The sequence below is a fragment of the Neoluteolibacter marinus genome, assembly GCF_014904755.1.
In the GTDB taxonomy this organism is placed as follows: domain Bacteria; phylum Verrucomicrobiota; class Verrucomicrobiia; order Verrucomicrobiales; family Akkermansiaceae; genus Haloferula; species Haloferula marina.
The window spans coordinates 1-57,671 of the sequence record NZ_JACZFQ010000107.1; the positions used below are offsets into that span (position 1 = coordinate 1).

Here is a 57,671-nt window from a genome sequence, read left to right on the forward strand (position 1 = left end):
TCGCCAACGCCGACGACGGCATCGAGTTCTTCGGTGGCACGGTCAACACCGACCACATGGTCCTCGCCTTCAACCAGGACGACGGCTTTGACATCGACCAGGGCTACTCCGGCATCAACCAGTTCTGGTTCGCCATCCAGGCGCCTCTCCTCATCGACGGCGTCACCTCCGCCCACGACAACGGCGGCGAGTGGGACGGCGTGACCGGAACCATCGCCGACAACGCCGACAACTCGGCCCCGGTGATCTACAACGCGACCTTCATCGGATCCGGCACCTCCGCCCTGCTCGGCAACGACAAGGGCAGCAACGCCGTCTACATCGACGACCGCTTCAAGGGCAAAATCTACAACTCGGTGTTCGACGACTTCGCCGAAGACCTCATCGAGTCCTCCGGCGACGGCCCGGGAGCCGGCCTCGTCTTTGCCCACAACACCGTCGGCCGCTTCGGCGGTGGCACTCCGGGCAGCAACCTGACCTACCTCAATGGCACGGGCGCGGCAGGAACGTTCTTCGACGCCGGCGGCGTGCCGATCAACGGCAACTCGAACGGTGGCGTGGATCCCCTCTACACTTCCTACAGCCGCAATGCCTCCCTCGAACTCGAGGACATCGATCCCCGCCCTCAGGCCGGCTCGCCGCTCCTTACCGCCAACGGCGCCACGCTCCAGGCCGGAGCTCCGGTTGCCACGACCTTCCGCGGCGCCTTCGGTTCCGTGAACTGGGCCGCCGGCTGGACCAAGATGGACCAGTCCAAGTTCTTCTCCAAGAAGGTGGACGTCATCGCCGAGCAGACGATCGTCAACCCGAGCCTCGTCGCCAGCTACGGCCCCAACGTCCATCAGCTCAACGTCGACACCACCTGGACCAAGGACAACGTCTACATCCTCACCGACAAGGTCTTCGTCACCGACGGCGCGACCCTCACCATCGAGCCGGGCACCAAGATCTACTCCACCCTCGACGACAAGGGCACCGGCACCAAGGACGACGATGACTTCGGTTCCATCGTGATCGTCCGCGGTTCCAAGATCATGGCCCAGGGCACCGCTGAGGAGCCGATCGTCATGACCACCATCGACGAGCTCGAAGTCGAGACCCAGACCGACATCGACGGTGACGGCTTCGTCGCCGAGGCCCCCACTGCCACCACCGCCGGCCGCTGGGGCGGCCTCGTGGTCCTCGGCAACGCGCCGATCGCCAACTACAGCGACACCACCAATATCGGCGAAGACCGCATCGAGGGCTTCCAGCCCGCCGCATCGAATGACCTCGACAGCGACTCCCGCGCCGACGTCATCGAATACGGCGGCGCCAGCCCAGCCGACAACAGCGGCGTCATCAGCTACGTCTCGATCCGCCACGGCGGCTACGTCTACTCCGGCGCCAGCGAGATCAACGGCCTCACCCTCGGCGGTGTCGGCTCCGGCACCACCATCAACCACGTCGAGGTCTACGCCAACGCCGACGACGGCATCGAGTTCTTCGGTGGCACGGTCAACACCGACCACATGATCCTCGCCTTCAACCAGGACGACGGCTTCGACATCGACCAGGGCTACTCCGGCACCAACCAGTTCTGGTTCGTCATCCAGGCCCCGCTGCTCATCGACGGCGTCACCTCCGCCCACGACAACGGCGGCGAATGGGACGGCGTGACGGGAACGATCGCCGACAATGCCAACAACTCGGCCCCGGTGATCTACAACGCGACCTTCATCGGCTCCGGCGTCACCGCCCTGGTCGGCAATGACAAGGGTAACAACGCGATCTACATCGACGACCGCTTCAAGGGCAAGGTCTACAACTCGGTGTTCGATGACTTCGCCGAAGACCTCATCGAGTCCTCCGGCGACGGCCCGGGAGCCGGCCTCGTGTTCGCCCACAACACCATCGGTCGCTTCGGCGGCGGATCCTACACCGGGTCCAATGCCAGCAACCTGTCGTTCCTGAACGGCTCCGGGGCAACCGGCACCTTCTTCGACGCCGCGGGCGCTCCGATCAACGGCAACTCGAACGGCGGGGTGAACCCGATGTTCCGCGCCTACAGCCGCGACGTCGATCTCAACCTGGTCGCCATCGACCCGCGTCCGGCCGCCGGATCGCCGCTGCTTTCCAGCAGCTTGCAGGGTGGTGCGCCTGTCGCCGCCAGCTTCCGGGGCGCCTTCGGCTCGGAGAACTGGGCTGCTGGCTGGACCAAGATGAGCTTCGACGGAACGCTACAGGGTGAGGTCGCCGGTGGCGGTGCCGCCCCGTTCGCCGACGTCGACAACGACGGCATCTCCGACACCCTCGAAAGCAGCCCCGAGCTCCAGGCTCTCGGCTTCACCGTCGGGGTCAACGATGCCGCCTTGTTCGCCTCGATCTACACGGAAGACGCGATCCAGGATCTGGTGACCGGCAACCAGGTGGTCGTCCAGAAGAACGGTGCCAACGTCACGCTCAGCCTGCCGTTGTTCCGCTCCACGGATCTGTCGACCTTCGATCCGGCTCCGGCGCTGGAAGCAACCTTCCCGGGAGCCCCGGACAAGGAGTTCTATCGCATCGAAGTCAATGGCGCTGAATAAGCCGCCTATTTGACGAAAGCGTCACATCGGGGCCATCGGCAAACGCCGGTGGCCCCCTTTTTCTTCCCGCCGTTACCCGCCATGCGCATTCATCGTCTGCTTCCCGGTGTCGTTTTCGCCACCTGGCCCCTGATGGCTCAGGAGCCCGCCGCCCCCGCCAATGGTCCCTCCGAACTCCGCAAGTCGGTCCGTGAATGGATCGAAACCATGCAGGAAATCCAGAAGGAGGAAGACTCCTGGGAGAAGGATCGCGAGATCCTGAAGGGCTACAAGGAAGGCCTCGAAACCGAAATCGAAACCCTCAAGGAACAGATCGAACGCGCCAAGACAGAACGCGACAGCGCCGCCAAGGAGGACCTCGAGAAGATCGCCGAGCGCGATTCCTACGCCGCGGCCCGCGAGTCGCTCGCCAAGTCGATTGCGGAACTTGAAACCGGCCTCCTTGCGAGCCTGCCGCTGCTCCCCGAGACCCTGCTGAAGGAGCCGAAGGTCGCGCAGATCGTGGAGGAGATCAAAAAGGACTCCGCCCTCAAGGGCAAGGACGCCGAAAAGGCGATGACCCGCCGTCTCAACAACAGCCTCAACCTGCTCGCCGAGTCCGAGAAGTTCCAGCAAGCCGTCCACCTCCGCGAGGACCTGCTCTACAAGACCGCCGACGGCCGCGAGTTCAACATGAAGGTCCTCTACTTCGGCCTCGCCGCCGCCTACGCCGTCAATGAGTCCGGCGACGTCGCCGTCGTCGGCACCCCCACCCCGTCGGGCTGGGTCTTCACCGAGCGTCCCGACCTTGCCGCCCGCATCACCGAACTCGTCGGCGTCACCACCGGCGACATGGATGCCAAATTCGTCTCACTCCCGATCGATCTCCCATGAAGCCCGCGCTTCCCCTCTTTCTCCTCGGCCTGCTGGCCGCCCCGCTCCACGCCCAGGATCCGGTTGAACGGTCCCGCGCCGACCTGACCCAGGCCCGCAAGGAGCTGGACAGCACCCACAAGGAATATACCGACCTGCGCGCCGGGGTTTACCGCGAGATCAACCGCCTCGACGACGAGGCGCTAAAACTCTCCAAGGAGCTCCGCGCCCTCGAGCACGAACGGGAACAGCGGACCGCCCACAAGCGGACGCTCGAGAACAATCTGCTCACCGAGAAGACCAACTTCGATTACTCGGCCGGCATCCTCAACAACTACGGCAAGTCGATGGCGACCCGCCTGCACCCCGCGGAGAACCAGCTGCTGCTCGAAAAGATCCAGCAAGCCGAGCAGCGCGCCGCCGCGGCCGGCACCGACCACATCGCCGAGCTCAAGGAACGCATGGACATCGCCCGGCTCGGCCTCCAGCGGCTTGGCGCCATCAGCGGTGGCCAACGTTTCGAAGGCAAGGCCCTGCGCAACGGCAGCGAGGCCTTGAAAGGCTCCTTCCTCATGCTCGGCCCCGCCGTCCTCTTCGCGGAGCAGAACGGCGGTTTCGAAGGCGTCGCCTCGTTCGCCGCCACCGGCTCCGGATTGCCGACGGTCGTCGCCATCAGCCAGGACGGCTCCACTCCCTTCGCCGGCACCATTGCCAGCGGCAAGGGCGAGGTCCCGCTCGACGGCAGCATGGGCAAGGCCATCGAGGTCGCCGCGGCCCAGGAATCGATCGGTGAAACCGTCGAGAAAGGCGGCATCGTCGGCCACTGCATCCTCGGCCTCGGTCTGATCGCCCTCCTCCTGACCACCTTCAAGGTCTTCGAAATCACCCGCTTCCCCGTCCCGTCGCGGCGCGAGATCAACGCAATCCTCGACGACCTGATCGCCCACCGCCGCCAGGACGCGATCGCCAAGGCCGACAAGCTCCAGGGCATGGCCGGCGACCTGGTCCAGACCGGCGTGCAGCGCTTCCACGAAAAGCGCCGCATCCTCGAGGAGGCGATGTTCGAGAAGATGGTCTCGATCAAGCCGCGGCTCGAGCGCTTCCTCCCCTTTCTCGGCCTGACCGCCGCCGCCGCGCCGCTGATGGGACTTCTCGGCACCGTGCTGGGCATCATCAAGACCTTCAAGCAGATGGCGATCTACGGCACCGGCAACGCCAGCAGCTTCTCCGCCGGCATTTCCGAAGCGCTCATCACCACCGCCGAGGGCCTGGTCGTCGCCATCCCGGTGCTCGTCCTGCACGGCATGATGAAGAGCCTGGTGAAGAGCAAGTTCGGCGAAGTCGAGGCCATCGCCATCGCGCTGATGAACGGCACCACCGAGGTCGAGCGCCGCACCGCCCGGGCCTCCCTCGACGACACCGACGAGGACGACATCGAGTTCGCCCCATCCCCTGCCTGATCCCGCCATGCTCTCGATGTTCCGCGATGCCCTCCAGTTGTTCCTGTCAGGCGGGGGGATCATGTACATGCTCGGGGCCGTTGCCTTCATCCTCTACGCCACCGCCTTCGCGGCGCTCGCCTACGTCAACAAGGGCAACCTCAATGAGAAGGACGCCGACCACTGGCACCACTGGATCGAGAAGCCGGAAGACGCCAAAGGCCGGATGGGCGAGGCCATGCGCTACGTCCTCCACGGTCCCCGCCTGACCGCCAAGACCGTCCAGCGCCGCTTCGACGAGGTGAGGCTCAACATCCTCGCCGCCATCGACCGCCGCCTGGTGGTGGTCAACACCCTCGTCGCCGCCGCCCCGCTGGCGGGACTGTTAGGAACGGTCATGGGCATGCTGTCGATGTTCGCCGGTCTGTCCCAGGGCAAGGGTGCCTCGGGCATGCAGAAGGTCGCCGATGGCATGCAGCAGGCCCTCATCACCACCCAGACCGGCCTCACCATCGCCCTGCCCGGGCTGTTCATCGCGCTCATCGTCAAAAACAAGCGCAATGCCATTTCCGCCGCCCTGACCCGGGTGGAAAGCCTCATCCTTACCTCCCGCTTCCAGCGCGAACTCCAACCGTAACCCGCCATGTTCGGACGCAGCCTTTCCGACGACGCCGATGAAGAGGTCCACGTCGACCTCTCCTCGATGATCGACTGTATCTTCATCCTGCTCATCTTCTTCATCGTCTCCACCGTCTTCGTCGAGGAGACCGGCGTGACGGTGAACAAGCCCGACCTCGGCAGCGCGAGCAGCCTGGAGAGCAACAGCATCCTCCTCGCCGTCACCGCCGAGAACAAGGTCTACTACGGTGGTGAAAGCATCGGCGTCCAGGGCGTGATCGGGAAGATCAAGCCGCTGCTCGCCGAGGACGCCGAGATGCCGGTGATCATCCAGGGCGACAAGGACGCCACCCACGGCGTCGTCCAGCAGGTCCACGACCAGGCGATCCTCGCCGGCGCGGACAAGACCAAGATCTCGATCTCGACCAAGTAAATGGCGATCCAGCGTCACGTTTACCGGCCGCCGCGCGGCAAGATGTCCGGGGTCTTCGCGATCCTCGGCGGCGTGATCGCGACCATCGCCGTCTTCGTCGCGATCCCGCTCTCGCAGAAACTGGCCGACATGACCGCCAAGCCGGTCGTCGAGCCGGAAGAGATCTCGATCGCCCCGCCGGAGACCGAACTCCTGGCCGAAATGGAGCCGCCGCCGGAACCGGAGGAAGAACCGCCACCGCCGGAACCGATGGACGAGCCGACCGACATCGACAGCGGCCTCGACCTCTCCGACCTGCCGCTCGGCACCGGAGGCGGTGGCTTCGTGATGAACATCCCGAAGTTCGCGATGAAGGGCGACGACGCCTTCGGTGGCATGGACAGCCCGCCGGTCCCGACCTCCAAGTTCCCGCCGAGCTACCCGAGCAGCCTGCTTTCCAAGGGCATCGGCGGCAAGGTCCTGATCGCCTGCGAAGTCGACGAGTCGGGCAAGATCATATCAACCAAGGTCCGCCAGAGTTCCGGCCACCCGGAACTCGACAAGGCCGCCCTCGCCGCGGTCACGCGGTGGAAATTCAAGCCCGGCACCAAGTCCGGCCGCAAGGTCCGCGCCAGCTGCGTGGTGCCGTTCAATTTCGAAGTGAAGAAGAACTGATGATCCGTTTCCTCATCCCCGCCCTCACCGTCGCCGCGGCGATTCCCCACGCCGCCGCGCAGAAGATCGATGCCCCGCCGAACCTCTTCCGCGACCCGAAGTTCGTGAAGGAGTTCGTCGGCAGCTACGGCTTCATTTCCGAAGTCGAACCGCGCGTCTCGAACGAGGAGCAGGCGCTGCTGGTCAAGGTCGGCGAGCTCTTCAACAAGAACCAGTTCACCACCGCCGAGCAGGAGATCGTCCGCTTCATCAAGGAGACGGAAGCCCCGACCGATCCCGAGAAGCCGCCGGGCGAGATCAGCGCCGCGATGGTCTTCGTGCTCGGAAACCTCTACTTCTCCGCCGACCGCCAGGACGAGGCGCGCCGCGCCTTCCTCGAGGCCATCCGCCGCTTCCCGCGCTTCCGCCGCGCCCACACCAACCTCGGCTACCTCTACATCTCCCAGAACAAGGTCGATGACGCCATGCCGATGCTCCAGAAGGCCATCGAGCTGGGCGAGACCAGCCCCCGCACCTACGGCATCCTCGGCTACTGCTACCTGCAGAAGAGCAACGCCATCGCCGCCGAGAACGCCTACCGCCAGGCCTACCTGCTCGACCCGAAGAACCGCGACTGGAAGCTCGGCCTCGCGCAGGCGCTGATGCAGCAGGAAAAGATGGAGGAAGCGACCAGCATGCTCGACACGCTGATCGCCGAGAACCCGGGCGACCGCCAGCTCTGGCTCCAGCAGGCCAACGCCCTGATCGCCCAGGACAAGAAGATCGACGCCGCGGTCAACCTCGAGGCCCTGCGGCTGAAAGGACTCGCCGGCGAAAACGAGCTCAACCTCCTCGGCAACCTCTACATGGACCAGGGTGAAGCCCAGCTCGCGCTCTTCGCCTACACCGAGGCGATCGAAAAGGCGGACAAGTTCGACGTCTCGCGCGCCCTCAAGTCGGCCCGCATCCTCAATGACTACGGCTATCCGGAAAAAGCCGAAACCCTCGTCGGCCGGATCGAGAAGGCTGCCTCCGCCAGCCTCACCAGCGCCGAGAAGACCGAGCTGGAACTGGTCAAGGTCCGCGTTGCCCGCGGCGCCGGCGACACCGCCCGGGTCGGCAGCCTGCTGCAGGACCTCCGTGCCTCCGACCCCGCCAACGGCGAGGTCATCGTCGAGCTCGGCCGCCACTTCGACGACATCGCCCGCGCGGAGACCGACGAGGACAAGCGCGCCGCCGCGCTGGTCGAGGCCAAGACCTACTACAAACTGGCCAGCGAGATGGACGCCGTGGCTTACCAGGCGAACCTCGGGTTGGGCCAGCTTCTCGTACGAGAAAAGCAGTATTCCGAGGGCCTGCCCCACATCCAGCGCGCCGTCGCGCTCAAGACCGGCGACAAGTCCAGCCTCGAGCAATACCTCAGCCGCGTCCGCCGCGCCGCCGACCGCGAGCGTCAGCGCGAGGAACGCGAGGAGGCCGAACGCGCCGAAGCCGCCGCCCGCGAGGAAGCCGCGAAGAACGCCGCCGACAAATGACCGCCATGAAACACTTTCCCCACCCTGTGCTGCCCGCCGGTGCGGCGCTCCTGCTCCTCGCCCCGCTCCACGCCAACGAGGCGCTGGATGTGCTGGAAGGCAAGAAGGATGCCGCCGCCGTCGCCCTGCCCCCCGCCGAGGGAGAAAGCGAAGGCGCTGAGAAACCGGTATTGATCACGCCCGACTGGGCTCCCAGTCCGCCCGACCCGGTCTGGTCGAAGGCGGTTCTCTTCGAGGACCCGTCGAACCCTTACGTCCAGCAGCTGGCGATCAGCGGGCTCTTCCACTGGAGCGGTGCCTGGGGCGAAGCGACTCCCGAGGGCGGCCGCGCGGTCGATCTCGACAGCACCCGCACCCGCCGCGCCCGGCTCGGCGCGCGGATGAGGGCCTTCAACAACACCGAGATCGAGGCCGTCGCGGAGTTCGCGGGGGATTCCAACTTCAACGGCATCGAGCGGCTCAAGGGCACAACCCGCTTCCTCGACAACACCTGGGTCAGCTACGGCAAGATGCGGCCCGGCTTCTCGATCGAGTACTCGACCGAACCCCAGGACCTGCTGGTCCCCGAGCGCTCGCTGCTGGTGAACATGGTCGCCCCGGCGTCCACCCTCGGCATCATGGTCGGGCAGGACTCCGGACGCTGGGACTGGGCGCTCGGCTGGTACTCGTCCGACAACGACTCGAACATCCCGGGCATCGAGGGCGACGGCTTCCTGCTGGCGAAACTCGGCTACGAGACCGACGAGCCGAACGCCGATGGCACGCCGATGAGAACCCGCTGGCACCTCGACTACATCTACAACTTCGACGAGAGCAACAACCCGGCGATCCCCCGCTACAACGTCGCCGGCCGCCGCTCGGCCAACGGCAACCAGCTGATCGCCCGCAACCCCGCGTTCCGACACCTGTTCTCGGCCGGCGTCGAGATCGAGCAGGGCAAGTTCGGATTCGCCAGCGACTTCATCCTCGCCAACGGCGACACCAATGCCTTGGGGCTGAGCCTGACACCGAGCTACTGGGCGCTGCCCGGCACCCTCCAGATCGTCGGCCGCTACGCCTACGCCGACACCGACGATGCCGGAGGCCTGGTCGGGGGCATGGGCACCTCGAGCGACCTCCACTTCGACTCCAGCCCGGTCTTCATCGGCGACGAGTACCATTCGTTCTACCTCGGCGCCAACCTCCACCTCTATCAGGACGATCTGATCCTGATGAACGGCCTCGAACACGTCCTGCTCAAGGACCAGGCCGGCGGCGGTTTCGACTCCGACGCCTGGATCTGGCACTCCGGCGCCCGCCTGTCGTTCTAACCCAGCACCTCCCGTGAAAGCATTTCTCGCAATCCTCCTCGCCGCCGCCACCGCTGCGAGCGCCTTCGACGAAGAAGCCCTCGGCGCCAGCCTCAACGGCTGGACCCGCGACGGCTCCGCCCACTACTCGCTCGGCGGCGTCACCTACCGCACCACCCGTCCGGTCGAGACGGCCCAGGCCGATGGTTCGACCATGGTGGCGGTGACGGTCATGCACCGCGCCAACTCGTGGGCCTGGGTCCCGTTCGAGCTCGAGGTGACCTTCGCCCCCGACGGCAGCGCCCTGGCCTTCCGCATCCACGGAATGCCCCGCGGCCATGAGGTGGATACCGGCGCCATCACGCGCCCGGAACGACCTTCTGTCGCGGAAGGCGAAGCTGCTCCTCCGTTTCATCCCCTTGCCGAGATGAAGAAGCAACTCTTCGACGCCTTCGTCTCGCAGGTGACCGAAGTCGCCGATGCCAAGGATCTCCGCAAGCGCGACCTGCTGGCCCGGATCAACGGACCCGAGCCGATCGACCCCGCCGCGATCACCACCGGACTCCGCTACAACCTCGACCGGATCCTCGGCCTGCGGCCGCAGGTGCCGTCGAAGTAGTGGAGGCTTTCGCTGCCATTGTCCGTCAGCCCGGACCGGGAAGTTGAGACTTCCCATGGAGTAATATAGTTTCGCCGTTCTCTGGCGAACTCATGAGCAGCAACAAGAAGAAGCGCGAGCTGATTTCCGGGCAGAAAGAGCGGAAGCGCCAACGGAAACGAGCCGCCGATCAACTCGCGGAGGAACGCAGCATCCGGCAGAAAGCGGCGGCCAAGCGATTGGCTCCAATCGATCGCTCCAAGATCACGTCCCGCAGTTGCATGCCAACCTCGCCGATTCCGACCCTCGCCGGGAGGTACTATCTGAATTGGCGGTTTAAGTGCATCGACTGCGGCAAGTCCGAGATCTGGACCAGCCGGCAGCAGAAGTGGTGGCATGAGGAAGCGGGCGGCGCTTGGGAGCAGATCGCCGTGCGCTGCCGCGACTGTCGACAGAAGGAGAAAGCGCGAAAGGAATTGGCCAGGCGGGTTCACTTGGAAGGACTCGAGCGAAAGAGGAAGGAGCAAGGCCGGAAGGACTGACTCAAGGGAGAGATCCACGACCCCGCGGTTGCCGCCTGGATCCGGCGTGCCTCGTCCCCCCGCTCCCCGCCGGAACTCGCGAACAAGCCCTTTCCTCTCCGCGGTTTCCGCGTAGGTTCGGCGCATGTTGAAAATCCTCATCCTCCCGGGCAGCGCCCGCCGCGATTCCGTCAACCGCAAGCTCGCCGCGGTCGCCGCGGAATTGATCACCGCCGCCGGTGCCGTGGCCGACCTCGTCGATCCCGCCGATTTCCCTCTCCCGCTCTTCGATCAGGAACTGGAAGATGCCAGCGGTCTGCCTGCCGAGGCCAAGGCCCTCAAGGAGAAGTTCCTTGCCGCCGACGCCATCCTCTTCGCCTCGCCCGAGTACAACTCATCGGTCACGCCGTTGATGAAGAACATCATCGACTGGGTCAGCCGCGCCGAGAGCGACGACGAAGCGCCGCTGGCGGCCTACAAGGGCAAGGTCGCCGGCTTGATCGCCGCGTCCCCCGGCGCGCTCGGCGGGCTCCGCGGACTGGTGACGCTGCGCTCGATCCTCGGCAACATCGGGGTAATGGTCGTGCCGAAACAGTTCGCCCTTGGCGGCGCCTACGGGAAGTTCGATGACAACGGCACCCTCACCGACGACTCCGCCCGCAAGGGGGTGCAGTCCGTGGTCGATGAAGTCATGGCGGTTGCGTCGAAGTTGAAGTAGCGGTGATTTTCCCGCTTGGGCTTGCTTCATCCCGACGGTCGGCTTTTCTCGCGGGATGGAACTGGAAGCCCTCAAGGCCGCCCTCGCGGCATCGCCCGACAACATCCCGCTGCTACTTCTGGTGGGAAAGATGCACGAGGACCGATTCGAGCTCGCCGACGCCCGCGCCTGCTTCGACCGGGTGCTCGCCCTGAAGCCCGACCACAGCGAATCGCTGCTGGCGATCGCCCGCTTGGCGGACCTGTCCGGCAACAGCTCCGAGGCCGCGGTCCGGCTGGAGTCGCTCTGTAGCCAGAAGCCCGGCTTTGCCGCCGCCTGGCTGCTGCGCGCCCGGATCGCGCTCGACGAGGGCGACGCCGTGACCGCCCGATCCTACTACGACACGGCGGTCGACCTCGACCGGTCGGCAGCGGACGACGAGTTGCTCCAGTCCATCCTGAAGGCCGGCGGCAACAAGCGGGTCGCCATGACTTCGTCCGGCCATACCCGCGAGGAGGAAGAAGACGATTCCCCGCTGGAAGGCATGGACGCCGTGGCCGCCCGCGACCTCAACCTCGAGTTCAAGGTCAAGGCCGACCTCAAGTTCGACGACGTCGGCGGGATGGAGAAGGTCAAGGAGGACATCCGGATGAAGATCATCCATCCGCTCAAGAACCCCGACCTCTTCGCCGCTTATGGCAAGAAAGCGGGCGGCGGCGTTCTGCTCTACGGCCCCCCGGGCTGCGGCAAAACTCTGATGGCTCGGGCCACCGCCGGGGAGATCAATGCCGCCTTCTTCTCGATCGGCCTCCATCAGGTGCTCGACATGTATCTGGGTGAGTCCGAGCAGAAGCTCCACGCGATCTTCGAGCTCGCCCGCAAGTCGGCGCCGGCGGTGCTGTTCTTCGACGAGACCGACGCACTGGCCGCCGACCGCCGGGATCTCCGACAGTCCGCCGGGCGGAACCTGATCAACCAGTTCCTCAGCGAACTCGACGGGGCCCAGGCGGCCAATGACGGGCTGCTGATCCTCGGTGCCACCAATGCCCCGTGGCACCTCGACAGCGCCTTCCTCCGTCCCGGCCGCTTCGACCGCATCATCTTCGTCCCGCCGCCCGATGCAGGCGCCCGCGCGGACATCGTGAAGATCCATGCCAAGGGCAAACCGCTGGTCGACTTCGACCCGGCGGATCTGGCGAAACGCACCGACGGCTTCTCGGGTGCTGACCTCCGCGCGGTGTTCGACCAGGCGACCGAGTCGGCCATTGCCGAGGCGATGAAGAAAGGCGCGGTCGTTCCGGTCAGCGGCAAGCTGCTGGCCAAGGCGGCGAAGGAGGTGAAGCCCTCGACCCGCAAGTGGTTCGAGACCGCCAAGAACCACGCGCTCTACGCCAACCAGAGCGGTCTCTACGACGATGTACTGGTCCACCTCGGTTTGAAAAAATGAGCACCGCCTTCACCCGCGCGCGCCAACTGCGCCAACATCGTCGCCACGAGGAAGCGGTCGGGCTGCTTCTCGGCCATCTGGCCCAGGACCCGGACGACCCCCACGCCTATCTGGAGCTCGCGCTAAACCGCAATGAGATCCAGGGCGCCCGGCAGCTGGCCCTGGAAGACGCCAGGAAGGCGACCGGCCTGCTTCCCGGCCACCCCTTCCCGCTCGCGCTCCAATCGAACATCCTCTCGGCATTGAATCGAGAGAAGGAAGCGCTGCCGCTCGCCGAGTCGGCCATCGCCCTCGACCCCGAGGAGACCTACGCGAGGAACGCCAAGACCGTCGCCCTCTGCGGACTCAGCCGCTGGCGGGACGCCGAGGAGAATGCGAGGCACACGCTGGAGCTCGATCCCGACGACGAAACCGCGTCGAACCTGCTCGCCCACGCGCTGCGTTTGCAGAACAAGCTCGACGAATCCGCCCGGGAGAGCCGCCGCCGGCTCGAGCGCGATCCCGAGAACGCGTTTTCGTTTTCCAACGCCGGCTGGGCCGCGCTGCAACGCCATCAGGTCCAGGAGGCCGAGAACCACTTCAAGGAAGCGCTACGCCTGGATCCCGAACTCGAACACGCCCGGGAAGGACTGAAGCAAAGCTACCGCGCCCGCTCCGGCTTCTACCGGATGTTCCTGCGCTGGGCCTTTTTCATGCAGCGCTTCAATGAGAAGAACCGCACCTTGATTCTGATCGCGCTGGTCATCGGATTCCGCGTGGTGCGGAACATCGCGGCTGCCATCCACCCGCTGCTGGTGATCCCGGTGGTGCTGATCTACTACATTTTTCTCTTCGGCACCTGGCTTTCCAGCGGCATCGCGAATCTCCTGATCCTGAAGGACCCGGTCGCCCGGATGTCGCTCGACCGCGGTGAGAAGGCCGAGGGCGTGGCGGTCGGCATCCTCTTCTTCGGCGGGCTGGTGCTGCTCGTCGCCGGCATGGCCCTCGGCATGATCCCGCTGGCGGTCGCCGGCGTGACCATGATGCTCGCGGCCATTCCCTCGACCCTCGTGTTCACCAACGAGTCGAAGAAAGGCCGCCTGCTGTTCGGATCCTTCCTGGTCGCCATCCTCGCTCTCGGCGGCTACGTCGCCATCGACCTTGCGACCCACCCCGGGCAAGCCGTGGGCAAAGGAAACTCCGGTCCGGCCCTCGGCGTGGGCGTCCTGCTGACGCTGGCGACCACCTGGCTGAGCATGGTCCCCTCCTTGCGAAACGAGAAGCCGACCTAAGCGTTCCTCCGTCGAATGAAACTGCACGCGCTCCTCTTCCTCCTCGTCGCCCCGGCGCTACCGGCGGAGGAGTTCGTGCCTTTCCAGCCATCCGAGGGGCTGATGTCCTTGCGCGTGCCGGACGATGGCGCACCCTTGCGCGAGCTGTGGATTTCCTCCGGCCTGGCGACTCCCGGAAACGACGGGGAGTCAGCGGAGAAGCGCTCCCGTGTCACCACCGTCAGCTTTCCCGTCTCCTGGTGGCGCTGGCGCGAGCAGGTGATCCGCTTCATCCCCGCTCACGACGGCGTGGTCGAACTCGACCTCAGCGGACCGTGGGCGGAAGAACGCCCCGGCGTGCTGCGCCGGCAGGAGATCCTCTGGGACAAGTTCGTCGTCACCGGGGCCCGTTTGCCAAACGGCAGCTTCGAAGCCGATGCCGGTGGCAAGCCTTCCGGCTGGGAATCGCCATGGCGCCCCTACGTCCAGCCCGGCGACTGGCCCCTGGCCGGCAGCGAGCCGCTGGATGGCGACCGCTGTGCCGCATCCTGGCACGGCCGTCCGCTGTTCGGGCGGCTCGCGGTGAAAGCCGGAGTCCCGGTCACTCTCACGCTCCATGCCCGCGCCGCCACGGTCCCCGGTGCCAAGCTGCCGGCGCGGCTGCCCCGCGACACGCCCGCCCACCGCGCTTGCGCGAAATTGAAGCGCGGGGTGAACCTCGGCAACTGCTGGGACACCCCGCCCGGGGAATGGGGCGTGCGCTACGACACCCGGGACATCGACAAGATCGCCGCCGAGGGATTCGACCATCTCCGCGTTCCCGTCGCCTGGCAATTCCATCTCGACGGCGGAAAGATCAAGCCGCAGCTGCTCGCGGAACTCGAACCCGTGCTGAAGCACGCAATCGATCTCAAGCTCACCGTCATCCTCAACTGGCAGTCCTTCGAACCGCTATTCAAGGACCCCGAATCGAACCGTGCCACCTTCGCGACAACCTGGGGCACCATCGCGGAGCATTTCCAAGGCTGGCCCCCGCAGCTCTACTTCGAGCTCATCAACGAACCCCATGGCGAGCTCGACCACCAGGCACTCACCGCGGTCCACGCCGACGCCATCGCAGCCATCCGCAAGACTTCCCCGTCGCGCATCCTGCTCGCCGATCCCCCGCAGTGGGCCGGCGTGAAGGGGCTCGACCGGCTGGTCCTGCCGGACGCCGATGATCGGATCATCGTCACGGTCCACAGTTACGAACCCTTCCAGTTCACCCACCAACAGGCGGAGTGGGTGGGTTACCAAGATCTCCGTGGCATCACCTTTCCCGGCCCGCCCGCGGTTCCGGCGACGGTCCCGGAATCACTGCGAGGCGATCCCGGCCTGGTCGCCTGGATCGACCACTACAACACCCGGCCGACAGACGAGAACCCATGCAGCCCGGCCGTCATCGAATCGCTGTTGGACGACGCCGTCGCGTGGTCGGAGCACTTCGGCCGCCCGATCCACATCGGCGAATTCGGCTCCTATGCGAAAGCCGACCTCGCCAGCCGCCGCCGCTACAGCGGGGCCTTCCGGCACGCCGCCGAGAAGCGCGGCCTGCCCTGGGCGATGTGGGATTGGAAGGCCGGCTTCGGCTACTGGGATGCCGAGTCCGACCGGCCCGTGCTCCGCGAGGCGCTGTTCGGCCGATGATACCCGCCCCTGCCCTGGAACCATGTGCACCTTCTACAAGCAAGACCGGGGCAAGGCGGAACGCTGGTTCCGGAAAAAGAACACCCGCGGCAAAGCGGAACCGGCGGGCATGGAATCCGTCCGCCCCACCCACCTCGCTCCCGTGGTCACCTCGAGCCGGCTGCTGGAGGACATGAGCTGGGGCTTCCGCCGGCGCTTCAAGCTGGCGAGCGGCAAGCCGAGTGCCTGGAAGCCGGTCGTGAATTCCCGCGACGACAAGCTCGCAAGCCCGATCTGGCGGGAGGCCTTCGCCGAACGCCGGTGCATCGTTCCCGTCTCCGAGTTCTACGAGTGGAGCGGCCCCGCAGGCGCGAAAACCACCCACCGCTTCCGCCATCCGCAGGAGGAATTGCTGTGGGTTGCCGGGGTCTGGGAGCCTTCCGCCGAATTCGGGAATTGCTATTCGATGATCACGACCCTCCCCAACCGCGAGGTCGGCCGGGTGCATGACCGGATGCTGGTCGTCCTCATGCCGGACGAAATCGACCGCTACCTCGACGGCGGCGACTTCAAGGACTTCCACCGTCCCGACGGCATCCTGGAGGTTGCCAGCGGCGTGCCGAATCCACTTCAGCGAACGCAACCGCCCTCGCAAGGCGAACTTTTCTAACGGTCCGCTTTGGCCACACACCCAACCTAACCTGCCGGTTGTCCGTCACTTCCTCCGACCGATCCAGATCGCCCGCAACATGCAAAGTTGCGCGATCTCCTCCGCCCGTCTTCACTCCTCCCGTGCCCGCCAGATCCCAAAGAACCAGTGGCTCCGTCGCCATGGACGACTACCTCGAACAGATCCTCCATCTGATCGAGGCGAAGGGATATGCCCGCGCCGTGGACATTTCGAAGAACCTCGGCATCTCCCAGGCCAGCGTGACCAACATGCTGCGCAAGCTCGATAGCGAAGGCCTGGTCAACCACGAGAAGTACCGCGGCACCGTCCTGACCGAGGAGGGCCACCGGATCGCCCGAGCCATCATCGAGCGCCACGAAACCCTGACGAGATTCCTGCGCCTGTTCGGGCTCGACGAGGACACCATCTACCGCGATGTCGAGGGCATGGAGCACCACGTCTCGCGCCCGACACTGGCGGTGATCCGGGCCATTGCCGATCTTCTGGAATCGAACCCGGCCATGCTGGAAGAGGCCCGGAAGAAAATCGACTCGCAGCCCTGATCCGAGGGATCAGGGATTCATGGCCGGAGCCTCATCGCCCCCGGCCCGCTTGCCCATCAGCTTTTCGACGAAGCCGAACTTCTGTTGGAGAAGCTTGTCGCGGTCACCGGTGGTCACCGCGCCTTCGCCCATCATCTTCCCCATCTCGTCGTCCATCGACAGGTTGTCTTCCTTGCTGACGGAGGTCGGATCGATCCCGAGCGACGCAGTCGCGTCGTCGATGCGCTTGCCGTGAACCGAAATTTTCTCCAGCGACTCGTCATACTGGCTGGTGATCGAACCGATCATCTTGGCGTCGTTGACGCTCTGCTTCAGAGCCGGAACCAGCTTCGCCACCGAAGCCTGGGCACCCGGAGAAACCGCATACCATACGCCGCCTGCCGCCAGGAGGCCCAGCAGCGAAAGGGTCACGGCGAGGCTTTGGCGTCCCAACTTCTTGCCGATCTTCTCCTCGCGATCCTCGATCATCGCACGGAGCTCTGCGTCGGGCTTGTCGATGAAGGCCTTGGCGGGAGCGTCGGCATGCTGGGTGGCGGTGACCGTCGTTTCGGTTTGCTCGGCCTCGGGCGCTGCGACGGGAGCCGCCTCCGGGGCCTTGGCCACCGGCTTCACTTCCTTCTCCGTCGGCTTTCCGAACGGCGCCATGTAGGTCGCAGGCTTCGGAGCTGATCCGGCAGGGGGAGCAGCGCGGAGGGCGGCGGCAGCCAACTGGTTCATCTTTTCCTGAGGAGTCATCGGAGGAGGTGGTGTGGGTGGTGTTGCTTTGAGGCCAACCTGAATATTCAGATTTCCTTAATAGGTAGCAAAAACCCTTAGAGCCACCATTACGGAATCGCGTAGGACGGGATCGCGTAGGATCCTTCAGCCCTTCCGCGTGATGATCCCCGCCGCCGAGCAATCGCTGAGCAGATCCAAATCCCACAGCACCTCCTGCACCGAGGCGATCCGCGCGTAGCGATCCCGCAAGGTGGCGACCGAGGCATCGTGGAGCGCCGGCGTCACGGTGGCACAGGCATCTTCGACGACGGTGACGAAGTACCCGAGATCACAGGCGTCGCGCGCCGCCGTCTCGACGCACTCGTTGGTGTAGACCCCGCAAAGGTAGAGCGAGCGGATTCCCAGGTTCCCCAACACGTAGTGGATGTTGGTCGAGGAAAAGACCCCGCTCGCGGTCTTGTTGATCACGATCTCGTCCCCCGCAGGCGCCACTTCCTCCAGGAATTCCGCTTCCTTGCTGCCCGGCGCCGCCAGCAGGTCGAGACGCCGGTGTCCCGCCCCGCGGTCGCGTCCGTCCTGGGTCAGGGCACAGATCCGGCAGTGGATGACCTCCAGCCGGCAGCTGCGGAAAGCATCCTGCAAGCGCCTCATCCCGGGCAACACCGTGCTCCGCAAACGATCAAAGTAGTACTTCCGCCCCTCCTCCGGCACGCCGCTCTTCTCCGGGTCGGCGAACAAGCCCCAGCCGTCGGCCGCGTCCAGGTACTGGACATCGATGCACAGCAGCGCAACCCGGCCGTCGGCCAGGTGCTCCGCGCGCCGCGGGTTGGTGATGAATGCCTCGCGATAGCTGTCCCGCAACGGGTCTTGGATCGGTGCCACGCTCATGATCGTCTCAAATCCCCCCTCGCTTTGCTTACGCCCCGGCGAACGCATAGCGCTCGATTGCCCCCAGCATCACCTGTGCACCCGCCTCGATGTCGTCCCACGCGGTCCACTCCGCCGGCGAATGCGACTTCCCATCCTTGGACGGCACGAAGATCATCGCCACCGGGCAGACCGTCGCCATGATCTGGGCGTCGTGCGCGGCCCCCGACTCCATCCGGCGGTAGCGCATCCCCGCGGACCTCGCGGCATCCTCGACGATGTCCACCAGCGCCGCATCGCAATCGACGGGATGGATCCAGCTTTCCGCATCGTAGGAAAAGCTCAGCCTCCGCCGTCGCGCCACCGCGGCCAAGGCCTTGCGGATCGCCGCGGCGAGCTCGTTCATCACCGTCTCGTCGGTGTCGCGCACATCCAGCGAGAACCTCGCCTCGCCCGGCACGGTGTTCGGCGATCCCGGAGCAAGCTCCACCCGGCCGATCGTTGCCCGCGAAGTTTCCGACCCGTTCTCATCCAGGATCCGCGGCAACTCGTGGGCGAAGTCCGCCACCCCCATGAAGGCATCCCGGCGCATCGGCATCGGGGTCGTTCCGGCGTGGTTCGGTTCGCCATGAAACTTCACCGTCCACTTGAAGAGCCCGGTGATCGCCTCGACGACTCCGACCTGCTCCTGCATCTGCGACAGCACCGGTCCTTGCTCGATGTGCAACTCGAGATAAGCGGCAATGCTCGCCGGATCGCGGCGCGCCTGCAGGGCATCCCACGGATCGAGCCCGAGTTCCTGCATGGTGTCCGCCAGCTTGAGCCCGCCCGGGTCGACCGCGTTGTGGACCGTGTCCGGCGTGACCTGGCCGGCAAAGGCCTGGGAACCGAACATCCCGCCGAAGCGTCCTTCCTCGTCGGAGAAGGCAATCAACTCCACCGGCATCTCCGGCACGCGTCCGGCTTCCTTCAGCGCCCGCAGGCACTCAAGGCCGCTGAGCACCCCGAGGGTGCCGTCCAAAATCCCGGCGCAAGGCACCGTGTCGATGTGTGAACCGATCACCAGCGACGGCGCGTCGGCAACCTTGCCGGCCAGCTTGCCGATTACATTGCACGCCCCGTCGCGGCAGGTCTCCAACCCGGCATCCTTCATCTTTTGCTCGAGCCAGGCCTTGCCTTCCATGTCGGCGGCTGTGAAGGCCATCCGGTAGAGCCCGCCATCTTCACCGCGGCCGATCTCCGCGAGCTGCTTCAAATCCTCGCGCAGCCGTTCGATCGAAATCTTCGTGTCTTCCGTCACCAGCATTTCCCTCACCCAAAGCGGGTGGCGTCGATGATGCCAGAAAGAATTTGCAATCGGTCGCCACACCCCCAACCCTACGCGCGTCGTTTTCGCACTGCAGCGCCCCGTTTTGGCGTGCAATCGAACCACCCGGAACCATCCGCGTTACTTTTTCCAACCCGAGATTTTGCAGGTCGGCCTTCGCCGGCCTCGTCTGGGGTGCACTGTTCGCCACCGCGGCCGCCGCGCTGCCAACGCCCGAACTCGACTGCGACTATCCCGGACGCGAAGGCATTCACCGGAGCGACGACGGCACCGTCGATCTCTCTTGGCCCGTCCCTCCCGATAGCGGGCCGCTCCACTTCGAGTTGCAGCAATCCACGGCGCCCACCTTCTCCCTGGCCGACGCGCGCTATGAAGGGCCCGACACCGCGAGCGTTCTCAGCGGCTTTCGCGAAGGCGACTACCATTTCCGCGTCCGGGCAATCACTCCCGCAGGCGAGGCCGGCCCGTGGTCGGACACCCTCACCCTGCGGGTCCACTTCATGGATCGCCGCACCCTCTTCCTCCTCCTCGGCACCGGCTTCACCGTCGCCGCCCTGACCATCGGCGCCATCGTCCACGGCTTCCTCGCGCATCGCACCGGCACCTGACCTCCCCGTTTCCACTTGCTCGCCACTTCCATCACCGCCAGCACCGGCTGGGCCATCGTCATCGCCCTTGGGTTCATCTGGATCGCCCTCGGCATCTACTGGGGGCGCAAGGCGAAGACCAGCGACGGTTTCATGCTCGCCGGCCGCAATGTCGGGCTGTCGCTCGGCACCGCGACGGCCATGGCCACCTGGGTGACGTCGAACACCACCATGGTCGCCCCGCTGCTGGCCTATGAAAAGGGCGTCTGGGGCATGCTTGCCTACGCTTCGGCCTCCTTCGGGCTGATGCTTTTCGCCCCACTGGCCTTCCGCATCCGGGGCTTGCTCCCGCACGGCGTGACGGCGGGCGATTTCTTCCGGCTCCGCTACGGCCGCACCGGCTGGGCCGTTTTCCTCGCCATCACTCTGGTGTATTCGGTCACCTGGCTGGTCACCATGGCCATCGCCGGCGGCAAGCTGCTGGAAGTCCTCGGCAACATCCCCTACGCGCAAGGCATGACGCTGATCCTCGTGGTTTGCGTGATTTACACCCTCTTCGGCGGGCTCTACGCGGTCATCGGGACCGACTTCATCCAAAGCCTGATCATCCTCGTCGGCATCGTCTTCATCGGTTTCACCGTCGTCACCCGCATGGACGTCGCCGCTGTCCACGCCCACCTCACCCGGCACCAGCCCGCCCTGCTCGACCTGATGATGCCCGCGGCACTGCTCGCCATCTTCAACAACATGCTGTTCGGCTTCGGCGAGGTCATGCACAACAACGTCTGGTGGTCGCGCGCCTTCGCGATGCGCCGCACGATCGCCCCCAAGGCCTTCTTCCTCTCCGGCATCCTCTGGTTCCCTATCCCGATTGCCGCCGGCTTCGTCGCGCTCGCCGCCGGCCCGCTCGGCGTGAACATCACCGATGCCTCGCAGGTCGGTCCGCAGGTTGCCGAACATGTCCTCAGCATGGCCGGCCTCGGCAAGATCGCCGGTGCCCTCATCCTCGTGGTCCTGTTTTGCTCGATGGCATCGTCCATCGATTCGCTCCTCGCAGCCACCTCCGACCTGCTGGTGCGCGATGTCTATGAAGGCGTGTTCAAACAAACCCTCGACCCCGCAAAGTTCCGTCCGGTGGCTGCCACCAGCATCATCATCGTCTCGCTCATCGCGTGGGGCCTCGCGCTGAGCGGCTGGAATGTCGACCAGGTCCTGTTCAGCTCCGGGGCACTGGTCGCCAGCCTGATCTGGCCGGTCATCGCCGGGCTTTTCTGGAAACGGCTCAACCGCGGACTCGTCATCGCCGGCATCATCTGTGGATGCGTCGCCGGCATGCTGTGCTACTTTCGCCTCCAAACCTACACCGGGGCACTCGTCGGCGCCGCCGTCTCCATGGTGTTCACGATCGCCGCGCGATTCATCGCCGCCGTTGAGATCGCCGACACACGGCAGCCATCCCCGCAATCCTGACCTGTAATGTTTTCCTCCGGCTTCCTCAGCTTTCTCGTCATGCTCGGCCTGATCTGGACCGCCCTCGGCGCGCTGGCCCTGGTCCTGCTGCTTTTCAGGGATTGGAAGAAACACGAACTCTGGTAGCCGCGCCCACGGCACATCCCGCATCCCCGAACCCCGAACCGTTTCCACGGATGAAAGACGCGCTCCACCCCAATCCCGCCACGCCTTACCTCAAGCCGCCGCGCGACTCCGACGCGACCAGGCCCGAGCCCCGCAACCTCTTCGAGTCCTCGCCACCGGACTTGAACGTGCTCGCCGAACTCTCCGGCCAGAACGTCCTCTACGCCCGCCAGTTCAGCTTCCGCCAAGTCGCCGAACTCTGCAAACTCGCCGCCTTTCTCGAGCAGGTCGAGATCTGGCCCTATCACCCGCTCGATGGCAAGATCATCACCACCGCCTTCTTCGAAGCGTCGACCCGCACCCGTACTTCCTTTGAAAGCGCGGTGCATCGCCTCGCCGGCAAGGTCATTTCCATCCCCGACGGCTCCATCACCGGCGCCAAGAAGGGCGAGTCGCTGCAGGACATCGGTGAGATGTTCAACGCCTACTGCGATTGCGTGGTCATGCGCCACACCGAGACCGACGCCACCAAGCGCATCCTCGAAAACCTCCGCATCCCGCTGATCAACGCCGGCAACGGCTCCGGCGAGCATCCCACCCAGGCCCTGGCCGACTGGTATGCCCTGCTCAAATGGAAGCCCCGCCTCGCTGCGCCGTTCGAAACCGGCGACACCAAGCTCAACCTCGGCATCCTCGGCACCCCGGGCTCCATGCGCGCCGTGAAGTCCTTCCTGCTGATGTCCCTGCTCTTCAGCGAGCACATCGGCAAGGTCACCGTCATCTCGGAAATGGCCGACCCCTTCGGCAAGGACGTCACCGAGAGCCTCGACCGCGCCAACATCGTCTACGAGGTCACCAACGACATCCGCGAAAGCCTGCCGCGGCTCGATGTCATCTACATGAACTCGATCGCCTTCCTGGGCGATTCCTACAAGTCGCTCGACTCCCGCTACAAGCTGGACTCCGAAAGTCCCCTCAAGGAGGACGCGGTCATCCTCCACCCGCTGGCGCGCCTCGACGAGCTCGACACATCGCTCGATAAGACCCCGCACAACCTCTATTTCTCCCAGGCCCACGGCGCCGTCTTCGTCCGCCAGGCCCTGCTCCTCGCCGTCCTCGGCCGGCTCGACCGCCTCCCCGAGTTCAATCCCTGAGACCCGGGCTTCCGCCTTTTTACCGTGGAAGCCGTACTTCACCCAATCCCGACCAACAGCAAGTTCCCATGTGCGGCATCGCCGGATCCTTTTCTGCCCGTCCCCTCTCCGACAACCGCGAGCCGGTCCTGATGGACCAGCTCCAGACGATCCTCCATCGCGGCCCGGACGCGCAGACGACCTACCTGGAGAAGGACAAGGGCCTCGCCCTCGGCCACACCCGCCTGTCCATCAACGACCTCGCCCACGGGACCCAGCCGATCCATTCCCTCGACAAGCGCTTCGTCTCCACCGTCAACGGCGAGTTCTACGACTTCAAGAAGCACCGCTCCCTGCTCATGGCGGAAGGCCAGCGCTTCGCCACCAAGTCCGACTCCGAAATCGCCCACGGCCTCTACCGCAAGATGGGCCTCGACTTCACCCGCCACCTGCGCGGCGAGTTCGCCTTCGTCCTCTACGACCGGGAAAACGACGAGCTGCTGTTGATCCGCGACCGTTGGGGCATCCGCCCGCTTTTCATCCACATCCAGGACGGCCACACCATCCATTGGGCCTCCGAGGTCAAGGCCCTGCTCGCCCACCCGGAGATCCCCGCCGAACTCGACGAGAAGGCGGCCCTTCACCAGCTCATGCAGACGATCGCGCCCGGCATGAGCGCGTTCAAGAACATCGAGTCCCTGTCGCCCGGCCACATCCTCCGCGTCCGCCGCAAGGGTGACCGCCTCGATATCCAGAAGATCAAATACTGGGACCTCGACTTCCCCGAGGAAGGACACCACGACCGCCCGGACGACGAACAGCATCATGTCGAGACCGTCCGCGAACTCCTCACCGAAGCGGTCGTGCTCCGACTCGAGGCCGACGTCCCGGTCGGCTGCTACCTTTCCGGGGGCATCGACTCCTGCTGCATCCTCGGCCTCGCCACCGGCGCCATGCAGTCACCGGTCAAGGCCTTCACCATCGCCTTCGACAACGTCGACTACGACGAGTCCGCCATCGCCCGCGAGATGGCGGTCTCGATGGATGCCGACCAGGAAATGATCACCTTGGCCGCCGACGATCTCTACGGCCAGAACTACATCGACACCGTCTGGCACGCCGAGCGCACCTTCTACAACACCCTCGGCGTCGCCAAGAACCTGATGTCGAAGCGCGTCTGGGACTGCGGCTACCGCTGCGTGGTCACCGGCGAGGGCTCCGACGAGCTGTTCGCCGGCTATCCCGGCTTCAAGCGCGACATGTTCCTCCACGGTATCGCCAACGAGCCCGAGCACATCCGCGCCGAGTACCAGGCCGCCTTGGAAAAAACCAACTCGCTCTTCAAGGGGGCCATTCTTTCCGAGAACGAGCGCCACCACCCGGCCTTCGACGCCATCTGCGGCTTCACCCCATCGTGGATCCAGCCGTGGATGGAGACCCTCGACCTCGCCCGCCCGCTGCTCGCCGACGACGTCGCCCACGAACTCCGCGACTACGACCCGATCGAGGAGATTGCCGGCCGCATCGACGGCAAGATGATGGCAGGCCGCCATCCGCTCGACCGCGCCCAGTACACCTGGGCGAAGTGCCAGCTCGAGGGCCAGATCCTCAACTGGGGCGGCGACCGCGTCGACATGGCCAACAGCATGGAAAGCCGGCCCGCCTTCCTCGACCACCACCTCGCCGAGGCTGCTTTCAAGGTCCCGCCCCACTTCCGCATCAAGGGCAACATCGAGAAGTACGTCCTACGCGAAGCCGTCCGCGGCGTCCTGCCGGAGATCCTCTACAAGCGTGAGAAATTCGCCTTCATGGCGCCCCCGGCCCACACCGACGACAAGAAGAAGGCCCGGGTCAACGAGCTCATCCACAGCTTCCTCAACCGCGAGGCCGTCGCCCGCTGCGGCATTTTGTCACCCGACCGCGTCGACCAGTTCATCGCCGGCTACCGCGCCGACACCGACCCGACCAGTCTGGTCCGCAAGGACGCGCTCCTCAACCACCTCCTCGGCCTGCACATCCTCCACGCCAAGTTCTGTTGAGGCCGGACGGAAAGCCTGGAATTCATCCCTGCCCACCGAAGCGCCCCGCCCTGGGAGCGCTCTGCTATTCCGCCTTCACCTGGATCAGGGCGACGAGGTTCGCGCCGGATGTAAGACCGTCCGCATCGGGACTCGCCGAGAACCCGGGCCAGTCGGTTGAGGTATTGGCAACGATTCCGTCGATCGCGACGTAGTCCCCGTCATTGACGATGATCCCCGTCTTGAGCGTCTTGACGTCGAACACAGGCATCTCGATCCGGTTCTCGCTTAGCGTCACCTCGATCTTCCTCCCGAAGAGCCCTTTCGCGGGCGCGGTGATCGGCGATCCGTAGTTCACGAAACCCAGGAAGGCGCTCCGCATCAGGTTCATCTTGAGCTCAATCCTCCCGTCGGCCATTCGCCGCGCCGTGTAGTTCATCTTCAACCCGAGTTCCCGGGTCTCGAATGAAGTCGGCGTCGCCGGCGTGACCGCGGCCGGCGCACCGTCCACTCCAGATTTCACAACCGGTGGCTCATACTCGGTGGCATAGACGAAGTCCCTCACCAGCTTCACCTCGCCCGGATTCCCCGTCGATCGCGACGGAGTATTCCCGACCGGATCGAAACCGCGGCGTCGGGGAAGCGACTTCACAAATCGATCTCCCACCTCCGGCGCATAGGTGCCTGCCACCGCCGGCTTCCCCTCCCCGGGCACGAAACCAAATCCAGCCGGCGCCGTGAACACATGCGTCTCCACCGTGATCTTCGAAGACGCGAGCTTCCCCACTTCCCTTTTCACCCGAGGCGCGTCCTCCGTCGCTCCAGTCAACCCCGCGCTGCCGTGCATGCCGCACGAGACAAGCGAAAACACGCATCCCGCCCCGAAAGCTCCCGTTACGATCGATTTCCAATCCATCTCGCCAATCCATCCGGAATCCCCTCCAGCGTCAAGAACCCGCCGGATCATGCGATCCGGAAGTTCCCTTCCCGGCCCGTGACCGAACCGGCCGTCACTCTCTGGGTGCCGAAAGACCGCGGAGCATCGCATCCCGACCGGCGGGAAAGATGAAGGCGCCAAAACCGGGCCAGTACGACGATCACTTGTTGTTGTCGTACGAGGCATCCCGGGGAACCCCCGATTCGGGGTTTCCGCCCCCCCGGCAACCGCACGAATCCACGGGAAGCGTATCGTCAGGGGGAGTGACGCACGCGATGCACCTTACTGGAAAACAGTCAACTGGATGGCCCCGCCCGTGGCGGCTCAAGGCAATTGACCCCGGGGAGACGGTTGGTCAGAGTCTCGAATCGATACAATCCACTCTTCGGTCAAAAAACAGATGATTAAGAGCCGCTACGACCCATGGCCATCGATCGTTCGCTTCACAAAGGGCGACTACGAGCATCGATTCGGCGGCCCATCTTGCCATGACGGCGTCGTCCCCAAGAAGCACAAGGTGCCGATGCACCTGATGATGCTCTTGGACATGAATGATCCTTTGGTGCCGATTGAGCCTGACGAATCAGACGTTCGATTCCTCCCTCTCTATTACCCGCTGCGATACGGATTCGGTGGCGGTGAGGTGCAGTATTCGGTCGATAGTGATGACAAGATCACCATCCTTAGCGCACTTCACAAGGAGGACGTAGACGAAGGGGAGGATTACCCTTATCCAGATCAATTTCCTGAGCTCCCTGCGTCCCTGGTGCCACTCTCATATGTCCAGCATCGCGCCATCGTTGCCTCCGAGCACGGCTCCAATCACTTCAACGAGGATCCCGAGAGCAAGGCCGACTTCCAACTCCTGAAGGACCTGGACTATTGGAAGCTTGTTCGATTCGGCGACAGTTTTAGCCCGGTGCAAGGAGGGATTCAGTGGCCGTGCCAGAACAAGAGGTGCGAGTGGAGGGACAAGCCTGTCAGAGTTGACGTGTTTGCTTCATTCACGGGCGTGCTGACCGACGATATTTCTATCTGGGGTGAGTATGGCGACAGTGTCGAGATCTACTTTTGCCTCATGTCGTGCTGCAAGACGATCACCGCCGTCAACCGATGCACCTAAGAAGACCGAATCGGCTCCCGGCGAGTGATTAGCTCCCCGGTCCCACACCACCCTGCGCACGGCACCGTATAGGGCGGTTCCGATGAGACCCGGGCCAAGGGCCCATAGTGAAGCTTTTCCAGACGGCCTTCATGTCCGGCACCCCCAGATCTTCAAGGCATCGGTTGTTGAGCGCGTGCCGCACCAGCGACATCTGGCTCATCCGCCAGTGGCCCTTGCGGCTCCGAGACGCCTCGGGCACCTCGCCCGGGCTTACGCCCAGAGCGAGGAGTTCGCGACGAGCATCGCGATATGGACCACCATCCTGCGATGATGACTGGGGTTGATACTGTCGACCCATCTTACCATCACCTCCATTACCTATCGTGTTATATTTCCCGCCTGCGCGCCTTCTCCGAAAAGCTCGGAAGTCCGTTGAAGGATTTTGTTGATTCGGATCTCGGTGGCTGCTTTCTCGGTTGCTTACCGCTCATCGAGCGGGAAATTTCTGCCAGGCGTGACAACACCCTCAATTCAATGTGGCGGGATTTCGTATCGGCGACGGAGCAATTTCAAACATTTAAGCCGCAGGTTCAGGGTTCTTGACTTGGAGGATTCCCTTCTGGGGATTTTCAGGCCCCTGAGTTTCGACCCATGGTCTAAAAATGAACGGGAACCAGAAAATGCATCGAACCCTTGTCCGCGGGTCACGCCGGCTGCTGACGCACCCGCCGCGCCGCGCACCGAGGGCCGATGATCCTGAAACTTCGCCAGAAATGCGTTAGATGGCCGATGGAACCATATTGCGAAATACACAACGCAACACTAGACCAGCTGCTTCGGTGGTGGGATGGATCGGATGATTTGCCTTCCAATTTTGAAGAGGAAGGCCTAGACGAAGTTGCCTTTGCTCTCACCAAACATAGGCCGGAGGGAATCAGCAGGCTGTCCAAGTCTCTGGACGATCCCGACCTTGATCGGCGCGACGCCGCAATCACCTTTCTGGCGGGGACCGGCACTGTGGATCAACGCGTGATCGGCGCGATGCATCTCGCATTTCATACGGGAATTCCAAGGCTCGTGAATACCGTACTGCACCGCTGTATCGCGATTGGCCACTTCCCGTTCTCCCGCAACGATCTTCAGCCTTTTGCTGTTGGTCCTGACGAGCGGCTGGCCGCAAGGGCGATGGTTTACCTCTCGCATGCAGAACCTGACAACTCAGTCGCGATTCTTGGCGATGCACTTGCTAGTCGCAACCCGCGCATGCGGGAGTATGCCTGCGACGAGATTGGCGATCGACAGATCGGAGAGCTCAAGGATGCAATGGGGGCGCTGATTGCGGATCCTGATCCTGACGTTGCCTCCGCAGCCGCAAGCAATCTACCCTTCTTTGAGTGATGCCATGGCCTGAAACTGGACAAGGCGAATCCGTATTCAGAATCAATGCTGAACCAGGCGGCAACCCTGACACCTGCCCCACTGCTCGTTCAGTCCACCACAACCATTCAAATTTCAACCCACAGCCGAAAACTCGCTCCCGAACAGGCGCAGGCCGCCTTCGATTTCCATCAAAAGACACATGAACCCGAGCCAAGAAGCCCTGATCTCGGCAGCCCGATCGCATGTGCGACCCATGACTTTGGGCCGCGCCGATCATGATACTACCACGGTAGCTGCGGCGATTCGATCCGTGACAGGGAAGATCTACATCGGCGTCTGCATCCACCTGAGTTGCGGAATTGGCTTCTGTGCCGAGCACGCAGCGGCCTCGGAGATGATCAAGGCAGGGGAAGCCGAGATCGAATCGATTGTGGCTGTGGCGGAGGATTCCATTCTTGCTCCTTGCGGGTGATGCCGCGAGTTCCTGGCCCAGATCGATCCGCGGAACGCGAGTGCCAGGGTGCTCCTTGATGAGGGCCGCAGCGCAAAGTTTGTCGATCTTTTGCCGCACCACTGGCTCAATCCTTGGATAATCGAACAAGCCATGCCAAGCAACGGCGGCAAAGCCATTCGTTCGCCCGGCTCTGATCGCTCCACCGCACGGTTGCCTAAACCTTCAACGTTTCGTATGGGACGCAAGCCATGTATTCCGCACGAAGTCATTTCTTCAGGGCCCTTTGGACGTGGATCGCATTGAGCGCCCTATCCTTCGCGGTAGAGCCTTCTGAGCCCCCGGAAGCCATCTCCTATCGGGATATCGGGAAACGCTTCTTCATCGAGGGGGACTTCGGAAAGCTTTACACCGACTTTGAGATCCAAGGCGTCGTACTCCAACCGGTGGGAAAGGGAGACGAAAGTGACATGGTCCGCATGGAGATCACTCATATTCGGAATAAAAGAATCGAGAAACCCCGATATGATTACATTGTGACTGATTCGAAGTTCGTGGTTGGGTCGAAGCTGCGTTTGCTGGTTCGAGAGGAAGCCCGGCTCTGGCATCCGGAGGGTATCGACGCGATTGTTTCTTCCCCCGATCGATCACACCTTCACGAACTTCAGTGCATTGCTTCGCTGCACTTGCGCAAAATTCTCGACGGCCAATCTACCTTCGAAAATGCGCTCCCGGGGACAAAACCACCCGAACGTTCCAGCTCACAAGGGAGATGAGTCAGGAACTGGCAAGGGAGCTGGAAGAGATCGACTGGAAGAAGGTTTCGGCGGACGGAACCAGAGGCTTAGATGGCACGCCGGTTCGCATCGTTTAAGCTTCGGGCATGCCGAAGTGAGATCCGCCCGGACCGGAGGATCGGGCGGAAGTCTGCCGATTTTGGGAACAGGTGGCCATTTTAGGGAACACTTGATTCTTTAGGTTTGGTGATTGTTCGCCATTCTTCGCGGACGTGTTGCGGCGCTTCGGCGGCGCAGCCGGGTTTGAGAAATCGGTCGACCGCCGAGTTGCTGATGCTGAATTCCGGGGGGAATTTCCACCAGCAGGCGGACCGAACGGTCCTCAGACCTTAAACGAGGCGCGGGTCGGTTCCTAGGGGGGAACACGGCTCGCGCCTTTTTCGTGCCGGAGGCCGGTTTCCGATCCGACCCCGGCAATTGCATTCCGCTTGATTCAAACAGGCCCCGCAGTTGCAGGATGCACCCGCCCCCAAAGAACCCTCCGCCACAAAACTCTGGTTATCAGCATTGAGGCACGACGGCACGGCGACTGCAGGAACCTCCCGGCGGATCTGTTTTCCGCATCTTCCCCGATGCCACGCCATGATTGTTGACCTGAAAGAACTCTACCACGAGCAGCTCCGGGAAATCCTTTGCGCAAAGTCGCAGATGGTTGCAACCCTACCGGAATACTCGCGACTGGCGGGCAGCCGGCAACTGCGGGATGTCCTCAACCGCCACCTGAGCGTTACCCGCGCTCAACGGCAGCAATTGCTAGATCTTCTCGCCGGGCACGGTCTCGACCACGGGAGCGACGAGTTCAGGCCCATGCGGGGTTTGATCCGGGGCGCCAAGCTGCAACTCGCCCGGACGCTCACCGGCCCTGTCCGGGAGGCGGTGCTCATCGCCTCGGCCATCCGCCTCGAGCATCTGGAGATCGCTTGCTGCGAATCCGGACGCTTGTCTGCCACACGGCTTGGACTCGATGACGATGCCCAAGTGCTGCTTGAGTGCCTTTTGGAAGACCATGAAGCGGTGGAAAAACTGACCACGACAGGCACCGAATCGATTTCCCCAGAGGCGAGCCACCCCGTGGCTCACGCCTGATCTCCGGCTGGATGATGCGTATGCACGCATAGGGCCGGGTCCGTCGGGGGGCGGGCCCGGTCCAGACGGCCTCCCCATTTGATGGGACTTTCCCGCTTCTGCATCGGCGGAGGGCAAATCCGGTGCATGTTCGGCCGGATGTTTTCACCCCTGTCCCGCCGACTCTTCTTTGCGACCGCCGCCGTGTTGCCCATGCACGCGTCGATCACCGGCCCCTATGCGGTGGACCCGGATACGGTGCTCTTGTTCCACTTCGATGAAACGGCGGGTTCAACCGTCGCAGTGAACGAGGTGGTGAGCGCTGCTCCGGGAATTGCCTTCGACGGCAATCCGGCAGCCAACGACGCGTCCACCCCTCAAGCGACCGACTCCACGATTCTCGGTGCATCGGGGTCCAGTGGCTTCGGTTCGGCCGCGCACATCGCGGCCTCCGATCTCGGGGTTGGTCTCGACGCCAATGGCAGCGGTGGTTTCCAGATGGGCAACGCCAGCGTCTGCCCCGACTCGATCCTCCACTCGACATTGGCCGGCAGCGACGGGGCGTTCACCCTCGAGGCGCTGGTCAAACTGCCCTCAATAACCGGCGCCGCGCGCCAAATCATCTGCACCGACAGCGCCCTCTCCTCGCGCGGATTCCAGTTCCGGGTCAACACCAGCGGGCAGCTTGAACTCAACTTCATCGCCACCGCCCCCGCCGCGGTCACCGCCGCCATTCCTACCACCGGGGACCATGCCTTTTCCCCGGACCGCTGGTTCCACGCCGCCGTGAGCTTCGACGGGACGACCACCCGCCTCTACTGGACCCACCTCGACGCCACGGTCGAGGCCGCCAACGAGATCGGCAGCTCGTCCACCGAGACCACCCTCGGCACGGTAACCGGACCGCTGGTTATCGGCAACGAAGGCCGGGTGACCGGCAATTCCTCCGAGGGCCTGCTTGGATTGATCGACGAGGTCCGTGTCAGCCGGGTCGCGCGGGATGCGACCGGCTTCCTATTCGCACAGCTGGATCTGGTGACCGACACCGACCACGATGACCTTCCCGACGCCTGGGAGAACCTCCATGCCGCCGACCTCGGCGAATTGTCGGGTCTGGACGGTGCGGACTTCGATGACGACGGGGGCAGCGACCTCGCCGAATACGAGGGTGGCAGCGACCCGAAGAACCCGCAGTCCACGCCCGCGGACACCGATGCCGACGGTCTCCCCGATTCCCTGGAGAACCGCTACTTCGGCGGCCTTTCCCAATCGGCCGGCGACGATCCGGACGGCGACGGCGAAAACAACCAGCTGGAACTCGGCAACGGGTCCGCCCCGAACCATCGCGCGTCCAACTCCGCCGACCTGGACGCCGACGCGCTTCCGGACAGCTGGGAACTCCTCTATTTCCCCGACCTTTCCACCAATGGCGGTGCGGATCCCGACCACGACGGCTTCGGGAACCTCCAGGAGCACGAAGCCGGAACCGATCCAAGCGACCCGGCGTCCCGCCCCGCCGGCACCGCGGTGAAATTGGTCCCCTTGGACGACGGCGACCATGCGACCAGCGACTTCGGCTACGCCGGAAGCTCGGCCATCAACACGGTTGCCTTTGTCCGGTCCTCCCTCAAAACCGTCGGCAGCCAGGAGTTCGTGACCTGGTACGGGCGGCATCAGTTCGATGCCGGAGCTGCATTCAACAACACGATCTGGATTGGTCGCCGGACACTCGGCTCGTCGCAGTGGGAGATCTTCCGCCACCCCACTTTCACCGCCAACGCAATCACCGACGGCCACGACGTGATCAGCTACGGGATCGACGGCGAAGGCTACATGCACCTTTCGTGGGGCATGCACGGCGACGCCTTCCACTACTCGCGTAGTATCTCGCCGGTGACCGGAAGCGAACCCATCGAGCTGGGGCCCGACACCGTCATGACCGGCCGCGAGAACACCGTGACCTATCCGCAGTTCCTGAAACTGCCGGACGGCGACCTCCTGTTCCTTTTCCGCGAGGTGGCGTCCGGGAACGGCGACACCTACCTCAATCGCTACGACACCGCGATGCGGACTTGGGACAACGTGCACCGGCCCGGGACGACCCAGCTGCCCTTCATCAAGGGCACGGGCTGGACACCGAACTACAACGCCTATCCGAACATGCCGCAACTGGGGGGCGACGGGGACGACCTCATCCTAACCTGGTGCTGGCGCTATGAACCGGTCGGCAACGACTCGCCCGGCGGCTTCGACGGCTACCAGACCAACAACAACTTCGCCTTCGCCCGCTCCCCCGACGCCGGACTCACCTGGCAACGCCAGGATGGCACCGCTTACGCCCTGCCCATCTCCCGCGACGGCGAAAGCGGTGATCCCGCAACCGCCGCCGAGCACATCCTCACCATCCCCGAAGGTTCGAGCCTGATCAACCAGGCCAGCATGTGCCTCGACGCCGCCGGAGCTCCGGTCATCGCGTCCTGGTGGGCGCCGGAGACCGCTCAGGGAAACTTCCGCCGCCAGTACATGGTCGCTTTCCGCCACGACGACGGCAGCTGGCAAACCCGGCCGGTTTCCAACCGCACCGTCGATCCGCCGGGCACCCGTTACTCCGAGTCCGCGGTACGGAACCTGGGACGGCCGGTCGTGGTCACCGACGACCAGGACCGGATCATCGTCGCGTATCGCGACAACGCGGGCGACAACGGCATCACCATCGTCCACAGTCTACCCAAGGCGCAGGATCCCGACCGCCTGACTTGGATCGAGTTCGACCTCACCCATGACAACCTCGGCAACTTCGAGCCGATCATCGACAACGAACTCTGGGACCGCGACCGCCAGCTGCACTTCCTCTATCAGGCCTCGGCAGGCGAAGGATACTCCCCGCCGTCCAACACCGCGGACCGGATTTCGGTGTTGGAGTGGGACGCGGCCCGCTACTTCGCCCATGCGCCCGAACCGGTGGTCTCCATCGACGCAGGTGAAAGCCTGGCAACGGTCATTTGCCCATCCCAACCGAGCTGGAGCTACCGCCTCTGGAGCAGCACCGGGATGGAGGATTGGTCGGAGATCGAAACGCGCGATGGCACCGGAGCCAACCTGGTTTTTCAGGTCCCCTTGGACGCAGATGAGTCCAAACGCTTTTGGCGCATCGAATACTCGGAAGGCGGCTTCTGAAGCTCTCCCCATTGCGTGGGAGAAGCCCGCATCTGATTGATCGGCGGAGTCCGGGCGGCCTATGTTGCCCGGATCGTTGTACCCGGCAAACCCATCTCGAGCCGGTTCCAACATCTCCGAAAGATAACCCATGAAACTCGATCTCCATCCGATCGCCGGCATCGCCGTGGCCTCCGGCATGCTCGCGCCCACCGCCCTGGCCGACCTGCGGCCGCCCTACACCGCCGACTCCAAGACGGCCCACCTCTATCACTTCGACGAGGCCGCGGGCGGCTCCGCCGCCGCCAACTCCGGGAACGCCGGCCTCAACGCGATCACCACCGACGTCAACCCCGCGACCGGCGCCACCGTCACGACGGTCCTCGGCGCGACCGGCTACAGCGGCTTCGGCAATGCGGCGAACTTCGGCGCGAACCTCGACCAGCTCGCCGGCTTCGACGCCAATTCGAACGGCACCTTCGAACCCGACCAGAGCGGCGCGATCCTCAGCCCCGACGCCGTCAACCTCTCCTCGCTCGGACTTGGCGGTGCGAACCCATTCACCCTGGAAGCCCTCGTCTACACCAACAGCGCGACCGGCAACCGCCACATCCTCTGCACCGATTCCTCGGCGGCGAACCGCGGCTTCCAGTTCCGCATCACCACCGGCGGCACCACCGGACAACGGCTCGAGTTCAACCAGATCACCAACGGCGGCCAGCGCTTCGGCGAGATCCCGAACACCGGCGACCACGCCTTCGCGACCGGCCAATGGTTCCACGCCGCGTTCGTCTACGATGGCACCAACTGCCAGTTCTACTGGACCAAGGTCGACCCCGCCACCACCGCGGTGAATCCGATCGGCGAGCCCCAGGCCCTCGCGCTGAACGCCGCCGTCGGCGGCTACACCGGACCGCTGGTCATCGGCAACGAGAACCGGAACGTTGCCGGCGAGGGCATCAACGGCCAGATCGACGAGGTCCGCATCAGCACCATCGCCCGCGGCCCGAGTTACTTCCTCTTCATCCACGACACCGAGCCCGACGGGCTGGACGACAATTGGGAACTCAGCTACGCCGCCACCCTCGGCGAGCTCTCCGGCCTGGGAGGCGCGGATGCCGACGGCGACGGGGTCTCCGACCTCGACGAGTATCTCGGCCGGAGCAATCCGAAGGACATCCTCTCCACCCCTTCGGACATCGACGGCGACCTGCTGCCCGATGCCTGGGAAATCACCCATTTCGGCAACACCACCTCCCAAACCGGTGCCGGCGATCCCGACAACGACTACGCGACCAACGCGGAGGAATACGCCGCCTCATCCCTGCCCCTCGACCGCTTCTCCTTCCCCGATGCGGAAGGCGGCACCGGCGACGGCATGTGCGACCCCTGGGAAAGCTACTACTTTGGCAGTACGGCCGTGCTTCCGGACGCGGATGCCGACGGCGACACCTTCTCCAACCTCGACGAATTCCTCGCCAACTCCCACCCGGACGACATCGACTGGACTCCGGAGAAGGCCAAGCTCCGCCACCGCTGGAGCTTCAACGGCAACCTCGACGACTCGGTGGGCGGCAGCACCGTCCAGCTGATCGACCCGGATGGCGACAACCTCGCCGGCGGCAACTCCACCCTGTCATCGACCGACCTGCTGCTCGACGGCGGCGACCGCGCGACATCGGTCTACGCCCAGCTCGGCAGCAACCTGCTGCAGGGTCTCAAAACTCCGGTCACCATCGAACTCTGGGGAACCCAGGTGAGCGTCAAGAACTGGTCCCGCATCTTCGACTTCGGCAGCTCCACCGGTGAATACATGTTCATGTCGTGGACCCAGGGCACCGCTGCGGCGACCGATCGCGTCGGCTGGACGGACATCGCCAACAGCCTCTCCGACAACACCAACCAGCCCTACACCGTGGGCACCGAACATCACATCGTGATGACCATCGAACCCGGTGCCGGCACCAACAGCGGCACGCTGGTCACCTGGTATTCCCGCCCCGTCGGCACCGCCGACCTGGCCGGCCTCCGCGGATCCTTCACCACGACCAACCAGCTCTCCCAGCTGAACGACCTGGTGAACAACCTGGGCCGCTCCCAGTTCACCAACGACAACACCGCGAACGCCCGCTACAATGAGTTCCGCATCTGGAACGGCGCGCTGACCTACGACGAACGCGAGTTCCTCCACGACGCCGGACCGACGGTCATCAGCGCCGACGACTCCGATGGTGACAACCTGCCGGACGCTTGGGAGATCGCCAACTTCCGCGAAGACGAAGCCGAGTCCGAGGCCACTATCCTGGCGAAATACGGCGAATTCGACGACCCCGACGGCGACCTCTACGACAACTTCTCGGAATTCCGCGACGGAACCGACCCCAACGACGTCTTTTCCTCCTACGACTCCGACGCCGACGGCTTGCCGGACGGCTATGAGGTCTTCTGGTTCCGCGATTTCCCCGGCGAGGACTTCTTCGACATCATCGCCAAATACACGGCCGCCGACGATGTCGACCTCGACGGCTTCACCAACGGCCAGGAGCGGGTCGCCGGGTCGGAACCGGGGGGAACCAACCCGAACCTCGCCGCCTTCACCCCGATCGACACCGATGGCGACGGGCTGATCGACAGCTGGGAGCTCTTCTACTTCCTCGACCTCGACGAAACCGCCGCCGGGCAATCCGACGGGGACGGCTTCGACAACCTGGCCGAGCAGAATGCCGGCTCCAACCCGACGCTCACCGCTTCGACACCGAGTGACACCGACGGCAACGGCACGGCGGACGCCAGCGAAGCACTGCAGCCCTATGCGGTGGACTCGAACACGTTGCATCTCTGGCACCTCGACGCGGTCAAGGCTCCCGCCCCCGATGCCGTCGGCAACGACCTGCCGCTGACGAACCTCGCCAACGGCGCCTTGCTGTGGAGTCCGTCGCTGCCGGCCTTCGGCACCGGCTTGAACCCCTCGGCGAACCGTGGCACCGCGAACGGCGGTGTCCTGTCCGCCCTGCCGCTCGTCGACGGGGTCGGGGATGACGCCTCGCTGATCTACACGGGAGCCGCCGGTGAATTCAGCTTCGAGGCGGTTGTCCGGATCGACTTCGATCCGACCGTTGCCACCCCGTCAACGGCGCCGATGCAGATCGTGACCGGGGAAAGCGATGCCGGAGCCAGCCGTGTCTGGCAGTTCCGCATCGTCCCGATCGGCGGTCCGGGCAACGTCGCGGGAACCACCCCGCTGCTGGAGTTCATCAACCTCCACGGCGAGGTCGGGGTGCAGTCGCTGTCCGCGCCCTTGCCCTCCGGTGCCGACCCGAACGCGATCGCCCAAGGTCAGTGGTTCCATGTCGCCGTCACCTACAACGGCAGCGAGAACACCGCCGGCAACCTGAAGCTCTACTGGACCGCGATGAACCCGGCTCGCACCCAGGCCAACGCGATCCTGTCCGCGCAGATGACCGATGACCTGATCAGCGCCGCGCCGGACTTCACCATCGGCAATGAAGGGCGCTCCACCGGGGGCAGCACCGACGGCTTCGTCGGTGTGATCGACGAAGTCCGGATCAGCTCCATCGCCCGCCCGGCCAGCGGATTCCACTTCTCCGGGGCCGACGACGACAACATCGACGACGATTGGGAGCTGCTCTACTTCGGCGATCTCGACGAATCCGACGGAGGAGACTTCGACCATGACGGCACCGACAACCTGACCGAGTACCGCCTCGGCCTGATCCCCAACAATGGCTCCTCCCGGTTCGCGGCCACCCGCGCCGCCGGCGGCGAGATCCAGTGGCCGAGCGTCGTGGGCGTGACGTTCAAGATCGAACGCAGCACCACCTTGACCGGCACCTGGGACCTGCTCCAGGCGACCTTCCCCGGCACGGCGGGCACCGCCAGCTTCACCGATCCGGCCCCGCCGGCCGGCAAGGCCTTCTACCGGATCACGCTCAACGACTGATCCAACACCGAGCCGGAGATCGCACCCCGCGGTCTCCGGCTTTTCTCTTTCCGCGGGACGGATCCGCGGATCATCGTCGGCGCGTGGCCGCCTTCGTCATTTCCATCGCCGCGCTCAAGCGCAACACCGCCCTGCTCCGCGAGACCGCCGATGCCGCGGGCTGCAAGATCGTCCTCGCATTGAAGGGCTTCGCCTGTTGGAAGGCCTTCCCGCATTTCCGCGACGACCTCGACGGCTGCTGTGCCTCCGGCCTGTGGGAGGCCCTGCTGGCGCGCGACTACTTCGGCAAGCACGTCGTCACCTACTCGCCCGGCTATCAGGAAGAGGAGATCCGCCAGCTTTGCGAGTTCACCCACCACTTGGACTTCAACTCGCTGTCACAGTGGTTCCGCTTCCGCGAAATGGTCATGGCGCACCCGCGCTTCAAGTCCGGAGAGCTCCAGTGCGGCCTGCGCATCAACCCGCAGTGCTCGACCGGCTCGACCCCGCTCTACGACCCTTGCGTGCCCGGTTCGCGGCTCGGCATCACCGCCGACCAGCTCGAAAGCGCCGACTTGACCGGGCTGTCCGGACTGCATTTCCACACTCTTTGTGAGCAGAACTCCGACGACCTTGAGAAGACACTGGCGGCAGTCGACGAGAAGTTCGGCCTCCTCCTCCACTCGCCGCAGTTCACCTACCTCAACATGGGAGGCGGCCACTGGATCACCAAGCCTTTCTACGACCGCGAGCGCCTGATCCGCCTCGTCCGCGAGGCACGGGAGAAATACGACGTCGAAGTCTGGCTCGAACCGGGCGAAGCAGCCGCCATCCACACCGGCGTGCTGCGCGCCACGGTCATCGACGTCTTCGAGAGCGCCGGCCACCGCCTGGCCATCCTCGACATCTCGGCCACCGGCCACATGCCCGACGTGCTGGAAATGCCCTACCGCCCGGAGGTCTTCCTGGCAGGGGAAAGTTCCAAGTTTCAAGCTCCAGGTTCCAACAATGATCGGCCCGCGGTCACCTTCGAAGGCGAGACCTACGTTCCCGCCTCGGAGACAGGTGACCACCTCTATCGTCTCGGCTGCCCGACCTGTCTCGCCGGGGACGTGATCGGCGACTACGCCTTCCCCCGCCCGCTGGAAACCGGTGACGTCCTCATCTTCGACGACATGGCGCACTACACGATGGTCAAGACCACCACCTTCAATGGCGTCCCCCACCCCGCCATCGTTCTCCAGCACGAGGACGGGAGGCTGGAAACCATCCGTGAATTCGACTATGCGGACTTCCGCGACCGCTTGTCCTGAGTTTCGCCAGCATCCCAACCATCCGTGCCCACCTCCACATTCTTTTCCGGCATTCAGATCGTCTGGACCGCTTGCAACCTGCTATTGCTCACGGTGATGGTGGCCATCGCCATCATCCAGTTCCGTCGACGAGCCACTGGCAGCTTGCTGATGTTGGGTGGCGCCGTTCTCTCCGCCATCATGGCCATCGCGGCCCGGGTCTACCCAATCGTCATCCAAAGAACACTACCGAGCGGTGTCGACCGCGTGATCCTCATCCAACAGACCCTGCTCTTGGGGGCCTTTTTCGGCCAGATGGTCTTCCTCATCGGTGTCCTCCTCCAAGCCCTGCGCTCCAAGGCGGAAGGCGATCGCGTGGTCCAACTCGAGGCGATCCTGCGTGATCGAGACGAGCATGAATCGGCCAACGGGTGAAGGAACCCTGAAGGCTGGGTGAATTCACGGTGAACGAGCCGCACCTCATTGACCCCGGCGGCCGTGGCCGCCATTCACGGAGTTCCATGAAGCCGTGGATCGTCCGCCTCTCCTTCACCACTTTCGCCGTGTTTTTCGCGGGCATCATCGTGACCGCGGACCGGGGCCGTGGCGATATCCTCTGGCGGCTGGCGGGATCGGTCCCCTTCGGTGACAAATGGGGGCACCTCGTTCTGGTGGGCATCCTCACCTGCCTCCTTAACCTGCTGCTGGACGGGCGCAGCCCCCCCGGGAAAGCGCGCCGCATCATGCTCGGCAGCCTGATCGTCGGGATTTTGATGACCCTGGAAGAGGGCTCGCAGGCCTTCATTCCCTGCCGGAGTTTCGACGGCTTCGACTGGTTGGCCAATATTGCCGGTATCGTCTGGGGGGAATTCGCCGCCCGGCGGCTCCTCGGCGGGCCGGTCCCGGCCGCTGCCCGCGGATGAGAATCCCGCGGGTATTTCCCTTTCATTTTCCGTAAAATCCCCTTTGTTCCCGGCCATGGTTCCGCCGTCCGCCGCCAAGGCCTCGAAGCCGAAGAACGAAAACTCCTGGTCGCCTGAAAAATCCGCCCAGCTCTACGGGGTCGAGCAGTGGGGCCACGGTTTCTTCGGCGTGAACAAAAAGGGTCACGTCACGGTCAAGTTGGCCGACGACGGCGGCAAGGCGGACATTTCGCTCCACGATGTGATCGAGGGTCTCCGCGACCGCGGAACCGACCTCCCCGTCCTGCTGCGTTTCCGCGACCTGCTGCACTCCCGGATCACCGAGCTGAACGAGTCTTTCCGCGAGGCCATCAAGGTCACCGGCTACCGCGGCGAGTACCGCGGGGTCTACCCGATCAAGGTGAACCAGCAGCGCCAGGTCATCGAGGAGATCGCCGAGTTCGGGAAGAAGTACCACTACGGCCTCGAAGCCGGTTCCAAGCCCGAGCTGATCGCCGCGCTGGCACACATGCACGACACCGAGGCTTACATCATCTGCAACGGCTACAAGGACGAGGAATTCATCGACCTCGCCCTCCACGCCCAGAAGATGGGACTGAAGGTCATGCTGGTGCTTGAGATGCCCAGCGAACTCGACCTCGTTCTCGAACGCTCGCGCAAGCTGGGCGTGCTGCCAAACCTCGGCGTCCGCGTCCGCCTTTCCACCCGCGGCTCGGGGCACTGGGCGGAAAGCGCCGGCGACAAGTCGGTCTTCGGCCTCAGCGCCACCCAGGTGATCGCGGTCGTCGACCGCCTGAAGGAAGAGGGCTACCTCGGCTGCCTGCGGATGCTCCATTACCATCAGGGCAGCCAGATCCCGAATATCGCGGCGATCCGCGAGGGCGCGACCGAGGTGGCCCGGATGTACTGCGACCTGGTCAAGGAAGGAGCGCCCATGGGGGTGCTCGACATGGGCGGTGGCATGGCGGTCGACTACGACGGCTCGCACACCAATTTCCAGGCATCCTGCAACTACTCGATCCTCGAGTACTGCACCGACGTCATCGAGACCGTCATGCAGATCTGCGACAAGGCCGGGGTCGCCCACCCCAACCTGATTTCCGAATCCGGCCGGGCGATCGTCGCCTACTACTCGGTGCTGGTTTTCAACATCCTCGACGTCTCCACCGTTCAAACCACCGAGGAAGCCCCGCCGACCCCCACCAACGCTCCCCAGAACCTGATCAACCTGATCGCGGTCAACAAGGACCTCAGCAAACGCAATCTCCAGGAGTGCTTCAACGACGCCATCTACTACCGCGACCAGGTCCGCGCGCAGTTCTTCTACGGCGCCGCCACCCTGCGTGAGCGGGGACTCGCCGAAGCCTGGTTCTGGCACATCCTGACCCGCATTTCGAAGCTGCTGCAGGAGCTGGAGATCGTCCCCGAGGATCTCCGCGAGCTTTCCGACACGCTCGTGGACTTCTACTACGGGAACTTCAGCCTGTTCCAAAGCCTGCCGGACTCTTGGGCGATCAAGCAGCTGTTCCCGGTGATGCCCATCCACCGCCTCGGCGAGCGCCCGCGCCAGCGCGCGGTGATCGCCGATATCACCTGCGACTGCGACGGCAAGATCGACCGCTTCATCGACCGCGAGGACGTCGCCAAGGTCCTGCCCCTCCACGACATCAAGCCGGGGCAGCCCTACTACGTCGCAACCTTCCTGGTGGGTGCCTACCAGGAGACCCTCGGCGATCTCCACAATCTGCTCGGCGATACCAACGTCGTCGGCGTCCACCTTGAGGACGGCAAGCCGGTCTACACCCACGAAGTCGAGGGTGATACGGTGGCGGATGTCCTCAGCTACGTGGAATACGATCCCAAGGAACTGGTCAGCCGCTTCCGGGCCTTTGCCGAGCGGGCGGTCAACCAAGGCCGGATCTCTCCCAAGGAACGCCGGGAGGTCCTCGACTTGTTCCGGACCGGGCTGAACGGTTACACTTACTTCGAGGGCTGACGGGGCTTGCCGGGGGGCAAGACGGCCGCTAACAAGCCTGCATGCTGCCATCAATCCAAGCCCTGCTGGTACTCCAGGATCGCGACCGCCGCCTGATCACGCTCGCCGACGAGCTGGCGCGCATTCCCAAGGACGAGGCCCGGGCCAAGGATCGTTTGGCAGGCGACCAGGCCGCCGTCGCCAAGGCCAAGGAGGCGATGATGGCGAACGAAGTGGAGATCAAGAAGGTCGAGCTCGACGCCGGCACCCGCAAAACCACCATCCAGCGGCTCAAAACCCAGCAATTCGAGACCCGCAAAAACGACGAGTTCCAGGCACTGGGCAACGAGATCATCCGTTATGAGAAGGAGATCGATGGCCTCGAGACCCGGGAGCTCGAACTGATGGAGCAGGCCGACGCTCTGCGGGCGACCCTGGCTTCCGCCGAAGCCGCTTTGGCCAAAACCAAAAAGCTGGTGGACGAGGATCTGGCGACCCTGGCCGAACGGCAGGACCGGATCAAAGCGGAATCGGTCGAGGTGCAGGCCGCGCGGGCAAAGCTGGCCGAGACCGCCCCCGAATCACTGATGCCGCTCTATGAACGCCTGATCAAGACCAAGAACGGCCTCGCCGTCGTGCCGATGTCCGCCGGCAAGTGCAGTGGCTGCCACATAAAACTCGTGGCAAGTACTTTGGTGAAGGTGAATGCCGGCACGGAGGGGGTGCAGTGCGAAAGCTGCGGACGACTTCTTTACCCGGAAGAGTAACCGGAGCCTCAGTTCGCCCCCGCGCCGGAGTAGAACATCTTGCGGCGCTCCTCCACCACGATCAGCCAGTTCATCATGGTGATCGGCGGAAGCTCCGCCGGATGGGTGATCGGGCGCAGGTTGACGTCGATGTTGCCGGCGGCCGCGTCGGTCTCGCTCGCCATCTTGAAATCGAGCAAGTGGACCGGATTGGCAGCGGTGCCATCATCCCCCTTCAAGTGACCGATCTGGCCCGCCACCTCGACCTTGTAGGGATCAAATTCAGTGCCATAGCGCTTCTCCGGTGCAAACAGGGAGGCCGGGGGATAGAAGGGCGATGACAGGCCAGCCGGTGCCACGGCGGGCACCACATTGAAGTCATCGCCGATGTAGAGGCGGAGATTGGTCACCAGCGAAAAGCCTTTGGTGAAGCCCGTGAGGTCATCACACTCGGTCATCAGCACCGCGTAGTCGTTGTCAGTGCACGGGATATTCGGCTTGTAGACGGGATTGTTGATGCCTGTCACGGTGTAGTCCACGTTCACCACCAGGGAATGGTTGACCGCGGTCGAGTCGGCTCCGAGCGATTGGAGAAAGGCGGGAAAACGCTTGGGATAAATGGCAATCGACGGCCGGGTTCCGTGAAGCAGCTTCAATTCGAATGGCGGGCTTGGCCGGAAGTATCCGCCCTTGAGCGTGCCCACGTCCGGGTCGCCGAAGGTCGCGTTGTTGAAATTGATCGTCCCGGTCACCCCGTTCCTGAAGTAGTACCGGTTGTTGGAGCCATAGGCGACATCGACCACGTTGGTGAAGGTATAGCTCTGGTTCTCGTTGGCTACCTTGGTGAATCCAGAGGGAAGCGGCACCGCGCCCGAAGCGTTGAGCGGGAACAACATCGTCTGCCGGGTTCCGCCCTTGAAATACTCGAAACGCAAGGCCGTCGGGGTGATGTCGGTGGCACTTTTCACGCCGGTCACATCGAGCCGCATGGCGCATTGCAAGGCTCCCACCGAATAATTGTTCCAAGATGTTGGAGACAAAACGTTTGTCTCTGCCGAGTGGATAAACCGGTCGAAGTATTCAGATCCGCGATTGATCGGAATGAAAGCCGCACGACCCGCTTCCGAAGCCAACGTCACGGGCATGAAAACTCCGTTGGTAACCTCGAACTGCTCGCGCACCCCCGGCGCGAACGGATCCCCGCCGAGCGCGTTGTCGCCAATGGTGACGTCATCGGCCAACTCAAGCCCGCGCCGTCCAGCGATGCGTTCGAGGTGCATCCCGCTGTCCACCTGGGCCCTGGTCGAATAAATGCCACCTTGGATCGAAGTGTTCTGCCACGGCGTTCCGTCGGCATGGCTACCCAGTTCGGTGAAGGCCTCCGCTGAAATTGCGAGCTGGGAAGGGATTTCATAAAGGGAGACGATGAAGTCCCTTTCCCCGCCTTGTCCCCCATCCCGTCCAAAGCTGTTGAGAATCATGTTATTCTCCCCGAGCTGCATGCTGAAAGCCCACCAGTTCCGTTTCGCCACGAAGGGTTGACCTGGGGCACAGTAACCGAACCGGATCTCCGGGTAGGGAATGATATTCATCCTCGGATAGTCGGCAACCGACAATCCGACTTCCGCCAACGCCAGGTTCCCGTAGGTCTTCTGGTTGGAAATGATCGGATAGACCGCGTCGTTTCCGGCAAGTGTGCTGTTCGATGTCTCCAAGGGAGCGGGAAACCCCGCGCCGAGAGAGCGGTTGAGGCCCGATGACATGTAGCCCGGCTCCGGTTCGATCGCATCGAACGCGAGGTTCATGTTGGTGAAGGAGGCGTCACCCCGGTTGGCCGTGATCGCGCTCGGCACTCCCAATTGTGTCTTCAAATTGGCAGAAATCGACGACCTGCCGTTGGCTTGCTCCAGAGCCTCAGAAAAGATGTTCTGCCACCTCAACGAATCGCGCGCCGAACCGGAGATGTTGGAACGATGCTGCATCGCCCCGATCGCACGGTTCGGCACGATGTTGACCATCGCCCGGAGCACCGCATCTTCCTTGTCGGCATAGTCGATCCGCAACTGGCTCTCGGATTGCACGACCTGCGCCACGGCGGCCCCACGATAGGCGCTGAGCGTCAGCAAGGTCAGCATCACCCCGGCGCCCAGGACAATGATGTACGAGATGTATCCAGGTCGGAACCCCTTGCGTGCCGGTGCCGTTTTCATAGCTGTTGTGACCCTGAGTATGTGAGTTCTTCTCCATTCGGGCCGATCAAGCGGATCCGCAGAATGCCTTGTTCAATCGAAAACCTGACGTCGTCGGGGCGTTTGGTCAGCGACCAGTCGGGCGTGCCCAGTTCACCGCTTGAATTCACCATGCGGTAATAGAGCCCCGTCCCCGTCCCCGGATCCTCGAACGACAGGACGGATGCCCTGAACGTTCCGTCGGGTTCCTTGAAGCGAAGCATCAGCACCGGAGCATCGGCCATCACAGGGGGATTCCCGGACACGATGTCATCGACGCTTTCATAAAGCCGGTAACCGTCCGCAGTCCCAACGATCTTGACCAGATAGTTGTTGATCATGGGAGCCTCCGTGGTGAGGAAGTTCTGGGCGTTGAAAATCCTCAGGAAGGCGATCTGCTGGTTGACCAGCGACAGCAGCAGGGTGGCCACGGTGATGCCGACGGCCATTCCCAGCGCCAATTCGAGCAGAGTGAAGCCCCTCCGAACGGCTGTTGTCCGGTCAATCTTCATTGGGAGCGCACCACGGTTCGGGATTTGAGGTAGGTCCGGCCTCCGACCGTGTAACGGATCACGCTTTGCAAACGCCACACCTCCATCGCCGATGGATTGGTAGCCAAAGTCCCAGCCCCCCCTTTGAGAGGCAGGTTGTTGGTATCTGCAAATCGGGTCCGGGTCACGGAACCATTGATTGGCTGGCCACCGGGCAACTTCCCAAGCTCCACGACGGAGGTCGAAACCTGGGGATTGAGCGGCCAAAGACTATCCGGGCCCGAAAGGTCCTCGAAAGTGGCACGCTGGGCGGTTGCCTTCTCGAAGGTCAGATAGGCGTCCGTGACGCTCTGCTGGAGCGTCCACTGGCGGGGAGCAGTGACGTTCAGCGAGAGCTTGAGAAGAATCAGCCCCAGAATGCTCAGCATCGACATCGCGATTGTCGCTTCGACCAGTACCGAGCCCGTCGCCGATCTTGCAGGCTTGCGAGGGGACAGGAAAAACGGAAAACTCCGCGTGTGCTGAATTTCATCAGATGTATGGCATTGGCCGTCATCCTCGCCGGAACGATGGTCACCCGCCTGCACGCCCAAGCCGTGCTCGAGCCACCCTTCGGCCTCCATTGGGGCGATACTCCGGAAAACTTGATTAACTGGGCTTCCGCACATTCCCTGGACGTTAACATTTCGCTGCCCGGCGATCAACCCGCACTTCGCATCGTCCGGATATCCGCCCGCAGTGGCAACCTCCCCAAGTCCGCCGCGCAGGCCATCGAGGGGCGCTTTCACAGCGGGCGGCTTTTCGAGGTCACCGTCCATTACCGCGACCGCGCCGCGACGGCGGAAGAGATGGAGACCCGTTTCAACAAGCTGAAGAAGGAACTTACCGGGGAATATGGCACTCTTTCCGCCAACCGGCAGGACCGCGCCATCAAGGACCAGTTTGTCACATTCACCGAGTCCTTTCACCGCGAACCGGTCCGCGGCTTGTTCCTTTTGCTCGCGTATACCGAGGTCGGGGACCAGCTGAGGAAGACCCGCGAGGCAACCTTTTCTCTTCTCTACCGGAACGACAACCTCCGGCAGGACCTGGAGAAGCTCCTCTCCCCCGGCGGGAATCGGAAGTGACGGCACCTGGAGTTTCATGATGGAGATCCGGGGCGAGAGACACCCCGGAGGCGTTCGCAGCTCGCCGGCTCAGTCCATGGTCGTCACGGTTCCGTTCATCTGGATCGTTCGATCCAGATGGAACGTGACGTGGCTCAGACGCTCCAGACCGAAGGGTGTCGAAGTGACAAGCTCCATGGTCCATTGACCGTCGCCACCTTCATCAAACACCGAATCGTAATCACTGAGCACCAGCACTTCACTCCGCGGCACGCTCTCGTTGACCAGCAACGAGGAACCCGGGACGATCTTCCCGGTCGTACCGAGACTCGGAGCGCCCTTGTAGACCTGAACGTAGGTGTGGGAACTCGGATAGAGGTCGTTGAGCGTGATCGTGACGTTGGGCAAGGAGAAGCGGATCATCTGGTTGGCCGTGATGCCGGCGAGAGCACCGTCGGCCACCGGCCAGATCTGGATGAACTGGGATGCCAACTGGGACGGAGGCACGTGATAGTCGGGCCCTTGGTTGTCATCCAGGGACCAGAAAGAGAACCGCTCCTCGCCTCTCTTCTTCAGCGCATTTGCTCCCGGCAGTGCGGTGATGACATAGTTCAGGGTCTGGATTCCATTCTGATCCATCTCCACCTGGCTGCTCAAGGTCGCGAGCGAGCGATCGAGACCTTCACCGGTTCCGTCCACTCCGTAGGACTGGACATGATGCAGGAAGTTGACCTTCTTGGACGCCTCGGGTGCCCCGGCATCGGACAACAGGCCGCTGATCGAAATATCGACATAGAACGGGCGGTCAGCCCTCGTCCTCGGGATCACCTGATAAGGATCTTCCGATCGGATCGCCACCTGTCCGATTGGCACGTAGGTGCCCACGTAGCGGGTATCCAACAGATAATCCGTGAGCGGTGAAGCCTTGACCGTCCACAGCTCAAAGCGCGCACCACCCGGGTCGATCGCAAGCGGGGAAAGGGACTCTCCGTTCTGGGACACACCGACATCCCACTCAACGCCGGTTGGCAGTTGGACCTGGCGGATGAAATTGGTGTACGACGCCCCGTTCTGTGCCATCAATGACACCGGCAAGAGGACGACAACGGCGGCGACGATGGATTGGATCTTCATGGCGTGGCGACGGTAGGAATTGGGTTGGCTGGTTTGCCGGCTGACACCGTTGCGGCATCGGCCTCCTCTGGCACTTTCAGCGGGAGAACCGAGATCGGGCCTTCCTGGAAAGTCGCGACCACGAGCCGCGTTTCCTTTTCGAATGATTTGAGGGTGGATTCATCCAGCGCCTTGTTGCCCTCCGCCTGGACACGCGACACCTGGACGGTGCGGATCCAGGCCCGGTTTGCATTGAGGAACTCGGTCCAGTTGATGAGGCGTGAACCATCCTGTATGGCGAGCCGGTCCGAGAGCACCTTGGGCACATGGATGATCGCACGCTTCGGGACGATCGTCGCGAAGCCGCGATAGCAAATGATATCGGAGCGCGAAATCAGGTTGGAGGGAACGTTGGTAACCGACGGATCGTCACCCGCCGCGGGCTTGAAAACCGGAGGAGGGGCATCTTCCAGAGCTTTCCGGGCCGCTTCGACGACCTGTTCATGGGTGGGAACATCCCGCATCTGAACCTTGCGGGGAGCTTCACCCGCGGCTGCCGGACAAACCGACAGCGAACCGAAAAGGAGAAGCAAACCAAAACTGGCGACAGTCTTCATGATTTCAAGGAGTTTGGGCAAAGCAGCAGCTCACTTGTTTTCGTCATCGACGGTCGGATCACTGTCCTCCTTCGGAGCATTGCCGGGATTGCTCGAATCGACACCGTCCGCATTGTTGCCGTGCCCGTTGTTGTTCTTGCAGCCGAACGTCACCAGCAGGACCATATCCTGGAGGTCGTAGCCTTGGTCCGATTTCTGGGAGTCGTAGTGGGTCAGTTCCATGAAAACGATCACGTCCATGGGCCCGATCTTCACGCGCCCTTCGGCATCGAGGTAAGGCTTGATGAAGCTCTCCAATGTCGGAGCGGTGTGCATCGGGTTCGTGGTGGGCGGAATATCGCCGTTCACCAACGTCCGCACGTTGTCCGTTCCGCTTTGGGAAGTGAAATAAGGACCCCAGCTTCCATTGTAGTAGTAGCGGCCGCCAAACCTGAGGGTTTCCCCCTGGGTCATGTCCTTGTAGAAAACCACCTTGTTCGGTTTGACGTCGTCGTTGGTTCCGTAAAAGACCTGCTCATAGCTACCTCCGTTGTAGCTCACCTTGGCCTCGGTGGGGACAAAGGAATAGCTCTTCCCGGATCCAACGGTCACCCCGGCACCGAGGACTCGAATCGTGGCACACAACGGCTCCTTCGGGGTGATCGAATTGTCATCCACCTCCACCACATCCTTGACCGAAGAAGGATAGGTGATGTTCCACGTCAATTTCGGATGGGTTCCCGGCTGCACGATGATCGGGAATGCCGTCAAGGCCCCCACGGGAATGGCAGGGTCCGTGGAGTTTCCATTCCCATTTCCGTTTCCGGCACGGGCAACAGGAGGAGCAATCGCACAGAGGCTCAGTGAGACTGCCGCAAGGGCAGCCATTCGGCTGGTTTTCATGGCTGGTTGTATGGGTGGACAGTTGTGATCAACTTCTCCGCCCTCCTGGATCCATGGCGTGGGACATGCCTTGGGGAGAGGGACCCGGCGAGGGTGCCGGGCATGGAACGGCCCAAGGAAATGGAGCCGGGCCATGCCCGCTCGGGACAGAGTCCCTCGCCGGGTCTCCGGGGAAGCGATGCGGGAACATCGCCTCTCCGGACAGGATCAGTTTTTCATGTAAGGTGGCGATGAAATCGCCAGGGTGGTGTTATCTCGGGTGTGGGAACAGCAATGGTCAGGTTACTGGTCGGGTGATCTTTTCAGCGCCGCGGCAAGCCGTCGCTCCATCCGGACCAAGGCCCTTCGGGAACGTCACGGGCTTCGACGAAGCGCCATTGGACGCGCTCGCCACTGCGGAAATTGAGATAGTCCCGGACGGCCGGGCTTAAATCGATGCCGGCGGCATTGTTGCGATTGCCGCGCGGATCCTCGTTGCCGAAAACATACTGCCAGTGGTCGACCTCGAATGGACCGACATCCTCCCACTGGGCGTAGCAGACCTTGCCCTCGCGATGGATCGCGATCCAACGTCCCTTGCACACCGAGATCCCCTCCCCCCGATACTCGCGCCAGAACCAGGGAATCACCTCGGACGCTTCCGGACGATGATGCCCGCCCCGGGCGATGTCGTTGTAGGGCAGTGCGACATAGAAGGGATTGAGCTTCGGCACGAAACCGGCCGGCAGATATCCGTTGCGGCGATTCGGATCGTCATAACCACCGAAATTCTCCTGCCAGTTCATATCCCAGGAACTCATGGTGTTAGGAACCGGGTTGTTCTGGCTTGGCAGTTCGCCGATCCAGAAAACGGTTCCAACCACGTTTCCACGCCATCCACGGAACGAACGGAGAGCATCGTCATCCTCCTCAATCACCAGCCGGGCGCGATCCGGGGTATTGAAAGGATTGCTAAGCCCGGGCAAGGCCTCGCGACGGTTCTCCAACAAGGCGCTGTGCAACTCCTCCAAACGGTCACCCAAGAGTGACGCAGCTCCCGCCACCGGCAAAAACACCGGCGCGAGAACCAGGAGAATGATGGAGTGCAGTTTCATGGGAGTTTTTAAAACCCTCGATCCTCTTCGGACTCTTCGCCGGGCACTATGAACAATCAGGAAAACCAAACAAGAAATTTCTAACGAATTTTTGAACGTATTTGAAATCTTGTTGTCTAAGGCGACCTTCAGGAGAATTAAGTCTCAAAATGAGAGAGTTACAGCGACCGAAATCGCCGTCCCATTCGAATTATTGGGCCCCGTGAGGCCCCAGATCAGCTCTTCGCATCGAAGCTCCAACAACATTCCCCCACCCTGCCGAGATGGCAAAGGAGGGGAAATGAAGCGGAACAATCGAACTCATGGACCCCCATAGAAGAGCAGGATCAGAGCCTCCGAACAATTTAATTTTCGTGATTTTTAAACAAAAGGAACCACGAATAGCTCTCTTTGATTAATTTCTCAAAAACCTGCAGCACCACCTCCGGAAAAACGTCGCTCAAGCTCCCGCAACGAATACTCCGTTAACGTCGGCCGACCGTCAGGCGCACAGTAGGGCAATTCGCAACGGAAGAGCACTTCGAGCAGCCGCATTGCCTCCTGGGGTCGGGGAGCCTCGATGAGCGCCGCCTTGCGCGCAAGGAGCCGGGCGAGCCGCTCGAAGGCGAGACGGGCACCAGGCGCTTGTCCGGCGGCAAGTTCGTCGACCAAAGCCGTCACGAAGGCCCGCGGATCGGTCGAGGTGAGGAAATCCGGCATGGACCCGACCCGCAGGGTGCCCGCACCGAACTCCTCGATCTCGATCCCCGCCCGGGCGAAGTCTTCGCGATGTCGCAAGGCCAGCTCCAGTTCGCGTGGGCCCGGTTCCAACAAAAGCGGTACCAGCAGGGATTGGCTCTCAACGCCGCTACCGGACGATTCCTGAAGCCAGCGTTCGTAGAGGATCCGCTCCCTCGCCGCCTTCGGATCGAGCAAAACCAAGCCGTCAGCCGACTCGAGGATCGCGTAGCGCTCCAACAGGCTGCCGACGTAGCGGAATGGCAGCGGCTTCGGAGCAGCAATCTCAACAGGGGTCTCCTTCGGGGCTTCAACAATGGCATCGAACTGCCGCTGAACGGGAAGCACCGCCGGCCAGGCGCGCGGCGTCGCCATCGCCGGAGCACTCTGCCGGACCGGCACCGCCACCGGTCGCCGAGCTTCCTCCGCTCGCGACAGGCCCTCGCGCACCGCGGAGCTCAGCACCTCTCGCAGTTCCAGCGGCCGGTGCAGGCGGATCTCCCTTTTGGCGGGATGGACGTTCACATCGACCAGTCCCGGCTCCATCTCGATCCACAACCAGGCGCAGGGGTGGAGACCATCGGCAACGCCACCGCGGAAGCCCTCGGCAACTCCCCGGGATATGGCACCATCTTCGACGGGCCTGCCATTCAGGAACACACACTGGTGGCGCCTGCCCTTGCGGGCGTGATTGGCCGGCAGGATGAAACCCTCGACCGCGACGCCGTTACCATGGCTTAGCGGCAGCTCCACCAGCTCACGGCCGAGTTCCGTGCCGGTCATCCAGCGAACCCGGTCGAGCCGCGACATGCCCCCTGGCAGGTCGAACACTTCCCGGTCATCCTTGCGGAAACGGAAACGCACCCCCGCAGCCGCCAAGGCGTGCAAGCGCAGCTGGTGCTCGATGTGGGCGGACTCCGTGGTCTCGGCCCGCAGGAACTTCCGGCGGGCGGGCACATTGAAAAACAAATCGCGCACCTCGACGGTCGTCCCCGGTGCACAGCCCGCCTCCCGGACATCGCGCATCACCCCGCCTTCGACCGTGATCTCGGTCCCCGCCACCGCGCTCGGCTCGCGGGTGGTCAGGCGGAAACGCGAGACGCTGGCAATGCTCGGCACGGCTTCCCCCCGGAATCCCAAGGTGCGGATCGCCGCAAGGTCCGCGGATTCGGCGAGCTTGCTGGTGGCATGGCGTTCGAGGCTGAGCAGCGCGTCGTCGCGGGACATGCCGCTGCCGTCGTCGATCACCCGTAGAAGCGCCGCCCCGCCGCGGCGGATCTCGACCAGCACCTCCCCCGCCCCGGCGTCGATGCTGTTTTCGACCAACTCCTTCACCGCGCTCGCCGGCCGCTCCACCACCTCGCCGGCAGCCACCTGGCTGGCGAGGATCTCGGGCAGGATGCGGATGCGCGGCACGCGCTGTTTTTAGGTCGCGGGGGAAAAGATCCAAGGCCAACCCGTGCCGATTTTTCGCTGGCCCGCCGGGCCGGTGGCCGTATGAGTGCGGTGGCAATGATTGCAATCACTGACAAAGCGGCCGACGAGCTGCGGGCCTTGCTTGAACGCAAGGGAGCCGGCCCCGAAAGCGGCCTGAGGCTCGCCGTACAGCGCGGTGGCTGCGCCGGCTGGCAATACGTCATGGAAATCGCGCCCCTCCAGGAAGGCGACACCATGGTCGAGTCGAACGGCGCACGGGTCATCGTCGCGGCGGACAGCGCCGGCAAGCTGGAGGGCTGCCAGATCGATTATTGCGATGATCTCTCCGACGCCGGCTTTCGCATCGAGAATCCCAATGCCGCGCGCTCCTGCGGCTGTGGCACCTCGTTTGAAACCGCCAACGAACCGACTCCCGAACCGGTCGAGGATTGCCGCTGATGCGCCGCGACAAGGAACCGCCGCCAAAAAAGCGCTCGCCCGCCTATTATTGGTGGACCTTGGCGAATGTCGTCGCCTTGTGCCTGGCGGTCCTGAGCTGGTTGCTATGCCTGCATGTTTTCAACCACCCGGAAATCCCGCGGAACTATGAGCTGCTGAAAAAGCTCAAGCGCGTCGAGCCGCCCGAGGACCTGCCGGAGATGGAGGCGCCTCCCGGCGATTCCGCCGATCCGCGGGCCTTTTACCGGCGCTACGCCGGGCTTTCCTCGGATGAACTGGCCCAGTTCAACGCCGCCTTGATGCGGAACTACCTGACCAATCTCAAGGAGCCCAAGCTCATCCAGTACGCGGAGGGCAACTATCGGGTCGAACAGGTGCGGCCCCTCGGCCCCGATGATTTGTTCCACCCCGGATTCGCGGTTCGCGGTCGCGCGATGATCGCCCCCGACGAGTTCTCGAAGCCGGCTCCTTGGCCCGTGGTCATCGAGTATCTCTTCCCGACCGACAATCCGGAAGCTTCCGGTTGGATCGCCCCGTCGGACCTGCTTTCGGTGGCGAAGTTTCCGAACTGCGCGATGCTGTTGCACGTGTCCCGCCTTGAAAACGAAGACACGCCAGTGGTCTGCCTCACCGTCGTGCCGATCGCGTTCGGCACCTTCAAGGCCGGCAAGGACCGTCAGTTCGACCTGAAAGCACCGGCCGAACTCAATCCCGCCGCTCCACTGCCGGCGTTCCCCTTGGAACAGGAAGAATAGCCGTCCCGGACGATGCCCCCCGGCGAGGACCGAGGGGCGGAACCCGGCTACTTCTTTTTCTTCAGCAGCGAGCCGCCGGTCATCTCCTTCGGCTTCGCCACGCCCATCATGTCGAGCAAGGTCGGTGCAACGTCGGCGAGGATGCCGTCCTTCACCTCGAACTTGTCCGAATCCGCGGCCACGTAGATCAAATGCACCAGATTGGTGGTGTGGGCGGTGTGCGGGGACCCGTCGGCATTGATCATGAACTCGCAGTTGCCGTGGTCGGCGGTGATCAGCAGCTTGCCGCCGAGCCTCAAGGTCTCGTCAACCACAGCCTTCACGTCCGCATCAATGGTCTCGCAGGCCTTCATCGCGGCCTCGACCACACCGGTGTGACCGACCATGTCCGGGTTGGCGAAGTTCAGGATCACCAGGTCGAAGTTCTTGAGCTGGCCGACCACCGTCTGGGTGACCTCTTCGGCACTCATCTGCGGCTTGAGGTCATAGGTGGCAACGTCTTTGGGAGAAGGGATGATGAACCGCTCCTCGCCCTTGTTCGGCTTCTCGGCCCCGCCGTTGAAGAAGTAGGTGACGTGCGGGTACTTCTCGGTCTCGGCGATCCGCATCTGGTTCTTCTTCGCCTTCGCCACCGTTTCACCCAAGGTCATCCGCAGCTTGTCCGGGCCGAAGATCACGTCGCAATCGTAGTTCGCGTCGTATTCGGTGAGGGTCACGTATTTCACCTTCGGCCGGCGGCCGGCCTTGAAAGCCTTCCACGGCCCCGTGGACAGGAAGGTTTCGGAAAGCTGGCGCACGCGGTCGGCACGGAAGTTGAAGAAGATCACCACGTCGCCGTCGCGGACCAGCTTCTTGCCGGGCTTCACGAACACCATCGGCAGCAGGAACTCGTCGGTCTTGTCGCAGGCGTATTGCTCGGCGATCGCCTCGGAGGCGAGCACCTCCTTGTAGTCGCCGATGCCGTGGACGATCGCATCCCAGGCGAGCTTGGTGCGCTCCCAGCGCTTGTCGCGGTCCATCGCGTAGTAGCGGCCGGTCACGGTGGCGATGCGCGCGCCCTGCTTGGCGATCTCATCCTCGACCTTCGAGACGTAACCCTGGCCACCGGTGGGCGAGGTGTCGCGACCATCGGTGATGGCGTGGACGTAGATGTCGTCGACACCACCGGCCTTGGCCATCGCGACCATCGCGCAGAGGTGATCCTGGTGCGAGTGGACGCCGCCATCGGAAAGCAGGCCGATGAAGTGCAGACGCTTGCCCTTCGCCGCGGCGATCGCCTTCTTGAAAACCTTGTTCTTGGCGAGCGAGCCGTCCTCGATCGCCTTGTTGATGCGGGTCAGGTCCTGGTAGACGATGCGCCCCGCGCCGAGGTTGAGGTGGCCGACTTCCGAATTGCCCATCTGGCCTTCCGGAAGCCCGACATCCATACCGGAAGCGCTGAGGAATCCCTTCGGATACTGCTCAAGCATCACGTCGTGGAAGGGCGTCTTGGCGAGCAAGGTCGCGTTGCCGTCCTTTTTCGCCGTCTTCTTCCCCCCGGGGTTCACACCCCAGCCGTCGCGAATGATGAGAACCACCGGTTTTTTGGCCATGACGAGCCGCGTTTAGCGGCCTGCCGCCCGACCGTCCAGCGGGGATTCCGCGTCATTTCGGCCACATGTAGCCGAGGTAACCGAGGTAGCACAGGAAAAGCAGCAGGCCTTCCCCGCGGCTCAGCCGCTTCCCGGTCGCGATCAATGGCACCATCAGCACGGTGATCCCGATCATCGCCCAGGTATCGACCGGCAACAGGTTGGCGGTGTTCAAGGGGCGGATCGAGGCGCTGCAGCCCAAGACGAAGAGCAAGTTGAACAGCGACGAGCCCAGCACGTTGCCAAGGGCGATGTCGGACTGCTTGCGGAAAGCCGCGACCACCGAGGTCGCGAGTTCCGGCATCGATGTGCCCGCCGCGACGATGGTCAGGCCAATCACCGACTCGGAAACCCCCAGCTGCTGGGCAACCAGGACCGCATTGTCGACCAGCATCCGCGAACCCAGCACCAGCACCGCAAGCCCCCCGACGATCTTGATCAGATCCCCGGCCATGGAGCCCCCTTCGCTCACTTCCGGCACATCGATGTTCGCCTCGTGTCCCAGCGCCATGTCACGCTTGGCCATCCTCACCGCCCAGATCGTGTAAATTACGGCACCGAGCGCGAGCACGCCCCCCTCTATCCGCGATATTTCACCGTCGAGGAAGGTCAGCGGCGTCAGGATTGTCACCCCCAGCAGGACCGGAGCGTCCCAGCGCAGGACCTGCAGATGAGTGGTGACCGGGAAGACCACCGCTGAAAGGCCGAGGATGACCGCGATGTTGAATATGTTGGATCCCACCACGTTCCCCACCGCGAGATCCGACTGCCCTGTGAATGAAGCTTTCAGCGACACCAACAGTTCGGGAGCGGAAGTGCCGAACGCCACCACGGTCAATCCGACCACCAGCGGCGTCAGTCCGAGCTTGATTGCGATCGACGCGCCGCCCCTCACCAGCAATTCGGCACCGACGAAGAGGATCAGGCAGGCGAGCAGAATCAGAAGTCCGGCAACAAGCATCGCGGGGACCTTCCGACACCGGGCCGAACGTTCAAAGTGGGAAATCCCGCAAGTTTTCCATCCAGCCCGCCGCGGGCTTTTCTCTGGCCACCGGGTCCCCGGCCTGCTTGGAAAGCGCAGCGGTCTTTGCGGCCCGCGATCATGACTTCCAGCCCCGACGGACATAGCGCCCGCCAACCTTCGCTTGCGACATCGACGCTAGCGGCGCTCGGAATCGTGTTCGGGGACATCGGCACGAGCCCCCTTTATGCCTTCCGCGAATGTTTCGCGGAGACCGGGGCCCATGTGCCGCCGCCGATGACCACGTCCAATCTCGCCGGCGCCGCCTCCCTGATCGTCTGGGCGCTCATTTTGGTGGTCACCATCAAATACGTGCTGATCGTGGTGCGCCTCGACAACAAGGGCGAAGGCGGGATCCTTGCGCTCTCCGCATTGGTCAGGTCCGCGGCCCGCCGTCTGGGCGGCAGGGACCCGAAGACGATTCTCATGCTCGGCTTGGCCGGCGCTGCCCTGATCTATGCCGACGGCATGATCACCCCGTCGATTTCCGTGCTCAGCGCCGTAGAAGGCCTGACCGTGAGCACCCCGCTGGAGAAGCAACACGTGGTACCGCTGGCCCTGGTGGTGCTGGTCGCGCTGTTCGCCATCCAGCGACACGGCACCGGCAAGGTCGGGGCGCTCTTCGGGCCCATCGTGCTCATCTGGTTCGGCACCATCGGTGCGCTCGGGCTCCGGGCCGTCATCGGCCACCCCGAGGTGCTCGCCTCGCTTAGCCCCCACAGCGCCCTCACCTTCCTGGTTCGCGAATGGCACCACGCCTTTCCCCTCCTGGGAGCGGTTTTCCTCTCGGTCACCGGTGGCGAGGCCCTCTACGCCGACCTCGGCCATTTCGGGGCCCGGCCGGTGCGGGTGGCCTGGTTCTGGATCGTCTTTCCCGGCCTGGTCCTCAACTACCTCGGCCAGGCCGCCCTGCTCAGCGTCGATCCTTCCGCGATCAGAGCCCCCTTCTTCCTGCTCGCCCCGGATTCGCTGCGCTTCCCGCTCACCCTGCTGGCCACCGCCGCGGCGGCAATCGCCAGCCAGGCCCTGATCTCCGGGGCCTTCTCATTGACCACCCAGGCGGTCCAGCTCGGCACCTTGCCGCGGGTGCGTGTCCTCCACACCTCGGATCACTCGGTCGGCCAGGTCTACGTGCCGGCGATCAACCGCTTCCTGATGGTCGCCTGCATCCTGCTCGTCGTCAGCTTCCAGAGTTCCGCGTCGCTGGCCAATGCCTACGGCGTGGCGAACGTGATCGCGATGGCCATCACCTCCTTCCTCTTCTACCCGGCGGCCCGTGCCGTGTGGGGCTGGCCCCGCTGGAAGGCGGCCCTGGTCACCGGCCTGTTCCTGACGGTCGAGATTCCGTTCGTCGCCGCGAACAGCCTCAAGAT

51 protein-coding genes (1 of these 51 running past the window's edge) are annotated in these 57,671 nt (G+C 63.6%); 37 read left to right on the forward strand and 14 right to left on the reverse strand.

Annotated features, from left to right (window positions below):
* The 16 genes from IG178_RS21315 to mntR all read left to right on the forward strand — a co-directional run.
* Nucleotides 1-2,567, forward strand: a 2,567-nt coding sequence (locus IG178_RS21315) for a beta-helix domain-containing protein (RefSeq protein ID WP_193214614.1), incomplete at its 5' end; no start/stop codon positions are given.
* An 81-nt stretch (nucleotides 2,568-2,648) separates the two neighbouring features.
* On the forward strand, nucleotides 2,649-3,440 hold the full coding sequence (locus tag IG178_RS21320; RefSeq protein ID WP_193214615.1) for a DUF3450 family protein: 792 nt from the start codon (nucleotides 2,649-2,651) through the stop codon (nucleotides 3,438-3,440).
* The gene (locus IG178_RS21325) at nucleotides 3,437-4,879 is read left to right on the forward strand and encodes a MotA/TolQ/ExbB proton channel family protein (protein WP_193214616.1); all 1,443 of its coding nucleotides are present in this window, start codon (nucleotides 3,437-3,439) and stop codon (nucleotides 4,877-4,879) included. The genes IG178_RS21320 and IG178_RS21325 overlap by 4 nt, the downstream gene beginning before the upstream one ends.
* A gap of 7 nt (nucleotides 4,880-4,886) precedes the next feature.
* Entirely contained in the window at nucleotides 4,887-5,495 is a 609-nt protein-coding gene (locus tag IG178_RS21330; protein WP_193214617.1) for a MotA/TolQ/ExbB proton channel family protein, read from the forward strand.
* Between the two features lie 6 nt (nucleotides 5,496-5,501).
* Nucleotides 5,502-5,909, forward strand: a complete 408-nt coding sequence (locus IG178_RS21335) for an ExbD/TolR family protein (RefSeq protein WP_193214618.1) — start codon at nucleotides 5,502-5,504, stop codon at nucleotides 5,907-5,909.
* On the forward strand, nucleotides 5,910-6,563 hold the full coding sequence (locus tag IG178_RS21340) for an energy transducer TonB (RefSeq protein ID WP_193214619.1): 654 nt from the start codon (nucleotides 5,910-5,912) through the stop codon (nucleotides 6,561-6,563).
* A complete protein-coding gene (locus tag IG178_RS21345; RefSeq protein WP_193214620.1) occupies nucleotides 6,563-8,077 on the forward strand; it encodes a tetratricopeptide repeat protein in 1,515 nt (504 codons plus the stop codon). Before IG178_RS21340 ends, IG178_RS21345 begins: the two co-directional genes overlap by 1 nt.
* A 5-nt stretch (nucleotides 8,078-8,082) precedes the next feature.
* On the forward strand, nucleotides 8,083-9,387 hold the full coding sequence (locus IG178_RS21350) for a putative porin (protein WP_193214621.1): 1,305 nt from the start codon (nucleotides 8,083-8,085) through the stop codon (nucleotides 9,385-9,387).
* Nucleotides 9,388-9,400: 13 nt separating this feature from the next.
* Nucleotides 9,401-9,985, forward strand: coding sequence for a hypothetical protein (locus IG178_RS21355; RefSeq protein WP_193214622.1), 585 nt, complete (start codon nucleotides 9,401-9,403; stop codon nucleotides 9,983-9,985).
* A 92-nt stretch (nucleotides 9,986-10,077) separates the two neighbouring features.
* The gene (locus IG178_RS21360; RefSeq protein ID WP_193214623.1) at nucleotides 10,078-10,506 is read left to right on the forward strand and encodes a zinc-ribbon domain containing protein; all 429 of its coding nucleotides are present in this window, start codon (nucleotides 10,078-10,080) and stop codon (nucleotides 10,504-10,506) included.
* A 124-nt stretch (nucleotides 10,507-10,630) separates the two neighbouring features.
* Nucleotides 10,631-11,203, forward strand: a complete 573-nt coding sequence (locus IG178_RS21365; protein ID WP_193214624.1) for an NADPH-dependent FMN reductase — start codon at nucleotides 10,631-10,633, stop codon at nucleotides 11,201-11,203.
* A gap of 55 nt (nucleotides 11,204-11,258) precedes the next feature.
* Nucleotides 11,259-12,629, forward strand: a complete 1,371-nt coding sequence (locus tag IG178_RS21370) for an ATP-binding protein (RefSeq protein ID WP_193214625.1) — start codon at nucleotides 11,259-11,261, stop codon at nucleotides 12,627-12,629.
* Nucleotides 12,626-13,900 carry a tetratricopeptide repeat protein gene (locus tag IG178_RS21375; protein WP_193214626.1) on the forward strand — a complete coding sequence of 425 codons (1,275 nt, stop codon included), beginning with the start codon at nucleotides 12,626-12,628 and terminating at the stop codon, nucleotides 13,898-13,900. The genes IG178_RS21370 and IG178_RS21375 overlap by 4 nt, the downstream gene beginning before the upstream one ends.
* A gap of 15 nt (nucleotides 13,901-13,915) precedes the next feature.
* Nucleotides 13,916-15,565: a glycoside hydrolase family 5 protein gene (locus IG178_RS21380; RefSeq protein WP_193214627.1), complete on the forward strand. Its 1,650-nt coding sequence runs from the start codon at nucleotides 13,916-13,918 to the stop codon at nucleotides 15,563-15,565.
* A 22-nt stretch (nucleotides 15,566-15,587) separates the two neighbouring features.
* Complete coding sequence (locus tag IG178_RS21385) at nucleotides 15,588-16,214, forward strand: SOS response-associated peptidase (RefSeq protein WP_193214628.1); 627 nt, start codon at nucleotides 15,588-15,590, stop codon at nucleotides 16,212-16,214.
* Between the two features lie 122 nt (nucleotides 16,215-16,336).
* Nucleotides 16,337-16,777 (forward strand): transcriptional regulator MntR, encoded by a 441-nt coding sequence (gene mntR / locus IG178_RS21390; protein WP_343226028.1) that lies wholly within the window; start codon nucleotides 16,337-16,339, stop codon nucleotides 16,775-16,777.
* A gap of 9 nt (nucleotides 16,778-16,786) precedes the next feature.
* Here the strand turns inward: mntR and IG178_RS21395 are convergent, their stop codons facing one another.
* The 3 genes from IG178_RS21395 to IG178_RS21405 all read right to left on the reverse strand — a co-directional run bounded on the left by IG178_RS21395 (nucleotide 16,787) and on the right by IG178_RS21405 (nucleotide 19,667).
* Nucleotides 16,787-17,512 (reverse strand): hypothetical protein, encoded by a 726-nt coding sequence (locus tag IG178_RS21395; RefSeq protein ID WP_193214629.1) that lies wholly within the window; start codon nucleotides 17,510-17,512, stop codon nucleotides 16,787-16,789.
* 126 nt (nucleotides 17,513-17,638) lie between these two features.
* On the reverse strand, nucleotides 17,639-18,376 hold the full coding sequence (locus IG178_RS21400; protein ID WP_343226029.1) for a cysteine hydrolase family protein: 738 nt from the start codon (nucleotides 18,374-18,376) through the stop codon (nucleotides 17,639-17,641).
* A 34-nt stretch (nucleotides 18,377-18,410) separates the two neighbouring features.
* Entirely contained in the window at nucleotides 18,411-19,667 is a 1,257-nt protein-coding gene (locus tag IG178_RS21405; protein WP_193214684.1) for a Zn-dependent hydrolase, read from the reverse strand.
* 344 nt (nucleotides 19,668-20,011) lie between these two features.
* Between IG178_RS21405 and IG178_RS21410 the strand changes: the two genes are divergently transcribed.
* The 4 genes from IG178_RS21410 to asnB all read left to right on the forward strand — a co-directional run bounded on the left by IG178_RS21410 (nucleotide 20,012) and on the right by asnB (nucleotide 25,022).
* Nucleotides 20,012-20,296 (forward strand): fibronectin type III domain-containing protein, encoded by a 285-nt coding sequence (locus IG178_RS21410; protein WP_193214631.1) that lies wholly within the window; start codon nucleotides 20,012-20,014, stop codon nucleotides 20,294-20,296.
* A gap of 15 nt (nucleotides 20,297-20,311) precedes the next feature.
* On the forward strand, nucleotides 20,312-21,745 hold the full coding sequence (locus tag IG178_RS21415) for a sodium:solute symporter family transporter (RefSeq protein WP_226895662.1): 1,434 nt from the start codon (nucleotides 20,312-20,314) through the stop codon (nucleotides 21,743-21,745).
* A gap of 176 nt (nucleotides 21,746-21,921) precedes the next feature.
* A complete protein-coding gene (locus IG178_RS21420) occupies nucleotides 21,922-23,004 on the forward strand; it encodes an aspartate/ornithine carbamoyltransferase family protein (RefSeq protein WP_193214632.1) in 1,083 nt (360 codons plus the stop codon).
* A gap of 68 nt (nucleotides 23,005-23,072) precedes the next feature.
* Nucleotides 23,073-25,022: an asparagine synthase (glutamine-hydrolyzing) gene (gene asnB, locus IG178_RS21425; protein ID WP_193214633.1), complete on the forward strand. Its 1,950-nt coding sequence runs from the start codon at nucleotides 23,073-23,075 to the stop codon at nucleotides 25,020-25,022.
* 64 nt (nucleotides 25,023-25,086) lie between these two features.
* Here asnB and IG178_RS21430 read toward each other — a convergent pair whose 3' ends face one another.
* Complete coding sequence (locus IG178_RS21430) at nucleotides 25,087-25,800, reverse strand: type IV pilus secretin PilQ (RefSeq protein WP_226895663.1); 714 nt, start codon at nucleotides 25,798-25,800, stop codon at nucleotides 25,087-25,089.
* 538 nt (nucleotides 25,801-26,338) lie between these two features.
* Between IG178_RS21430 and IG178_RS21435 the strand changes: the two genes are divergently transcribed.
* The 13 genes from IG178_RS21435 to IG178_RS21495 all read left to right on the forward strand — a co-directional run bounded on the left by IG178_RS21435 (nucleotide 26,339) and on the right by IG178_RS21495 (nucleotide 42,789).
* Nucleotides 26,339-27,061 (forward strand): hypothetical protein, encoded by a 723-nt coding sequence (locus IG178_RS21435; RefSeq protein ID WP_193214635.1) that lies wholly within the window; start codon nucleotides 26,339-26,341, stop codon nucleotides 27,059-27,061.
* Between the two features lie 291 nt (nucleotides 27,062-27,352).
* Nucleotides 27,353-27,646 carry a hypothetical protein gene (locus tag IG178_RS21440; protein WP_193214636.1) on the forward strand — a complete coding sequence of 98 codons (294 nt, stop codon included), beginning with the start codon at nucleotides 27,353-27,355 and terminating at the stop codon, nucleotides 27,644-27,646.
* 147 nt (nucleotides 27,647-27,793) lie between these two features.
* Nucleotides 27,794-28,441 (forward strand): hypothetical protein, encoded by a 648-nt coding sequence (locus IG178_RS21445; RefSeq protein ID WP_193214637.1) that lies wholly within the window; start codon nucleotides 27,794-27,796, stop codon nucleotides 28,439-28,441.
* A gap of 181 nt (nucleotides 28,442-28,622) precedes the next feature.
* The gene (locus IG178_RS21450) at nucleotides 28,623-28,895 is read left to right on the forward strand and encodes a cytidine/deoxycytidylate deaminase family protein (protein WP_193214638.1); all 273 of its coding nucleotides are present in this window, start codon (nucleotides 28,623-28,625) and stop codon (nucleotides 28,893-28,895) included.
* Nucleotides 28,896-29,125: 230 nt separating this feature from the next.
* A complete protein-coding gene (locus tag IG178_RS21455; protein WP_226895664.1) occupies nucleotides 29,126-29,650 on the forward strand; it encodes a hypothetical protein in 525 nt (174 codons plus the stop codon).
* Between the two features lie 603 nt (nucleotides 29,651-30,253).
* Entirely contained in the window at nucleotides 30,254-30,757 is a 504-nt protein-coding gene (locus IG178_RS21460) for a YciE/YciF ferroxidase family protein (protein ID WP_193214640.1), read from the forward strand.
* 138 nt (nucleotides 30,758-30,895) lie between these two features.
* Nucleotides 30,896-33,913 (forward strand): BNR-4 repeat-containing protein, encoded by a 3,018-nt coding sequence (locus tag IG178_RS21465; protein WP_193214641.1) that lies wholly within the window; start codon nucleotides 30,896-30,898, stop codon nucleotides 33,911-33,913.
* A gap of 130 nt (nucleotides 33,914-34,043) precedes the next feature.
* Entirely contained in the window at nucleotides 34,044-37,853 is a 3,810-nt protein-coding gene (locus IG178_RS21470; protein WP_193214642.1) for a LamG-like jellyroll fold domain-containing protein, read from the forward strand.
* 83 nt (nucleotides 37,854-37,936) lie between these two features.
* Nucleotides 37,937-39,145, forward strand: a complete 1,209-nt coding sequence (gene nspC / locus IG178_RS21475) for a carboxynorspermidine decarboxylase (RefSeq protein WP_193214643.1) — start codon at nucleotides 37,937-37,939, stop codon at nucleotides 39,143-39,145.
* A 24-nt stretch (nucleotides 39,146-39,169) separates the two neighbouring features.
* On the forward strand, nucleotides 39,170-39,559 hold the full coding sequence (locus IG178_RS21480; RefSeq protein WP_193214644.1) for a hypothetical protein: 390 nt from the start codon (nucleotides 39,170-39,172) through the stop codon (nucleotides 39,557-39,559).
* Nucleotides 39,560-39,645: 86 nt separating this feature from the next.
* The gene (locus IG178_RS21485; protein WP_193214645.1) at nucleotides 39,646-40,047 is read left to right on the forward strand and encodes a VanZ family protein; all 402 of its coding nucleotides are present in this window, start codon (nucleotides 39,646-39,648) and stop codon (nucleotides 40,045-40,047) included.
* A gap of 55 nt (nucleotides 40,048-40,102) precedes the next feature.
* On the forward strand, nucleotides 40,103-42,043 hold the full coding sequence (gene speA, locus IG178_RS21490; RefSeq protein WP_193214646.1) for a biosynthetic arginine decarboxylase: 1,941 nt from the start codon (nucleotides 40,103-40,105) through the stop codon (nucleotides 42,041-42,043).
* 41 nt (nucleotides 42,044-42,084) lie between these two features.
* On the forward strand, nucleotides 42,085-42,789 hold the full coding sequence (locus tag IG178_RS21495; protein WP_193214647.1) for a zinc ribbon domain-containing protein: 705 nt from the start codon (nucleotides 42,085-42,087) through the stop codon (nucleotides 42,787-42,789).
* An 8-nt stretch (nucleotides 42,790-42,797) separates the two neighbouring features.
* On the opposite strand, the gene IG178_RS21500 is transcribed toward IG178_RS21495, so the two are convergent.
* The 3 genes from IG178_RS21500 to IG178_RS21510 are packed head-to-tail and all read right to left on the reverse strand — an operon-like array spanning nucleotide 42,798 to nucleotide 45,915.
* Nucleotides 42,798-44,978, reverse strand: coding sequence for a hypothetical protein (locus IG178_RS21500; RefSeq protein ID WP_193214648.1), 2,181 nt, complete (start codon nucleotides 44,976-44,978; stop codon nucleotides 42,798-42,800).
* On the reverse strand, nucleotides 44,975-45,508 hold the full coding sequence (locus IG178_RS21505; RefSeq protein WP_193214649.1) for a type II secretion system protein: 534 nt from the start codon (nucleotides 45,506-45,508) through the stop codon (nucleotides 44,975-44,977). Before IG178_RS21505 ends, IG178_RS21500 begins: the two co-directional genes overlap by 4 nt.
* Nucleotides 45,505-45,915: a hypothetical protein gene (locus IG178_RS21510; RefSeq protein WP_226895665.1), complete on the reverse strand. Its 411-nt coding sequence runs from the start codon at nucleotides 45,913-45,915 to the stop codon at nucleotides 45,505-45,507. Before IG178_RS21510 ends, IG178_RS21505 begins: the two co-directional genes overlap by 4 nt.
* 111 nt (nucleotides 45,916-46,026) lie before the next feature.
* Here IG178_RS21510 and IG178_RS21515 point away from each other — a divergent pair, with 111 nt between their 5' ends.
* Complete coding sequence (locus IG178_RS21515; protein ID WP_193214651.1) at nucleotides 46,027-46,614, forward strand: hypothetical protein; 588 nt, start codon at nucleotides 46,027-46,029, stop codon at nucleotides 46,612-46,614.
* A gap of 69 nt (nucleotides 46,615-46,683) precedes the next feature.
* Here IG178_RS21515 and IG178_RS21520 read toward each other — a convergent pair whose 3' ends face one another.
* From IG178_RS21520 to mutL, 5 genes are all read right to left on the reverse strand, one after another.
* Nucleotides 46,684-47,727, reverse strand: coding sequence for a hypothetical protein (locus IG178_RS21520; RefSeq protein ID WP_193214652.1), 1,044 nt, complete (start codon nucleotides 47,725-47,727; stop codon nucleotides 46,684-46,686).
* Entirely contained in the window at nucleotides 47,724-48,323 is a 600-nt protein-coding gene (locus IG178_RS21525) for a hypothetical protein (RefSeq protein ID WP_193214653.1), read from the reverse strand. Before IG178_RS21525 ends, IG178_RS21520 begins: the two co-directional genes overlap by 4 nt.
* Nucleotides 48,324-48,353: 30 nt before the next feature.
* The gene (locus tag IG178_RS21530) at nucleotides 48,354-49,028 is read right to left on the reverse strand and encodes a hypothetical protein (RefSeq protein WP_226895666.1); all 675 of its coding nucleotides are present in this window, start codon (nucleotides 49,026-49,028) and stop codon (nucleotides 48,354-48,356) included.
* A gap of 479 nt (nucleotides 49,029-49,507) precedes the next feature.
* A complete protein-coding gene (locus IG178_RS21535) occupies nucleotides 49,508-50,299 on the reverse strand; it encodes a hypothetical protein (protein ID WP_193214655.1) in 792 nt (263 codons plus the stop codon).
* 402 nt (nucleotides 50,300-50,701) lie between these two features.
* The gene (gene mutL, locus IG178_RS21540) at nucleotides 50,702-52,432 is read right to left on the reverse strand and encodes a DNA mismatch repair endonuclease MutL (protein ID WP_193214656.1); all 1,731 of its coding nucleotides are present in this window, start codon (nucleotides 52,430-52,432) and stop codon (nucleotides 50,702-50,704) included.
* A gap of 96 nt (nucleotides 52,433-52,528) precedes the next feature.
* Here mutL and IG178_RS21545 point away from each other — a divergent pair, with 96 nt between their 5' ends.
* Complete coding sequence (locus tag IG178_RS21545; RefSeq protein ID WP_193214657.1) at nucleotides 52,529-52,891, forward strand: HesB/IscA family protein; 363 nt, start codon at nucleotides 52,529-52,531, stop codon at nucleotides 52,889-52,891.
* Nucleotides 52,891-53,646, forward strand: coding sequence for a hypothetical protein (locus tag IG178_RS21550; RefSeq protein WP_193214658.1), 756 nt, complete (start codon nucleotides 52,891-52,893; stop codon nucleotides 53,644-53,646). Before IG178_RS21545 ends, IG178_RS21550 begins: the two co-directional genes overlap by 1 nt.
* Nucleotides 53,647-53,693: 47 nt before the next feature.
* On the opposite strand, the gene gpmI is transcribed toward IG178_RS21550, so the two are convergent.
* Nucleotides 53,694-55,238 carry a 2,3-bisphosphoglycerate-independent phosphoglycerate mutase gene (gene gpmI, locus IG178_RS21555; RefSeq protein WP_193214659.1) on the reverse strand — a complete coding sequence of 515 codons (1,545 nt, stop codon included), beginning with the start codon at nucleotides 55,236-55,238 and terminating at the stop codon, nucleotides 53,694-53,696.
* Between the two features lie 52 nt (nucleotides 55,239-55,290).
* On the reverse strand, nucleotides 55,291-56,238 hold the full coding sequence (locus IG178_RS21560; RefSeq protein ID WP_193214660.1) for a calcium/sodium antiporter: 948 nt from the start codon (nucleotides 56,236-56,238) through the stop codon (nucleotides 55,291-55,293).
* 141 nt (nucleotides 56,239-56,379) lie between these two features.
* Between IG178_RS21560 and IG178_RS21565 the strand changes: the two genes are divergently transcribed.
* Nucleotides 56,380-57,671, forward strand: partial view of a potassium transporter Kup gene (locus tag IG178_RS21565; RefSeq protein WP_226895667.1) — the 5' portion only. 616 nt of this gene lie beyond the right edge of the window; the window shows 1,292 of its 1,908 coding nt (coding positions 1-1,292); the start codon lies at nucleotides 56,380-56,382; its stop codon lies beyond the right edge, outside the window.

Coding starts and splice junctions, on each gene's coding strand:
- IG178_RS21380 (WP_193214627.1), top strand. CDS start 13,916: ATGAAACTGCACGCGCTCCTCTTCCTCCTCGTCGCCCCGGCGCTACCG.
- IG178_RS21325 (WP_193214616.1), top strand. CDS start 3,437: ATGAAGCCCGCGCTTCCCCTCTTTCTCCTCGGCCTGCTGGCCGCCCCG.
- IG178_RS21520 (WP_193214652.1), bottom strand. CDS start 47,727: ATGAAGATCCAATCCATCGTCGCCGCCGTTGTCGTCCTCTTGCCGGTG.
- IG178_RS21350 (WP_193214621.1), top strand. CDS start 8,083: ATGAAACACTTTCCCCACCCTGTGCTGCCCGCCGGTGCGGCGCTCCTG.
- IG178_RS21420 (WP_193214632.1), top strand. CDS start 21,922: ATGAAAGACGCGCTCCACCCCAATCCCGCCACGCCTTACCTCAAGCCG.
- IG178_RS21550 (WP_193214658.1), top strand. CDS start 52,891: ATGCGCCGCGACAAGGAACCGCCGCCAAAAAAGCGCTCGCCCGCCTAT.
- IG178_RS21545 (WP_193214657.1), top strand. CDS start 52,529: ATGATTGCAATCACTGACAAAGCGGCCGACGAGCTGCGGGCCTTGCTT.
- IG178_RS21450 (WP_193214638.1), top strand. CDS start 28,623: ATGAACCCGAGCCAAGAAGCCCTGATCTCGGCAGCCCGATCGCATGTG.
- IG178_RS21445 (WP_193214637.1), top strand. CDS start 27,794: ATGATCCTGAAACTTCGCCAGAAATGCGTTAGATGGCCGATGGAACCA.
- IG178_RS21440 (WP_193214636.1), top strand. CDS start 27,353: ATGGACCACCATCCTGCGATGATGACTGGGGTTGATACTGTCGACCCA.
- IG178_RS21360 (WP_193214623.1), top strand. CDS start 10,078: ATGAGCAGCAACAAGAAGAAGCGCGAGCTGATTTCCGGGCAGAAAGAG.
- IG178_RS21455 (WP_226895664.1), top strand. CDS start 29,126: ATGTATTCCGCACGAAGTCATTTCTTCAGGGCCCTTTGGACGTGGATC.
- IG178_RS21435 (WP_193214635.1), top strand. CDS start 26,339: ATGATTAAGAGCCGCTACGACCCATGGCCATCGATCGTTCGCTTCACA.
- IG178_RS21465 (WP_193214641.1), top strand. CDS start 30,896: ATGTTTTCACCCCTGTCCCGCCGACTCTTCTTTGCGACCGCCGCCGTG.
- IG178_RS21560 (WP_193214660.1), bottom strand. CDS start 56,238: ATGCTTGTTGCCGGACTTCTGATTCTGCTCGCCTGCCTGATCCTCTTC.
- IG178_RS21405 (WP_193214684.1), bottom strand. CDS start 19,667: ATGCTGGTGACGGAAGACACGAAGATTTCGATCGAACGGCTGCGCGAG.
- IG178_RS21495 (WP_193214647.1), top strand. CDS start 42,085: ATGCTGCCATCAATCCAAGCCCTGCTGGTACTCCAGGATCGCGACCGC.
- IG178_RS21485 (WP_193214645.1), top strand. CDS start 39,646: ATGAAGCCGTGGATCGTCCGCCTCTCCTTCACCACTTTCGCCGTGTTT.
- IG178_RS21365 (WP_193214624.1), top strand. CDS start 10,631: ATGTTGAAAATCCTCATCCTCCCGGGCAGCGCCCGCCGCGATTCCGTC.
- IG178_RS21535 (WP_193214655.1), bottom strand. CDS start 50,299: ATGAAACTGCACTCCATCATTCTCCTGGTTCTCGCGCCGGTGTTTTTG.
- IG178_RS21335 (WP_193214618.1), top strand. CDS start 5,502: ATGTTCGGACGCAGCCTTTCCGACGACGCCGATGAAGAGGTCCACGTC.
- IG178_RS21330 (WP_193214617.1), top strand. CDS start 4,887: ATGCTCTCGATGTTCCGCGATGCCCTCCAGTTGTTCCTGTCAGGCGGG.
- IG178_RS21500 (WP_193214648.1), bottom strand. CDS start 44,978: ATGAAAACGGCACCGGCACGCAAGGGGTTCCGACCTGGATACATCTCG.
- speA (WP_193214646.1), top strand. CDS start 40,103: ATGGTTCCGCCGTCCGCCGCCAAGGCCTCGAAGCCGAAGAACGAAAAC.
- asnB (WP_193214633.1), top strand. CDS start 23,073: ATGTGCGGCATCGCCGGATCCTTTTCTGCCCGTCCCCTCTCCGACAAC.
- IG178_RS21460 (WP_193214640.1), top strand. CDS start 30,254: ATGATTGTTGACCTGAAAGAACTCTACCACGAGCAGCTCCGGGAAATC.
- IG178_RS21345 (WP_193214620.1), top strand. CDS start 6,563: ATGATCCGTTTCCTCATCCCCGCCCTCACCGTCGCCGCGGCGATTCCC.
- gpmI (WP_193214659.1), bottom strand. CDS start 55,238: ATGGCCAAAAAACCGGTGGTTCTCATCATTCGCGACGGCTGGGGTGTG.
- IG178_RS21515 (WP_193214651.1), top strand. CDS start 46,027: ATGGCATTGGCCGTCATCCTCGCCGGAACGATGGTCACCCGCCTGCAC.
- IG178_RS21505 (WP_193214649.1), bottom strand. CDS start 45,508: ATGAAGATTGACCGGACAACAGCCGTTCGGAGGGGCTTCACTCTGCTC.
- IG178_RS21395 (WP_193214629.1), bottom strand. CDS start 17,512: ATGACTCCTCAGGAAAAGATGAACCAGTTGGCTGCCGCCGCCCTCCGC.
- IG178_RS21385 (WP_193214628.1), top strand. CDS start 15,588: ATGTGCACCTTCTACAAGCAAGACCGGGGCAAGGCGGAACGCTGGTTC.
- IG178_RS21320 (WP_193214615.1), top strand. CDS start 2,649: ATGCGCATTCATCGTCTGCTTCCCGGTGTCGTTTTCGCCACCTGGCCC.
- IG178_RS21375 (WP_193214626.1), top strand. CDS start 12,626: ATGAGCACCGCCTTCACCCGCGCGCGCCAACTGCGCCAACATCGTCGC.
- IG178_RS21340 (WP_193214619.1), top strand. CDS start 5,910: ATGGCGATCCAGCGTCACGTTTACCGGCCGCCGCGCGGCAAGATGTCC.
- IG178_RS21370 (WP_193214625.1), top strand. CDS start 11,259: ATGGAACTGGAAGCCCTCAAGGCCGCCCTCGCGGCATCGCCCGACAAC.
- IG178_RS21510 (WP_226895665.1), bottom strand. CDS start 45,915: ATGCTGAGCATTCTGGGGCTGATTCTTCTCAAGCTCTCGCTGAACGTC.
- IG178_RS21525 (WP_193214653.1), bottom strand. CDS start 48,323: ATGAAGACTGTCGCCAGTTTTGGTTTGCTTCTCCTTTTCGGTTCGCTG.
- IG178_RS21470 (WP_193214642.1), top strand. CDS start 34,044: ATGAAACTCGATCTCCATCCGATCGCCGGCATCGCCGTGGCCTCCGGC.